This window comes from Corynebacterium sp. HMSC069E04, assembly GCF_001813175.1.
Taxonomy (GTDB): domain Bacteria; phylum Actinomycetota; class Actinomycetes; order Mycobacteriales; family Mycobacteriaceae; genus Corynebacterium; species Corynebacterium aurimucosum.
This window is the reverse complement of sequence record NZ_KV811674.1, coordinates 1-57553: the sequence shown is the minus strand read 5'-3', so window position 1 is coordinate 57553 and position 57553 is coordinate 1. Positions and strand designations below refer to the sequence as shown.

The 57553-nt window shown below is 59.8% G+C and carries 54 protein-coding genes (1 of these 54 cut by a window edge); 31 read left to right on the top strand and 23 right to left on the bottom strand.

Annotated features, from left to right (window positions below):
• The 15 genes from HMPREF2896_RS06450 to secG form a co-directional block, all read left to right on the top strand.
• Positions 1 to 918: the 3' portion of an RsmB/NOP family class I SAM-dependent RNA methyltransferase gene (locus HMPREF2896_RS06450; RefSeq protein WP_070718534.1), read on the top strand. Its footprint begins 681 nt before the window's first position; the window shows 918 of its 1599 coding nt (coding positions 682-1599); its start codon lies off the left edge, out of view; its stop codon occupies positions 916 to 918.
• A gap of 28 nt (positions 919 to 946) precedes the next feature.
• On the top strand, positions 947 to 1624 hold the full coding sequence (gene rpe / locus HMPREF2896_RS06445) for a ribulose-phosphate 3-epimerase (RefSeq protein ID WP_070444913.1): 678 nt from the start codon (positions 947 to 949) through the stop codon (positions 1622 to 1624).
• A complete protein-coding gene (ribD, locus tag HMPREF2896_RS06440) occupies positions 1621 to 2649 on the top strand; it encodes a bifunctional diaminohydroxyphosphoribosylaminopyrimidine deaminase/5-amino-6-(5-phosphoribosylamino)uracil reductase RibD (RefSeq protein ID WP_083311461.1) in 1029 nt (342 codons plus the stop codon). Before rpe ends, ribD begins: the two co-directional genes overlap by 4 nt.
• Positions 2650 to 2745: 96 nt before the next feature.
• Positions 2746 to 3384, top strand: a complete 639-nt coding sequence (locus HMPREF2896_RS06435) for a riboflavin synthase (RefSeq protein ID WP_070718531.1) — start codon at positions 2746 to 2748, stop codon at positions 3382 to 3384.
• An 11-nt stretch (positions 3385 to 3395) separates the two neighbouring features.
• Positions 3396 to 4658, top strand: coding sequence for a bifunctional 3,4-dihydroxy-2-butanone-4-phosphate synthase/GTP cyclohydrolase II (locus tag HMPREF2896_RS06430; RefSeq protein WP_070718527.1), 1263 nt, complete (start codon positions 3396 to 3398; stop codon positions 4656 to 4658).
• A gap of 49 nt (positions 4659 to 4707) precedes the next feature.
• Positions 4708 to 5190: a 6,7-dimethyl-8-ribityllumazine synthase gene (gene ribH, locus HMPREF2896_RS06425; protein ID WP_070444904.1), complete on the top strand. Its 483-nt coding sequence runs from the start codon at positions 4708 to 4710 to the stop codon at positions 5188 to 5190.
• Between the two features lie 85 nt (positions 5191 to 5275).
• Entirely contained in the window at positions 5276 to 5899 is a 624-nt protein-coding gene (locus tag HMPREF2896_RS06420) for a PH domain-containing protein (protein WP_070718524.1), read from the top strand.
• A complete protein-coding gene (gene uvrC, locus HMPREF2896_RS06415) occupies positions 5899 to 7953 on the top strand; it encodes an excinuclease ABC subunit UvrC (protein ID WP_070718521.1) in 2055 nt (684 codons plus the stop codon). Before HMPREF2896_RS06420 ends, uvrC begins: the two co-directional genes overlap by 1 nt.
• Before the next feature lie 54 nt (positions 7954 to 8007).
• Positions 8008 to 8889, top strand: coding sequence for an RNase adapter RapZ (rapZ, locus tag HMPREF2896_RS06410; RefSeq protein ID WP_070643459.1), 882 nt, complete (start codon positions 8008 to 8010; stop codon positions 8887 to 8889).
• Between the two features lie 78 nt (positions 8890 to 8967).
• Positions 8968 to 9966, top strand: coding sequence for a gluconeogenesis factor YvcK family protein (yvcK, locus tag HMPREF2896_RS06405; protein ID WP_070718518.1), 999 nt, complete (start codon positions 8968 to 8970; stop codon positions 9964 to 9966).
• 168 nt (positions 9967 to 10134) lie between these two features.
• Positions 10135 to 11124, top strand: a complete 990-nt coding sequence (gene whiA, locus HMPREF2896_RS06400) for a DNA-binding protein WhiA (RefSeq protein ID WP_070444889.1) — start codon at positions 10135 to 10137, stop codon at positions 11122 to 11124.
• A gap of 491 nt (positions 11125 to 11615) precedes the next feature.
• On the top strand, positions 11616 to 12623 hold the full coding sequence (gene gap, locus HMPREF2896_RS06395) for a type I glyceraldehyde-3-phosphate dehydrogenase (protein WP_070444886.1): 1008 nt from the start codon (positions 11616 to 11618) through the stop codon (positions 12621 to 12623).
• 243 nt (positions 12624 to 12866) lie between these two features.
• Positions 12867 to 14084 (top strand): phosphoglycerate kinase, encoded by a 1218-nt coding sequence (gene pgk / locus HMPREF2896_RS13075; RefSeq protein ID WP_070643464.1) that lies wholly within the window; start codon positions 12867 to 12869, stop codon positions 14082 to 14084.
• Between the two features lie 42 nt (positions 14085 to 14126).
• Positions 14127 to 14906, top strand: coding sequence for a triose-phosphate isomerase (gene tpiA / locus HMPREF2896_RS13070; RefSeq protein WP_070718516.1), 780 nt, complete (start codon positions 14127 to 14129; stop codon positions 14904 to 14906).
• 184 nt (positions 14907 to 15090) lie between these two features.
• Positions 15091 to 15327 carry a preprotein translocase subunit SecG gene (secG, locus tag HMPREF2896_RS06380; RefSeq protein WP_070643470.1) on the top strand — a complete coding sequence of 79 codons (237 nt, stop codon included), beginning with the start codon at positions 15091 to 15093 and terminating at the stop codon, positions 15325 to 15327.
• A 116-nt stretch (positions 15328 to 15443) separates the two neighbouring features.
• On the opposite strand, the gene pgl is transcribed toward secG, so the two are convergent.
• The 5 genes from pgl to tkt form a co-directional block, all read right to left on the bottom strand.
• Positions 15444 to 16205, bottom strand: a complete 762-nt coding sequence (gene pgl, locus HMPREF2896_RS06375; RefSeq protein ID WP_070643473.1) for a 6-phosphogluconolactonase — start codon at positions 16203 to 16205, stop codon at positions 15444 to 15446.
• Positions 16206 to 16261: 56 nt separating this feature from the next.
• Positions 16262 to 17194, bottom strand: a complete 933-nt coding sequence (locus HMPREF2896_RS06370; RefSeq protein WP_070444875.1) for a glucose-6-phosphate dehydrogenase assembly protein OpcA — start codon at positions 17192 to 17194, stop codon at positions 16262 to 16264.
• A gap of 22 nt (positions 17195 to 17216) precedes the next feature.
• Positions 17217 to 18749 (bottom strand): glucose-6-phosphate dehydrogenase, encoded by a 1533-nt coding sequence (gene zwf, locus HMPREF2896_RS06365; RefSeq protein ID WP_083276434.1) that lies wholly within the window; start codon positions 18747 to 18749, stop codon positions 17217 to 17219.
• 129 nt (positions 18750 to 18878) lie between these two features.
• The gene (gene tal / locus HMPREF2896_RS06360) at positions 18879 to 19967 is read right to left on the bottom strand and encodes a transaldolase (protein ID WP_070718513.1); all 1089 of its coding nucleotides are present in this window, start codon (positions 19965 to 19967) and stop codon (positions 18879 to 18881) included.
• A gap of 44 nt (positions 19968 to 20011) precedes the next feature.
• The gene (gene tkt / locus HMPREF2896_RS06355; RefSeq protein ID WP_210388749.1) at positions 20012 to 22087 is read right to left on the bottom strand and encodes a transketolase; all 2076 of its coding nucleotides are present in this window, start codon (positions 22085 to 22087) and stop codon (positions 20012 to 20014) included.
• A gap of 325 nt (positions 22088 to 22412) precedes the next feature.
• Between tkt and HMPREF2896_RS06350 the strand changes: the two genes are divergently transcribed.
• On the top strand, positions 22413 to 23357 hold the full coding sequence (locus HMPREF2896_RS06350) for a heme o synthase (protein ID WP_010186753.1): 945 nt from the start codon (positions 22413 to 22415) through the stop codon (positions 23355 to 23357).
• Between the two features lie 71 nt (positions 23358 to 23428).
• On the opposite strand, the gene HMPREF2896_RS06345 is transcribed toward HMPREF2896_RS06350, so the two are convergent.
• The 5 genes from HMPREF2896_RS06345 to mptB all read right to left on the bottom strand — a co-directional run bounded on the left by HMPREF2896_RS06345 (position 23429) and on the right by mptB (position 29116).
• A complete protein-coding gene (locus tag HMPREF2896_RS06345) occupies positions 23429 to 24397 on the bottom strand; it encodes a quinone oxidoreductase family protein (protein WP_070444867.1) in 969 nt (322 codons plus the stop codon).
• Positions 24398 to 24514: 117 nt separating this feature from the next.
• On the bottom strand, positions 24515 to 25525 hold the full coding sequence (locus HMPREF2896_RS06340) for a COX15/CtaA family protein (RefSeq protein ID WP_070718506.1): 1011 nt from the start codon (positions 25523 to 25525) through the stop codon (positions 24515 to 24517).
• 82 nt (positions 25526 to 25607) lie between these two features.
• Positions 25608 to 26369, bottom strand: coding sequence for an ABC transporter permease (locus tag HMPREF2896_RS06335; RefSeq protein ID WP_070710608.1), 762 nt, complete (start codon positions 26367 to 26369; stop codon positions 25608 to 25610).
• A 59-nt stretch (positions 26370 to 26428) separates the two neighbouring features.
• The gene (locus HMPREF2896_RS06330) at positions 26429 to 27343 is read right to left on the bottom strand and encodes an ABC transporter ATP-binding protein (protein ID WP_070444857.1); all 915 of its coding nucleotides are present in this window, start codon (positions 27341 to 27343) and stop codon (positions 26429 to 26431) included.
• Between the two features lie 6 nt (positions 27344 to 27349).
• A complete protein-coding gene (mptB, locus tag HMPREF2896_RS06325; RefSeq protein ID WP_070710610.1) occupies positions 27350 to 29116 on the bottom strand; it encodes a polyprenol phosphomannose-dependent alpha 1,6 mannosyltransferase MptB in 1767 nt (588 codons plus the stop codon).
• Between the two features lie 138 nt (positions 29117 to 29254).
• Between mptB and HMPREF2896_RS06320 the strand changes: the two genes are divergently transcribed.
• The 9 genes from HMPREF2896_RS06320 (at position 29255) to HMPREF2896_RS06280 (ending at position 38459) form a co-directional block, all read left to right on the top strand.
• The gene (locus HMPREF2896_RS06320; protein ID WP_070444851.1) at positions 29255 to 29965 is read left to right on the top strand and encodes a helix-turn-helix transcriptional regulator; all 711 of its coding nucleotides are present in this window, start codon (positions 29255 to 29257) and stop codon (positions 29963 to 29965) included.
• 61 nt (positions 29966 to 30026) lie between these two features.
• Positions 30027 to 31433: a Fe-S cluster assembly protein SufB gene (sufB, locus tag HMPREF2896_RS06315; RefSeq protein ID WP_201829579.1), complete on the top strand. Its 1407-nt coding sequence runs from the start codon at positions 30027 to 30029 to the stop codon at positions 31431 to 31433.
• A complete protein-coding gene (gene sufD, locus HMPREF2896_RS06310; protein ID WP_070444846.1) occupies positions 31434 to 32624 on the top strand; it encodes a Fe-S cluster assembly protein SufD in 1191 nt (396 codons plus the stop codon).
• A gap of 27 nt (positions 32625 to 32651) precedes the next feature.
• Entirely contained in the window at positions 32652 to 33410 is a 759-nt protein-coding gene (gene sufC, locus HMPREF2896_RS06305) for a Fe-S cluster assembly ATPase SufC (RefSeq protein WP_070444843.1), read from the top strand.
• Between the two features lie 64 nt (positions 33411 to 33474).
• Positions 33475 to 34722 (top strand): cysteine desulfurase, encoded by a 1248-nt coding sequence (locus tag HMPREF2896_RS06300; protein WP_070643502.1) that lies wholly within the window; start codon positions 33475 to 33477, stop codon positions 34720 to 34722.
• The gene (gene sufU, locus HMPREF2896_RS06295) at positions 34719 to 35168 is read left to right on the top strand and encodes a Fe-S cluster assembly sulfur transfer protein SufU (RefSeq protein ID WP_070718502.1); all 450 of its coding nucleotides are present in this window, start codon (positions 34719 to 34721) and stop codon (positions 35166 to 35168) included. Before HMPREF2896_RS06300 ends, sufU begins: the two co-directional genes overlap by 4 nt.
• Entirely contained in the window at positions 35169 to 35597 is a 429-nt protein-coding gene (locus HMPREF2896_RS06290) for a metal-sulfur cluster assembly factor (RefSeq protein WP_070444828.1), read from the top strand.
• A gap of 328 nt (positions 35598 to 35925) precedes the next feature.
• Complete coding sequence (locus tag HMPREF2896_RS06285; RefSeq protein WP_070444825.1) at positions 35926 to 37557, top strand: ABC-F family ATP-binding cassette domain-containing protein; 1632 nt, start codon at positions 35926 to 35928, stop codon at positions 37555 to 37557.
• A gap of 164 nt (positions 37558 to 37721) precedes the next feature.
• Positions 37722 to 38459, top strand: a complete 738-nt coding sequence (locus tag HMPREF2896_RS06280) for a hypothetical protein (RefSeq protein WP_070718498.1) — start codon at positions 37722 to 37724, stop codon at positions 38457 to 38459.
• On the opposite strand, the gene HMPREF2896_RS06275 is transcribed toward HMPREF2896_RS06280, so the two are convergent.
• From HMPREF2896_RS06275 to HMPREF2896_RS06260, 4 genes are all read right to left on the bottom strand, one after another.
• Positions 38456 to 39040, bottom strand: coding sequence for a hypothetical protein (locus HMPREF2896_RS06275; protein ID WP_070718646.1), 585 nt, complete (start codon positions 39038 to 39040; stop codon positions 38456 to 38458). The genes HMPREF2896_RS06280 and HMPREF2896_RS06275 overlap by 4 nt on opposite strands.
• Positions 39033 to 39722, bottom strand: a complete 690-nt coding sequence (locus HMPREF2896_RS06270) for a MerR family transcriptional regulator (RefSeq protein WP_070643511.1) — start codon at positions 39720 to 39722, stop codon at positions 39033 to 39035. Before HMPREF2896_RS06270 ends, HMPREF2896_RS06275 begins: the two co-directional genes overlap by 8 nt.
• A gap of 72 nt (positions 39723 to 39794) precedes the next feature.
• Positions 39795 to 41159, bottom strand: a complete 1365-nt coding sequence (locus HMPREF2896_RS06265; RefSeq protein ID WP_070643514.1) for a PFL family protein — start codon at positions 41157 to 41159, stop codon at positions 39795 to 39797.
• 15 nt (positions 41160 to 41174) lie between these two features.
• Positions 41175 to 41444, bottom strand: a complete 270-nt coding sequence (locus HMPREF2896_RS06260) for an ACT domain-containing protein (protein ID WP_010186707.1) — start codon at positions 41442 to 41444, stop codon at positions 41175 to 41177.
• Between the two features lie 79 nt (positions 41445 to 41523).
• Here HMPREF2896_RS06260 and HMPREF2896_RS06255 point away from each other — a divergent pair, with 79 nt between their 5' ends.
• Entirely contained in the window at positions 41524 to 42213 is a 690-nt protein-coding gene (locus HMPREF2896_RS06255; protein WP_070643516.1) for an SDR family oxidoreductase, read from the top strand.
• A 34-nt stretch (positions 42214 to 42247) separates the two neighbouring features.
• Here HMPREF2896_RS06255 and HMPREF2896_RS12410 read toward each other — a convergent pair whose 3' ends face one another.
• The 5 genes from HMPREF2896_RS12410 to can all read right to left on the bottom strand — a co-directional run bounded on the left by HMPREF2896_RS12410 (position 42248) and on the right by can (position 48294).
• The gene (locus HMPREF2896_RS12410; RefSeq protein ID WP_246824003.1) at positions 42248 to 42955 is read right to left on the bottom strand and encodes a hypothetical protein; all 708 of its coding nucleotides are present in this window, start codon (positions 42953 to 42955) and stop codon (positions 42248 to 42250) included.
• Positions 42956 to 43017: 62 nt separating this feature from the next.
• Positions 43018 to 43788: a hypothetical protein gene (locus HMPREF2896_RS06250; RefSeq protein ID WP_070710612.1), complete on the bottom strand. Its 771-nt coding sequence runs from the start codon at positions 43786 to 43788 to the stop codon at positions 43018 to 43020.
• 106 nt (positions 43789 to 43894) lie between these two features.
• The gene (locus HMPREF2896_RS06245; protein WP_246817245.1) at positions 43895 to 44500 is read right to left on the bottom strand and encodes a hypothetical protein; all 606 of its coding nucleotides are present in this window, start codon (positions 44498 to 44500) and stop codon (positions 43895 to 43897) included.
• Between the two features lie 234 nt (positions 44501 to 44734).
• Positions 44735 to 45307: a TetR/AcrR family transcriptional regulator gene (locus HMPREF2896_RS06240; RefSeq protein ID WP_070444799.1), complete on the bottom strand. Its 573-nt coding sequence runs from the start codon at positions 45305 to 45307 to the stop codon at positions 44735 to 44737.
• A 170-nt stretch (positions 45308 to 45477) separates the two neighbouring features.
• Entirely contained in the window at positions 45478 to 48294 is a 2817-nt protein-coding gene (can, locus tag HMPREF2896_RS06235; protein ID WP_210388748.1) for an aconitate hydratase, read from the bottom strand.
• Between the two features lie 370 nt (positions 48295 to 48664).
• Between can and HMPREF2896_RS06230 the strand changes: the two genes are divergently transcribed.
• The 3 genes from HMPREF2896_RS06230 to HMPREF2896_RS06220 all read left to right on the top strand — a co-directional run bounded on the left by HMPREF2896_RS06230 (position 48665) and on the right by HMPREF2896_RS06220 (position 53584).
• On the top strand, positions 48665 to 49141 hold the full coding sequence (locus tag HMPREF2896_RS06230) for an Rv1476 family membrane protein (RefSeq protein ID WP_070444793.1): 477 nt from the start codon (positions 48665 to 48667) through the stop codon (positions 49139 to 49141).
• A 1462-nt stretch (positions 49142 to 50603) separates the two neighbouring features.
• A complete protein-coding gene (locus HMPREF2896_RS06225; protein WP_070444791.1) occupies positions 50604 to 52439 on the top strand; it encodes a DIP1281 family NlpC/P60 protein in 1836 nt (611 codons plus the stop codon).
• A gap of 26 nt (positions 52440 to 52465) precedes the next feature.
• Complete coding sequence (locus HMPREF2896_RS06220; RefSeq protein WP_070444789.1) at positions 52466 to 53584, top strand: ferrochelatase; 1119 nt, start codon at positions 52466 to 52468, stop codon at positions 53582 to 53584.
• On the opposite strand, the gene HMPREF2896_RS06215 is transcribed toward HMPREF2896_RS06220, so the two are convergent.
• Positions 53581 to 54348 (bottom strand): hypothetical protein, encoded by a 768-nt coding sequence (locus HMPREF2896_RS06215; protein WP_070444787.1) that lies wholly within the window; start codon positions 54346 to 54348, stop codon positions 53581 to 53583. The two genes, HMPREF2896_RS06220 and HMPREF2896_RS06215, sit on opposite strands and share 4 nt — an antisense overlap.
• A gap of 33 nt (positions 54349 to 54381) precedes the next feature.
• On the opposite strand from HMPREF2896_RS06215, the gene HMPREF2896_RS06210 reads away from it, so the two are divergent.
• A complete protein-coding gene (locus HMPREF2896_RS06210; protein ID WP_070444785.1) occupies positions 54382 to 55230 on the top strand; it encodes a DUF3097 domain-containing protein in 849 nt (282 codons plus the stop codon).
• Here HMPREF2896_RS06210 and HMPREF2896_RS06205 read toward each other — a convergent pair.
• Together HMPREF2896_RS06205 and HMPREF2896_RS06200 are read right to left on the bottom strand one after the other, a co-directional pair.
• A complete protein-coding gene (locus HMPREF2896_RS06205) occupies positions 55227 to 55799 on the bottom strand; it encodes a MarR family transcriptional regulator (RefSeq protein WP_070444784.1) in 573 nt (190 codons plus the stop codon). The two genes, HMPREF2896_RS06210 and HMPREF2896_RS06205, sit on opposite strands and share 4 nt — an antisense overlap.
• 37 nt (positions 55800 to 55836) lie before the next feature.
• Positions 55837 to 56577, bottom strand: coding sequence for a TVP38/TMEM64 family protein (locus tag HMPREF2896_RS06200; protein WP_070643528.1), 741 nt, complete (start codon positions 56575 to 56577; stop codon positions 55837 to 55839).
• 175 nt (positions 56578 to 56752) lie between these two features.
• On the opposite strand from HMPREF2896_RS06200, the gene HMPREF2896_RS06195 reads away from it, so the two are divergent.
• Positions 56753 to 57169, top strand: a complete 417-nt coding sequence (locus tag HMPREF2896_RS06195) for a DedA family protein (protein ID WP_070643530.1) — start codon at positions 56753 to 56755, stop codon at positions 57167 to 57169.
• Here the strand turns inward: HMPREF2896_RS06195 and HMPREF2896_RS06190 are convergent.
• Positions 57166 to 57435: a hypothetical protein gene (locus HMPREF2896_RS06190; RefSeq protein WP_070643533.1), complete on the bottom strand. Its 270-nt coding sequence runs from the start codon at positions 57433 to 57435 to the stop codon at positions 57166 to 57168. The two genes, HMPREF2896_RS06195 and HMPREF2896_RS06190, sit on opposite strands and share 4 nt — an antisense overlap.
• Positions 57436 to 57553 lie beyond the last annotated feature (118 nt).

Below are 57553 nucleotides of genomic sequence, written 5' to 3'. Positions count from 1 at the left end.
CGCTCTTTCGGACGCGCCTTGGGCCTGCTGGACGCCGCTGGAGAGAGCAAGCTCAACGCCGAACAGACAGCGGAGTTGGAACGCGCACTCGAAGCGGATTCTGAGCGGCCTCTGGTGCATTTGGTAGCGCGGCCCGGCGAAATCTCTGCGGAAGAGCTTGCTCTCATTACCGGTTGTGAGGAAGGGCGTTATTCGCCCTATGCGGTGTATCTTGAGCAGGGTGACCCGGGCTCGCTAGAGCCCGTCCGTCAGAAGTTGGCAGCGGTCCAGGACGAAGGATCGCAGCTGATCGCACGCGCAGTGACGGAAGCTGAACTCATCGGCGACGACACCGGACGCTGGTTGGACCTGTGTGCGGGCCCCGGTGGCAAGGCTGCCTTGATGGGTGCCATCGCCCGCATTGAGGGGGCGGAAGTCGATGCCGTAGAAGTCTCTCCGCACCGCGCTACCTTGGTGGAAAAGACCGTGGGAGACCTACCTGTCCGCGTGCATCGGGCGGATGGTCGTGCGCCGGGTCTCGGTGCAGGCTTCGACCGCGTGCTTGTCGACGCCCCCTGTTCCGGCCTGGGTGCGCTCCGTCGCCGCCCAGAGGCTCGCTGGCGCAAGGCCGAGTCCGATATTGCGGAGCTCAACAAACTCCAGAGCGAGCTCCTCGAATCCGCATTAGAGCTCGTTCGTCCCGGTGGTGTTGTGGTGTACTCCACCTGCTCGCCCGATCTGCGAGAGACCCGAGGCATTGTGGATGCGGCCTTGGAGCGCCATGGAGCTGGGACAGAGGCGCGTATCGAGGAGCTGGATGCGCGGGAGGTGCTGCCGGAAATGGGAGACCTCGGCAGCGAGCTCTCCGCCCAAATGTGGCCGCACCGCCACGGAACAGATGCAATGTTTTTCGCTGTCCTCCGCCGAGTAGCGGACTAGCGCCCCGTGAGGGACTAGGCTGAGTGTCATGTCTGCACACTCGTCTGGTCCCATCATTTCCCCATCCATTCTGGCCGCTGATTTCACCCGCTTGGGTGAGGAGGTTCAGGCCGTGGCCAACGCGGATTGGATCCACGTTGACATCATGGATGGTCACTTTGTGCCCAACTTGTCCTTCGGCCCGGATATTACGGCGACGGTGGACGGGATTACCTCGCAGACCCTCGACGTTCACCTCATGATCGAGGAGCCGGAGAAGTGGGTGGAAACCTACGCCAAGGCCGGGGCTGATTGCATCATCTTCCACGTCGAGGCCGTGGCCGATAAGGAAGCGGCCATCGCCTTGGCCCGCAAGATCCGTGACCTAGGGGTGCGCGCGGGCTTCTCCATCAAGCCAGGTACCCCGATTGAGCCCTGGCTGGATGCCTTGGAGCACTTCGACGAGGTTCTCGTCATGTCTGTTGAGCCCGGCTTTGGTGGTCAGAGCTTCATGCCGGATCAGTTGGACAAGGTTCGCACCTTGCGTGCGGCCATTGACGAGCGCGGCCTTGACGTCCTCATCGAAATCGATGGCGGCATTTCTGCCGAGACGATCCGCTCCGCCGCCGAGGCGGGCTGCGATGCCTTCGTGGCGGGATCAGCCATTTACAAGCAGGCGGATAAGGCGGCGGCCATCGAGGAGCTGCGCCGACTGGCTACGCTGTGAACCCACGCCACGATTCTGCTGTCCTTGCGCAAGCGTTACGCCTAGCCATGGAGGCCGGCGAGCAGGTGCGCGGTACAACGAGCCCAAACCCACCGGTGGGAGCAGTCATCCTTGATTCCGCTGGGCAGGTGGTTGGCGTCGGCGCAACCCATCCCCCGGGCGGACCGCATGCTGAAGTCATGGCGCTGCGCGATGCGGGGGACAAGGCACGCGGTGGAACCGCGGTGGTCACCTTGGAGCCCTGCAATCACACGGGCCGTACTGGTCCCTGCGCGCAGGCGCTTATCGATGCCTCCGTATCCGCTGTCTACTACCTCCACCCGGACCCCACCCCGCAAGCTGGGGGAGGGTCAACCACTCTGCGCCGCGCCGGCATCACCGTGGGACAGCTCTCGGAACCGGCAGAAGGAGCAGATGCGCTGGAGCCGTGGCTGTGCGCCGTTGCACTCGGTCGCCCGCACGTCACGTTGAAGTTCGCACAGAGCCTGGATGGTTTCACCGCCGCAGTGGATGGCAGCAGCCAGTGGATCACGGGGGAGCAGGCCCGCGAGCATGTGCACCGTGACCGAGCTCAGCGCGATGCCATCCTTATCGGAACTGGCACAGCCTTAGCGGATAACCCGTCTTTGACGGCGCGCTGTGCGGATGGTTCCTTGCGCCCGCAGCAACCGCGGCGTGTTGTCATCGGCTCCCGGGATGTGTCTCAAGGAGGACAAACCAACCTTGAGAGACTAGGTTTTGAGCACTATGCCTCGCCACAGGAGGCCCTAGATGAGCTATATGCCACGGGTGCTCGAGATATTCTCGTCGAAGGCGGCGCGGGGCTCGCAACAAGCTTCATGGAGCTAGGTTGTGTCGACCGGATCCAGGCTTATATAGGAAATGTCATCCTCGGTGAAGGCAGGGGTGTTCTCACCAGTGCTGTGTCGTCGAACTTGGCCCGCGCCCAAAGATGGCGGCGTTGCGCGGTTACCGAGCTCGGCGAGGACCTGCTTGTGGAATATCGCAAGGATGAAAAGCTTTGAAAGCTGGGAAACATTGAAAGCTGGCAAGCTTTCAATGGGTAGAAGATTCAAGGACTAGAAGATTTAGAGTGTTAAAAAGAAAGGGAAGTGCGGTCTATGTTTACCGGACTCGTTGAGGAGATCGGTCACGTCGATAGCGTCGAACCGCAGGGTGATGCCGTGCGGTTGGGTATTGCGGCATCTACCGTATTGAATGACGCGCAACTAGGTGATTCCATCGCGGTCAACGGCGTGTGCCTGACCGTGGCTGAGTTAGGAGAAGGGACCTTCATCGCCGATGTCATGAAGGAATCCTTAAACCGTAGCTCTCTCGGCGAGCTCGCGGAGGGCTCGCCGGTTAACCTCGAGCGTGCGGTGCTCCCGACGACGCGTTTGGGCGGCCATATTGTGCAGGGGCACGTCGATGGCACCGGGACCTTGCTGTCCCGCACGCCTTCAGAGCACTGGGAGGTATTGCGCTTTAGTCTGCCGGCTGAGCTGGCGCGCTACGTGGTGGAAAAGGGCTCCATCGCGGTGCAGGGGACCTCCCTGACGGTATCGGCCTTGTCAGATGGGCAGGAAGAGCCCGGTGCGGAAGCCTTCTTTGAAGTCTCACTCATTCCCACCACCCTGCGCGATACCGTCTTTGGTTCCATGAAGCCAGGCGCCCGAGTAAATCTCGAGGTAGACGTGGTTGCCAAGTATGTGGAGAAAATGGTTCACCCTAACGCCCACGGCGCGGGAACAGAGGGATAGAGTTAGTCCTTATGAGCGCTGCAGATTCAGCTTTTAGTTTAGATAGCGTCGACCAAGCCATCGCCGACATCGCGGCCGGCAAGGCAGTCGTCGTCATAGATAATGAGGACCGTGAGAACGAAGGCGACCTCATCTTCGCCGCTGAGCTCGCCACCCCAGAGCTTGTGGCCTTTATGGTGCGCTATAGCTCCGGCTACATTTGCGCGCCGCTGCTCCCGGAAGACTGTGAGCGGTTGAACCTACCTCCAATGCTGGCGGTGAACCAGGACGTGCGCCAGACCGCCTACACCGTGACGGTGGACTTGGCTAACGGCTCGACGGGTATCTCCGCCACCTCGCGCTGCGACACCATTCGGCGCTTGGCTGATCCTTCCTCTGAACCGTCGGAGTTCACACGCCCTGGCCACGTGGTCCCGCTCGCTGCCCGCCCGAATGGTGTGCTCGAACGCGATGGGCATACGGAAGCTGCCATCGACCTGGCCCGGCTGGCCGGTCTGCGCCCTGCCGGCGTGCTGTGTGAAATCGTCTCCGAAGAGGACCCCACGGACATGGCCCGCTCGCCGGAGCTGCGTCGCTTTGCCGACGCTCACGGGCTGACGATGATTTCCATCGAGCAGCTCATCGAGTGGCGTCGTCACAACGAACAACAGGTCCGCCGCGAGGTAGAAACCCGCCTGCCCACCGAGTACGGCGAGTTCCGCGCGGTGGGCTATTCGAGTGACGTCGATAAGTGCGAGCACATCGCCCTGTTCGTCGGTGACGTGGAGAGTTATAGCGGTGCGGAGGATGTGCCCGTTCGTGTCCACTCTGAGTGCCTTACAGGGGACGTCTTTGCCTCTCAGCGCTGTGACTGTGGGCCGCAGCTGCAGGAATCCCTTCGTGCGGTGCAAGAAGCAGGACGCGGGATCGTCATCTACCTGCGCGGACAGGAAGGCCGCGGCATCGGTTTAGTGAATAAACTCAAAGCCTATCGCCTGCAGGACAAGGGAATGGACACCGTTGATGCCAACGTGGAGCAGGGCCTGCCCGAAGATGCCCGCGAGTATTCCGTGGCAGGCCAAATCCTGCGGGATGTAGGCGTGAAGTCCGTGAACCTCTTGACCAATAACCCGCACAAGGGCGAGGGTCTACAGGGCTTTGGCATTGATGCCACCGCACGCACCGCGTTGGCTACCCCCGCGACGGCGGAGAACATCAGCTATCTGCGCACGAAGCGCGACCGGATGGGGCATGATCTGCCACAGGTCGCTGAATGGGACCAGAAGCACTCGTAAGGCATTAAGCCGGAAAATCGAGCTGAAAACTAAAACAAAGGAGCACCCAATGAGCAAGGAAGGCTTGCCAACCCCGAAGAATGTCTCGGGTGAAGGACTCCGCGTCGCGGTTGTCACCGCCACGTGGAACGCCGAGATTTGTGATCAGCTGCATCGTCGCGCACTGGAGACCGCTGAAGCAGCCGGTGCCGTTGTGACCCCGCTGCGCGTTGTGGGCGCTTTGGAGCTCCCCGTAGTGGTCCAGGCCGCGGCGCGCACGCATGACGCCGTGGTGGCACTGGGCTGTGTTGTCCGTGGCGGTACTCCGCACTTTGATTATGTGTGTGATTCCGTCACCCAGGGGCTGACCCGCATCGCGCTCGATGAATCCACTCCGGTGGCTAATGGTGTGCTCACCGTCAACGACTATGATCAAGCAGTTGATCGCGCTGGCTTTGCAGACTCCGCGGAAGATAAAGGTGCAGAGGCCATGCAGGCAGCTTTAGAAACCGTGCACACCTTGCGTACACTGGACGAGTCAAACCTAAAGTAGGCTGCCACGCGCAACCACGGCGCCCTGCATATCAGCACAGAGCCGTGGCCTGCCTCAGCGGAGTGATGAGGAGATGGAAAACTCGATGACGGACCCACAGGTGCCCTTGGGCCATGAAGAGCGGGAACAGTCAGCTCACGCCACTACGTCCTCGCAATCCTTGCGGCCAGCCGCATCGAGCTCTGCGGGGGAGGCACCGCGCATGAGCGAGGAGCAGTTGTTGGCCTATACCAGCGCTGATCCTTTTGCCCAGACCTCATCCAAGCCTTGGGAATATGAAGCGACGTCGCCTTACCTGCGCAAGGTGGCGATCATCTGGATCATCCTCGTCATGGCAGCGCACTTATTTATGGGCTTCACTGTGGGCTTGTCTTTTACCGGCGCGACGGTGACGACTATTGATAAGTTCGCTTTCCCCGGGGTGGGCGTGGTGATTTCGATCCTGTCGTGGTTGGCATTGACTCGGCCGCGACTCCGCGCGAACTCTGATGGGGTAGAGATCCGCAACATTCTAGGAACCCGCTTCTACCCGTGGCAGGTCATCTACGGCCTATCTTTCCCTGAGGGATCACGCATGGCGCGTATTGAGCTGCCTGACTTCGAATACGTGCCGGTGTGGGCCCTGCAGTCAGGTGATAAGCAGAACGTTATCACCAAGGTCCGCTCTTTCCGTGACCTGGAAGCCCGCTACATGCCGCAGGATGACTAGTGGCTGATCCCTCTGAGTACCGCCCCGCGCCCGGAAGCATCCCCACGGATCCGGGCGTTTATAAGTTCCGCGATGAGAACCGCCGCGTCATCTATGTGGGCAAGGCGAAGAACCTGCGCGCGCGGCTATCAAATTACTTCCAGGACATCACCCAACTGCACCCGCGAACCCGCCAGATGGTTCTGACTGCGGCCTCAGTCGAATGGACTGTGGTGGCCAGCGAGGTGGAAGCACTGCAGTTGGAGTACACGTGGATCAAGCGCTTCGATCCACGTTTCAACGTCATGTACCGCGACGATAAAACCTACCCTATGCTCGCGGTATCTGTGGGGGAGACCGTCCCGCGTGCGTTCTTCTATCGCGGCCCACGCCGCAAAGGAGTGCGTTATTTCGGCCCTTATTCCCATGCCTGGGCGGTGCGCGAATCCCTCGATCTTCTGACTCGAATCTTTCCCATGCGCACGTGCGCCAAGGGTGTGTATAACCGTCACGAGCGCTTAGGACGGCCGTGTCTTTTGGGCTACATCGGCAAGTGCGATGCTCCCTGCATTGGCCGCGTCAGCCCCGAGGAACACCGCGAGACGGTCAACCAGCTCATCAGCTTCATGAATGGCAATACCGCCCCGGTGCGCAAGAGGATAACTCAGCGCATGGAGGAGGCGGCGGAGAACCTAGAGTTCGAGTTGGCAGCACGCCTGCGCGATGACCTCGGCGCGATAGACAAATTGATGGAGCAGCAAGCCGTGGTTCTGTCCGATGGGACGGATGCAGACCTCATCGCGTTTAGCTCCGATGAACTTGAAGCGGCGGTGCAGATTTTCCACGTACGTTCGGGCCGCATCCGCGGTCAGCGTGGTTGGGTGGTCGAGCGCTCTGGTGATCAGGCAACGACAGACGTGGTGGAGGAGGGCCAAGCAGATCCGGGTCTGCCGGCACTGATCCAGAACTTCCTCATCCAGTTCTATTCGGATGCCGTCGAGCGTCAGCGCCAAGAGGCTGCCGAGGACGCCAAGTTGGAGCGCAGGGGAGTGGACCAAGAATCCCATGCCGACACACGGCAGGGTAACGCCATTCCTCGCGAGATTCTGGTCCAGGCCCTTCCAGATGAAGCTGACGAAGTCAAGATTGTTCTCGAGGAGTTGCGAGGCGCCCAGATTGACTTGCGCGTCCCGCAGCGCGGCGACAAGCGCGCACTGATGGAGACCGTCGAGAGGAATGCCAAGGAGCAGCTGAAACAGCACAAGCTCAAGCGCGTGGGCGATCTGACTGCCCGGTCCGCAGCACTCCAGGAGCTGCAGGAGGCGCTAGGCATGGATTCCGCGCCGCTGCGCATTGAGTGTACGGATATCTCGCACATTCAAGGTACCGATGTCGTGGCTTCCTTGGTGGTCTTCGAAGATGGCCTGCCACGCAAGTCTGATTACCGCCGCTACCGCATCAAGGAGGCTGCGGGTGATGGACGCTCCAACGATGTCGGTTCCATCGCTGAGGTGACTCGCCGCCGCTTCAAGCATCACCACGATGACAAGCGAGCGGTTCCGGACGAGGAACTGGAGAACACTACCTTCGCCGAGGAGATGGTGCGCGAAGAGGCTGCGAGCCAGATCAAACGCAGCTCCTACCCACCGCAGCTTTTCATTGTGGATGGAGGCGCACCGCAGGTGGCTGCGGCGCAGGCAGTTTTCGACGAACTCGGCATCGTGGACGTAACCCTCATCGGTCTGGCGAAGCGCCTAGAAGAAGTGTGGGTTCCGGGTGATGATGAACCGGTGATTTTGCCGCGCAATTCGCAAGCGCTCTTTTTGCTCCAGCACCTCCGTGATGAAGCCCACCGTGTCGCCATTTCCTATCACCGCCAGCAGCGCTCGAAGCGTATGCGCTCATCGGTTCTTGATGCCGTTCCGGGCTTGGGGCCCCAGCGTCGTACGGACCTGGTCAAGCACTTCGGCTCGGTGAAGAAGCTCAAAGAAGCCAGCGTGAAAGAGATTGCTGAAGTCAAGGGTTTCGGCCCGAAGTTAGCGCAAACAGTATTTGATCATCTTCACGCCTCATAAGAAGGCTTGGCTCTCGAGATAGTTCCCACCGAGGACTCTGAATAGGTGGTAAGAATGGAAGCCATGACGCTGTTTGATTCCCCACCCATTTTGATCACCGGCATGTCAGGCGGTGGCCTGACGTCGGCGGCTAAAGTGCTGGAGGATAAAGGCTATTACGTAGCCCACAACATTCCCCCCAAGGCAATCGTTGACCTACTCAAGTTGTGCGCGAGCCCGGAATCCCCGGTTTCTAAAATTGCCGCGGTGACCGATGTGCGCTCCCGCTTGTTCCCGGGTTCCTTGGCAGAAACTCTTGATGAACTCGAGCAGTTAGACATGAAACCGACACTGCTTTTCCTCGACGCGCGGGATGATGTGCTCATTCGCCGCTTCGATTCAGTTCGTCGTACGCACCCGCTGCAGGACGGGGAAACCCTCAAGGCGGGCATTCAGCGCGAGCGCGCAGCAGTACAGTCCATCCGTGACCGCGCGGATATCATCATTGATACGACCAATCTGTCTGTCCACGACCTGCGCCGCGCGATCGAGGCCTCTTTCGGCGAGATGGGTCATGAGCTACAGCACGTCACGTTAGAGTCCTTCGGCTTCAAGCATGGCTCCCCGCGTGACGCAGATCTTGTCGTCGATGTCCGCTTCCTTCCCAATCCTTATTGGGTGCCTGAATTGCGGGGATACCGCGGTACTGATGAACCGGTCGCAGACTACGTCCTCTCCCAGGACGCCGCTGAACCCTTCATTGATCACTTCATCACCATGCTTGACTCGATGCTTTCCGGCTACCGGCACGAGGGCAAGAACTTCATTACCGTAGGCATCGGGTGCACCGGTGGGCATCACCGATCTGTGGCCGTTACGGAGGAGATTGCTCGCCGTCTCAGGGAGCGCGGGGATCTGGATGTGAGCACACTGCACCGTGACATCGCCCGGGATTAGGTGCGATAAGATAAAAATTCATTCCCTACCCTTGGATGACCGAAAGCTAATATTTCCGTGACGTCTCTCCCTACCCACATGGCTAGCCTGGGCGGTGGCCATGGTCTTTATCAAACCCTTTTGGCTGCGCGCCGCACCGGCGCGGAGGCGATCTCTGCCATCGTCACTGTGGCTGATGACGGCGGTTCTTCCGGACGGCTGCGCCGCGAGATGGACATTATTCCGCCGGGTGATTTGCGCATGGCGCTCGCCGCGTTGTCGAGTGACTCAGAGGAGGGCCAGATGTGGGCCTCAACGCTGCAGCACCGCTTCCAAAGCACCGGCGCCATGGCCGGCCACGCGGTGGGTAATCTCCTCATTGCCGGACTCACTGAGGTCTTGGGGGACTTCCAAGCGGCGCTTGACGCGGTGGGACGGCTAACGCAGTCTGCGGGCCGCGTGCTGCCGGCTGTGAATCTGCCGCTCGATATCGAAGCGGACGTGGCCGGGCTTGACGACGATCCCCGCATCATGCGCTCTGTCCGCGGCCAAGTCGCCGTGGCGTCCACCGTGGGGCAGGTTCGCCGCGTCCGGATCATCCCGGAGAAGCCACAGGCCAATCCGGAAACCATCGCGGCCCTGCGCGATGCGGACCTCATCACCTTGGGCCCGGGATCGTGGTTTAGCTCGGTGCTTCCACACGTCCTTGTGCCGGAGATTGTCAATGCAATTACGTCCTCGGATGCGCTTCGCGTTGTGGTACTTAACCTTTCCGCGGAACCAGGGGAGACCCAGGGCTTTTCAGCTGAGCGCCACCTGCACGTCTTAGCGCAGCATGCGCCAAACCTGCGGGTAGACAAAGTAATCGTCGATGGTTCTGGTCTTCCGAATGAGTCGGAGCGAGTTTTCGTGCAGCGTGCGGCCAGCGTGCTCGGTGCTACGGCGGTCTTCCGCGATGTGTGCCAGAGCGATGAGAATGGACATTCTCTCAACAAGCATTGCCCAAACAAGCTCGCGCAGGTACTGACTGAGCATTATACCGACTATGCCGCTCAGCGCGATTCTTCAGCGGGTGCCCCGGGCACTCACCGCGGCTAAGTGCACGATAGACTAAGTGGCATTCATCGCTCACCGCAGCGTCGCTGCGCTTCACAGGCGCGGTGGTGCGTGCTGTGTATGCACGAGCTCAAGGCCCTTCTAGGGTCAGTTGCACCACTGCTGCTTTCTGCGGTGAGTTACATCAAGAGTTGAAAGGGGAGGCACGAGGTGTCTGCGTCATTGACCGATCAGGTCAAGGAGGAACTTACGGCGGTGTCCGTACCGCGCCAGTCCGCTCGTGCGGCGGAGGTTGCCGCGATCCTCAGGTTCGCCGGCGAGCTCCACATCACCGGAGATAGGGTGATGTACGAGGTCGAATTGGAATCGAAGAGCGTAGCCACTCGCTTGGTCACCGCACTCGACGAGTTGTATTCGATTTCTGCGAGCACCCACGTAGCCGGCCCCGCCGCATCCTCTAAAAAGAGCAGAGTGCAGGTGCGAATCACTACCGGGGCCAAGGAGTTGACTAGGCGCCTGGGGTTGGTGACCCGCTCGGGTCACCCAGTCGTGGGCCTGCCACCGCAAGTAATCTCCGGCTCTGTTGCGGATAATGAAGCAGCTTGGCGCGGCGCCTTTTTGGCGCAAGGTTCGCTAACCGAGCCGGGCCGGTCTTCAGCGCTGGAGGTGACCTGTCCTTGCCAGGAGGCAGCACTCGCTCTCGTAGGCTGCGCGCGTCGTTTGGGTGTAGCGGCGAAAACTAAGGAGACCCGCGGGGCCGATCGCGTCGTGGTGCGTGATGGCGATGCCATTGGTGCGTTGCTGACCAGAATGGGGGCCCAAGAGACTCGACTGACGTGGGAGAAGAAACGTATCCAACGCGAAGCCCATGACACCTCCCGCCGCCTAGACAACTTCGATGACGCCAACTTACGCCGTTCTGCCCGTGCGGCAGTTACAGCTGCGGCTCGCGTCGAACGCGCCATGGTTATCTTGGGCGATGACGTCCCGGAACATCTCGCGGACGCCGGCCGCCTACGCGTGCAGCACCGCGAAGCTTCCTTGGAAGAGCTCGGACGCTTGGCTGATCCGCCGATGACCAAGGACGCGGTGGCTGGGCGTATTCGCCGCCTGCTTTCTATGGCAGATAAGCGCGCGAAGGAACTTGGTGTGCCGGATACGACGAAGGCAGTGACAGAGGAACTTTTTGAGGAATCCTAGTCTCTCGTCTTAGCCCCAGACGCAGTCGAATGTTGTGCCCGTTCGGGCACCATCGCGACCGTCTGGGGCAATTTTTTGACTATCGATGGTGAATTTATGACCGGCGATAACCGGTTTATTTTTGGATTCACCCGCTCTTTTTTGCTTTAGTGAGATATCCCACCTTGCCCTCTTTAGGGCCAACATAATCCCACATAAACGGGCATATCTGCAGGTGTGTGCGTTTGGGGGATTGTCTTAAGTAACTAGCGGTCCATCTAGTGTACGCCCCTTTTCCCTTTCGTGCGAGCATCTTGGTTGGGAACCTGAACGCGCACTGCAGGATGCAAAATCCGTGGGTACTATCGGCCGTGTTGGGAAAACCACCGAGCACGTCACGGAAGTGGCAGGGCAACGGTGCCGCAAGAACGGTCCACCGCACTGCCTATACAGACAAAGTCTCGGAAGCCCCCACAATTGAACTTCACTCGATTATTTGAGGAGACATTACAGTGACCATTCGCGTAGGTATCAACGGATTTGGCCGCATCGGCCGCAACTTCTTCCGTGCAGTCGCACAGGGCAACAATGACCTCGAGGTCGTCGCAGTTAACGACCTGACGGACAACGCAACCCTGGCCAACCTGCTCAAGTACGACTCGGTTCTGGGCCGCTTCGACGGTGAGATCGAGCACGACGACGAGTCCATCACCGTCAACGGTCACAAGATTGCAGTCTCCGCAGAGCGCGATCCGAAGAACCTGAACTGGGGCGAGTACAACGTCGACATCGTCATCGAGTCCACCGGTTTCTTCACCGATGGTGAGGCTGCCAAGGCTCACATCGAGGCCGGCGCCAAGAAGGTCATCATCTCTGCACCGGGCAAGAACGTTGACGCAACCTTCGTCTACGGCGTTAACTCCGATGAGTACGACGCTGAGAAGCACAATGTTATCTCCGCCGCATCCTGCACCACCAACTGCCTGGCACCGATGGCCAAGGTCCTGCACGAGAAGTTCGGCATCGAGAAGGGCCTGATGACCACCATCCACGCCTACACCGGTGACCAGCGCATCCAGGATGCTCCGCACCGCGACCTGCGCCGCGCCCGCGCCGCAGCCGTCAACATGGTTCCGACTTCCACTGGTGCAGCAAAGGCTGTCTCCCTGGTTCTGCCGGAGCTGGAGGGCAAGCTGGACGGTTACGCAATGCGCGTTCCTACCATCACCGGTTCCGCTACCGACCTGACCTTCCAGGCATCCCGCGACGTCACCGCTGAGGAAATCAACGCTGCTATCAAGGAAGCCGCCACTGGCGAGTTCGGCGAGACCCTGGGCTACACCGAGGACCCGATCGTCTCCACCGACATCATCACCGATTCCCACGGCTGCATCTTCGATGCTGGCATGACCAAGGTTTCCAACGGAAACTTCGTCAAGGTCCTCGGCTGGTACGACAACGAGTGGGGCTACACCAGCCAGCTTGTGCGCACCACCTCCCTGGTTGCCTCTAAGCTCTAAAGCTTCGCCCTCTGAAATGAGCACAGTGAAGCAAGCTGTGATTGCCTGCGGAAGCACCGCGGGCTAGATACCGGCCCACGCGCCGCGCCTACTATCTCTGAATATGTGGCGTGCGCTGGGCCGGTAGTCGTCTTTAAGGAACGAGTACGCGCTTTCACGCACATCGCGAATCAGGTTCCGGCACACTTTCTAATTGAATAGCATTAACCTTTAGCTTGAGTACCCACCTTTAAGGAGAACACAATGGCTTTCAAGACTTTGGACGATCTGCTCGCAGAAGGCGTTTCCGGCCGCCACGTCCTTGTTCGTTCTGACTTCAATGTCCCGCTTGATGATGAAGGAAACATCACCGACTCTGGCCGCATCACCGCCTCGCTGCCGACTATCAAGGCGCTCATTGAGGGGGGAGCGAAGGTCATTCTGTCGGCACACTTGGGGCGTCCGAAGGGCGAAGTAAACCCGAAGTACTCCCTCGCGCCAGTCGCAGAGGCTCTCTCCGAGGCGCTGGATCAGTACGTTGCCCTTGCCGGCGACGTCAGCGGTGAAGACGCTCACGAGCGCGCCAACGGCCTCAACGATGGCGATGTTCTCCTCCTGGAGAATGTTCGCTTCGATCCGCGCGAGACCTCCAAGGATGAGGCTGAGCGCGGCGCCTTCGCCGATGAACTCGTCGCCCTGGCTGCGGACAACGGTGCCTTCGTTTCCGATGGTTTCGGTGTTGTTCACCGCGCACAGGCCTCTGTGTACGACGTCGCCAAGCGCCTGCCAGCATACGCCGGCAAGCTGGTGCAGAAGGAAGTGGAAACCCTGGCTGCGGTAGCAGAGAAGCCAGAGCACCCGTACGTGGTCGTTCTGGGCGGCGCCAAGGTTTCCGACAAGCTCGGTGTGATCGAAGCGCTTGCCGGCAAGGCCGACAAGGTGATCATTGGCGGCGGCATGTGCTACACCCTTTTGGCTGCGCAGGGCTACAACGTCCAGAACTCCTTGCTGCAAGAAGACCAGATTGACAACTGCAAGGAGCTGCTCGAGCGCTTCGGTGAAAAGATTGTCCTGCCGGTCGACCTCGTTGCTGCAACCGAGTTCGATGCTCAGGCAGAGAACAAGGTCGTCGCCCTGGACGGTATTCCGGAGGGTTGGCAGTCTCTCGACATCGGCCCGGAGTCGGTGAAGGAGTTCGACGAGGTCATCGCTTCTTCCAAGACCGTCTTCTGGAACGGCCCAATGGGTGTCTTTGAGATGGAGGCCTTCTCCAAGGGCACCGCCGGTGTGGCACAGTCGATCATCGACGCCACCGCTAAGAACGGTTCCTTCACCGTCGTTGGCGGCGGTGACTCCGCAGCTTCCGTCCGCCTGCTCGGCCTCGATGAAGATGGCTTCTCTCACATCTCTACCGGTGGTGGCGCTTCCCTCGAGTTCCTTGAAGGCAAGGAGCTGCCGGGCGTCAAGGTCCTGGAAGCCTAAGCACTTAAACCGTCAACTCAGTCTGATTTAGAAAGGCTAATCATGGCACGTACCCCGCTTATCGCAGGTAACTGGAAGATGAACCTCGACCACAAGGAAGCTATTGGTTCCTTGCAGAAGTTCGCATTCTCTCTGCCGAAGGAATACTACGAGAAGGTTGACGTGGCTTTCATGGTCCCGTTCACCGATATCCGCACTGTGCAGACGCTGGTCGACGGCGACGACTTGCAGTTCACCTACGGCGCACAGGACATCTCCAAGCATGAGTCCGGCGCCTACACCGGTGAGGTTTCCGGCAAGATGCTCTCCGCCCTGGGATGCTCCTGGGCAGTCGTTGGCCACTCCGAGCGCCGTCAGTACCACGGTGAGACCGACCAGCTAGTTGCTGAGAAGGCCGCTGCAGCTCTGACTAACGGCATCAGCCCTATTGTCTGCGTGGGCGAGCCGCTCAACGTGCGCGAGGCAGGCACCCACGTGGATTACGTGGTCACCCAGACCCGCAACTCCCTGCAAGGCCTTTCTGCCGAGGACCTCTCCAAGACCGTCATCGCTTATGAGCCGGTCTGGGCAATCGGTACCGGTAAGGTTGCTTCCGCTGAGGACGCGCAGGAAGTGTGCGCAGCTATTCGCGAGCTCGTCCGTGAACTGGGCGGCGATGAGGTGGCCGAGGGGATCCGCATCCTCTACGGTGGCTCCGTCAAGGTGGATTCCGTCGCGGAGATCGTAGGCAAGCCGGACGTCGACGGCGGCCTGGTTGGCGGGGCTTCTCTCAAGGGCGAGGAGTTTGCCAAGCTGGCGGCTAACGCTGCCCAGGGCGCATAGTCCTCATACCAGCTAGCATCACGCTCATTAGCCGTGGCGGGTCGGAATGGTTTCTGGCCCGCCGCGTGGTGTATTATCGGGGATTATTGCGCCCGCTCTTGGCGCCCCCGTCTCCGTGGGCTGACGGCATGGGCTGTCACCCACCACATAAAACCAACGAACGCGTAAAACAAGGAACTATTTCATGATCTTGGCACTGGAAATCATCCTCGTGATTGCCGCAATCCTGATGTCTGTCTTCGTGCTGCTGCACAAAGGTAAGGGCGGCGGTCTTTCCAGCCTCTTTGGCGGCGGTGTGCAGTCCAACTTGTCTGGTTCCACCGTGGTTGAAAAGAACCTCGACCGTTATACCGTGGTCATGGTGGTCATCTGGCTCGCTTGCATCGTAGCCCTGAACCTGCTGCAGGCATATAGCAGCTAAAACCGCCAGCTGGTCTACGGCCACAACAACGCAGAACGCCGCGTGCTTCCTCTCATGGAGGAGGGAACGCGGCGTTATTTTTTCCTAGGCTTCAAGCGACTGGGGGAACCGTGGTGCTAAAGCTGCTGTGCGGCGTCTTCACTTACGAAAAGTAGAGTCTCTTCGGTGCCCCGCGCACCTGCGGCAGGCCAATCCTCAGCCGCGGCCCCGGCTACGAGATGGGACGCAGCTTCGGCCTTCTCCTCACCGGAGACAAGGAACCAAATACGTTGAGAGCGATTGATAGCGGGGTAGGTCAGCGTGACACGCTCCGACGGGGGCTTAGGGGAATCATGGACAGCAAATGCATAGTCCGTATCCTCATAGACTGCCTCCGAGCGCGGGAAAAGAGAGTTGATGTGGCCCTCATGTCCCATGCCCAAGAGGTGAATGTCGAAGCCCTCCGGCGCAAAATCACGAATCTCGCCTTCATAGGCTTGGGCGGCGTGCTCCATGGATACCGCACCCAAGTCATAACCATGAATGTGCGGTTCTGGAATACCGACCTTGCTGAGAAGAGCCTCGCGAGCTTGTCCCTCGTTGGAATCCGAATCGCTGACCGGAACATTGCGCTCATCCCCGAAGAAGACATGGACCCGCGTCCAGTCCACGGCCAATGCGGGATAGTCGCCGCCTTGCTGCTCGGCAGCTTCGTGGAGGCGCGCCAATTCGCGGAGGACACCGATTCCAGCACCACCACCGGTGAGGACTACGCGTGCTACTCCGTCCTTGTGCAGGCCACCGCCCGGGGCTTGAATCGCTGCAATCGTTTCAATAAAGGCGAGTGCGGCGGAGGATATGAGCTCGTCGATGTCGCTAACGCGGCGAAGCGTGACCATGGTGAAGAAAGATCCTTCTGAATGATGGGACTGGGGAAACGATGGAATAGTTACGCCTACACACTGTAGTGCACGCGCGCTAAGGCGCGGAGAGCATGGGCGTATGTCCTATCCGAATCAAGGTGGCGCAGCTCTTCCGAGAGCACCTCCGCTTCGGAACGCACAGCGAGGCTCACGAGCGATTCCGGCGAACCGGGGACGCTGACCTTAACCGTCGTGGCGTCGACGGCCGTGACAGTGATATCCGCGGTGGGGCGCCGGAAAACTAAGGAGGTAATCGGGAAGGCGCCTGCCTCGCATTCCGAGATTCTACGGGTGACGGGGACGGAAAGGGCGTCGAGCAGCCAGCCGGCCGCAAAATCGACGGCGGCATGGTGCTCGGCTCCGGAAATCTCCACCGAATTGACAGGCTCGTGTGGATGGCGGTCAAGAGCAGAGGCGATGATGCCACGCCACAGGGTAATGGCGCCCCAGGACATGTCGGAATCACCCGGCTTATAGCCGGAGGACAGCACGTGAAGGTCGTATTGATCAACACCGCTGCCGAAAGCCACGTTAGTGATGCGGCGTTGGGCTAGAGCACCGATGGGCACGGCTGCGGGCGCAGGCGGGCAGGCAGTAGGCCACCAAGCAACGATCGGTGTATCCGGAAGAAGAAGGGGAGTAACTACTGCTTCTGCTTGGTCGGCGAGGGCGCCATGGAGGTGCATAACGACGATTTCCGAGGCACCAGCCTCGCCGCCGACGCGCAGCTCAGCATCGAGGCGGGTTTCCTCTTCGAGGGAGCCCGAGGCGATCACGATGACGCGGGAGGGGTGCTCGTGGGAGGCATCGCGTACTGAAGTGAGCAGGTTGTCAAGGTCATCGCCTTCTTCGGTCATAACGATGAGCGTAAGAACGCGGCCGGTCGTGAGCGTGTAATGCTCCTGCATCTCCACGAGCTTTTTAGAGATTTTGCGCGTGGTCGTATCTGGCAAGGGGATAATCATAAAGCCATTCCTCCTAGGGGCCCTACGGACGGCGCCAGGAATGACCCCGGCGGCGCAGCATTCTATCGGCAGACTCCGGCCCCCATGTGCCAGCGCGGTACTGCTCTGGCTGACCGATGTTGGACCAGTATTCAATGATGGGGTCGAGGATGGACCAGGACAGCTCCACTTCCTCGTTGGTGGGGAAGAGGGAGGACTCGTCTAAGAGGGCGTCGAGAATCAGGCGCTCGTAGGCTTCCGGTGATTCCTCGGTGAAGGCCTCGGCGTAGGCGAAGTCCATGTTGACGTCGCGCACCTCCATGGTGGAGCCGGGAACTTTGGATCCGAAGCGCATGGTGACGCCTTCATCTGGCTGGACGCGGATCACCACGGCATTCTGGCCCAGTGAATCAGCTTGACCTTGGTCAAAAGGCTGGTGTGGGGCGGTCTTAAAGACGAGTGCAATCTCCGTCACGCGGCGGCCGAGGCGCTTGCCGGTGCGCAGGTAGAAAGGAACGCCCGCCCAGCGACGGGAATTGACCTCAAGGGTGCAGGCTGCATAGGTTTCCGTCGTGGATTCGGGATCGAAGCCTTCTTCTTCCCGGAGGCCATTAACATACTCTGAGCCCTGCCAGCCAGCGGAGTACTGGCCGCGGGCTGTGGTCTTGTTAAGCGGGTGCACCGCGTTGGTGGCACGCAGCACCTTGATCTTTTCGGCTTGGAGCGCCTCAGGGGCAAAGGAGGAAGGCTCCTCCATGGCGACGAGGGCTAGCAGCTGCAGGAGATGGTTTTGGATGACATCGCGGGCAGCGCCGATGCCGTCATAGTAGCCAGCACGGCCTCCGAGCCCGATGTCTTCGGCCATGGTGATTTGCACATGGTCGATATAGTGCGCATTCCACATGGGTTCGAAGATCTGGTTGGCAAAGCGCAAAGCCATGATGTTCTGCACCGTTTCTTTACCCAGGTAGTGGTCGATGCGGAAGACCGAGGACTCTGGGAAAACGGCGTTGACAATCTCGTTGAGCTGGCGTGCGGAATTCTGATCGTGGCCGAAAGGTTTCTCAATGATGACGCGGCGCCAGGAATTATCCGTGCTATCTGCCATGCCGACGCGCTCCAACTGATGGCAAATATCGGAGAAGAACTCCGGGGGCACGGAAAGGTAGTAGGCCCAGTTACCGCCCGTGCCGCGGGAAGCGTTGAGCTCAGCGAGTCGGGCAGACAGCTTGTCAAAGCCTTCGTCATCGAAGCTGCCTTGTACAAACTCGATTCCCTTGGCGAGGTGCTCCCACACATGCTCACTGAAAGTGGTTCGTGCTCCTGCCTCGGCGGCTTCGCGTACGTAGTCGCAGAAGGCCTGTTTATCCCAGTCGCGGCGGCCGTAGCCGACCAAAGTGAAGCCTGCCGGAAGCAATCCGCGATTGGCCAGGTCATAGATTGCAGGCAGGAGCTTCTTGCGCGCCAAGTCACCCGTGACGCCAAAAATCACCATGCCAGAGGGGCCGGCGATGCGTGGCAGGCGCTTGTCCTTCGCGTTGCGCAACGGGTTGACCCACGCGCTGGTAGTGCTCACTAAGTGTCCTTTCGGTCTGTGTGAGTTAAGTCCAACTGCTCAGCATAGCGACCCGCGCCGCGTAGGCCATAGTTGCGTGGCCATAGACGGTGCGTGAGTCGCTGTTGAGCAATCACTGTTCGCCGTTGTCTAAGCGAGGCGGTCCGTCATTGAAGCAAGCAAAGCTTCCCATGCATCGACGAACTTGTCGACGCCCTCCTTCTCCAGCACTGCGAAGACATCCGCGAAGTCAATGCCAACTGCCTCCAGCTGTGACCACACCCGCTCTGCCTGCTCCGCAGAGCCACTGAGAGTATCGCCGTGCAGGTTGCCCTGCTCGAGTACGGCATCGATGGTCTTCTCCGGCATCGTGTTAACGGTATCCGGTCCAGCTAGCTCAGAAACATAGAGCGTGGCAGGGTAGTCGGGGTTCTTAACTCCCGTCGACGCCCACAAGGGGCGTTGCGGGTTAGCGCCAGTTGGAAGGTCTTCGCCGCCCGCCGTGAACTCTTTGCGGAACAGGGCGTAGGCCCGCTGAGCGTTAGCCACGCCAGCTTTTCCGCGCAAGGCAAGAGCCTCGTCAGCGCCGTTCAATTCCAAGCGCTTGTCTACTTCGGTATCCAGACGGGAGACAAAGAAGGATGCTACGGAGTGAATCCTAGAAACGGCCTTGCCCGCCGCAGCCGCGCGCTTGATTCCTTCCTTATAAGCTGCAATGACTTGGGCGTAGCGTTCGACGGAGAAGATAAGGGTGACATTGACGGAGATGCCCTCGGCGAGGGCGTCGGAGATAGCAGGAAGGGAGCCATCGGTAGCTGGGATCTTGATCATGAGGTTGGGGCGCTCAACCTTCGCCCACAGCTCACGTGCCTGCTCCAGGGTTGCTTCCGCATCTGCGGAGATGCGGGGATCTACCTCGATGGAGACGCGGCCATCCCGGCCACCCGACTTCTCGTAGATCTCGGTAAAGACGTCGCACGCGTTACGGACATCGTCGATAGCCAGTGCGTACACAGCTTCGTCCGCGTTAGCGGACTTTTCCTTCAGTGCTGCGATATCGGAATCATAGGAGGTGCCGGATGACATTGCGGCAGCAAAGATCGCGGGGTTCGTGGTGACACCCACGATGGACTTAGTGTCCAAGAGCTCACGGAGGTTGCCGGAGTCTAGGCGTTCGCGGGAAAGATCATCGAGCCAGGTTGACGTCCCGAGGTGAGCCAGATCATCAATATGCGTCATGGTGTGGTGTAGGTCCTTTCGTGAGGGGAACTCGGAACGGGAGACTAGTCTGCCTGCGCCGCGCTCAGTGCTTCGCGCGCGGCATCAGCAACGGCCTCGGCGGTGAAACCGAAGTTCTCAAAGAGCTCTGCGGCAGGTGCAGAGGCACCAAAGTGCTCCAGAGACACGGTGCGGCCGAAGGAACCGGTGTACTTGTGCCACGGCATAGAGATACCAGCTTCGACGGAGACGCGCGCGCGGACCGAGGAGGGAAGGACGGATTCGCGGTAGGAAGCATCCTGCTCATCGAACCACTCCAGGCACGGTGCGGAAACGACCCGGGTGGCAGTACCTTCAGCCTCGAGCTGCTTGGCGGCTTCCACAGCGAGCTGCACCTCGGAGCCGGTGGCAAGGAGGATGACATCTGGAGTTTCCTTCGATGCCTCAACAAGGATGTAGGCGCCGCGGCGGACGCCTTCGGCCGCCTTTTCCTTGGTGCCCTCAAGCACTGGAAGATTCTGGCGGGACAGCGCTAGGCCCTTCGGCGCGGCCTTGTACTCGAGTGCTGCCGCCCACGCCTGGGCCGTCTCGTTAGCATCGGCCGGGCGGATGACGGAAAGGTTGGGGATGGCGCGCAGGGCAGCGAGCGTTTCCACCGGCTGGTGGGTGGGGCCGTCTTCGCCCAAGCCAATGGAATCGTGAGTCCACACGTAGTAGGTATCGGTGGACATGAGCGCACCGAGGCGCACGGCGGGGTACTGGTACTCAGAGAAGATAAGGAAGGTACCGCCATAGACGCGGGTATTGCCGTGCAACGCAATGCCGTTCATGATGGCGGACATGGCGTGTTCACGAATACCGAAGTGCAGGTTGCGGCCATAAGGTGTGGCAGTCCAGGCATCCGTAGTGATGGACTCGGGGCCAAAGGACTCCGCGCCCTTGATCACCGTGTTATTGGAGCCTGCCAGGTCGGCGGAACCGCCCCACATCTCCGGCAGGGAGGCCGCAAGTGTTTGAATGGCGGCTTCAGAAGCCTTTCTGGTAGCCAGAGACTCGCCCGCTTCCCACGTGGGAAGCTCGGCGGCGAAGTCAGCAGGAAGTTCGCGTGCCTGGAGGCGGTCGAAGAGCTTCTTCTCTTCCGGGTTGGCTGCGGCCCACGCGTCGAACTTCTCCTGCCACTCAGCATGTTTCTGTGCACCGCGGGCAGCCAGCTCGCGGGTATGAGCGAGAACTTCCTCGTCGATGTGGAAGGACTGCGCAGGGTCGAAGCCGAGGACTTCCTTGGTCGCGGCCACCTCGTCTTCACCGAGGGCGGCGCCGTGGACGCCACCGGTGTTCATCTTGTTCGGTGCTGGGTAACCGATGACCGTCTTTACACGGATGAAGGAAGGGCGGGAGGTTTCGGCGCGGGCAGCAGCAGCGGCCGCTTCGATGGCTTCGACGTCCTCACCGGACTCCACGGTCTGCACGTGCCAGCCATAAGCCTCGTAGCGCTTGGCGACGTCCTCGTTGAAGGCAATGTTGGTGTCATCCTCGATGGAGATGCGGTTGTCATCCCAGAAGACGATAAGGTTGCCCAGCTTCTGAGTACCTGCCAAGGAGGAGGCCTCAGCAGTCACGCCCTCCTGCAGGTCACCGTCAGAGGCGATGACATAGACATAGTGATCGAAAGGAGATTCGCCAGCCGGGGCGGAAGCGTCGAACAATCCACGCTCCTTGAGCGCGGCCATGGCCATACCAACCGCGGAAGCCAGGCCCTGGCCCAGCGGGCCGGTGGTGATTTCTACGCCGTCGGTGTGGTGAACCTCCGGGTGGCCGGGAGTCTTAGACCCCCACGTGCGCAAAGACTTGAGATCCTCCATCTCGAGGCCGAAGCCGCCGAGGAAGAGCTGGATATACTGCGTCAGAGAAGAGTGCCCCACTGAGAGGACAAAGCGGTCGCGCCCCGCCCAGTGAACATCGGCTGGGTCATGGTTGAGCACGCGCTGGTAGAGCGTGTAGGCCAGAGGCGCCAAGGACATGGCGGTACCGGGGTGGCCGGAGCCGCAGTTCTGAACGGCATCGGCAGCGAGCACGCGGACGGTATCCACGGCGCGGGTGTCGAGGTCACTCCAGTCCGAAGGATAACGGCGCTGAACCATAGCCTGCAGTTCCGGGGACAACTTTTCGTGCGACACGGCGAAAACCTCACTTCGCTTCTGGAAACAGATATACCGTTAATCAGTGTAAAGGTTTTTCGATCTTCGGCGGGGGATTATATAAACCAGGTTTCGGACGGTAGTCTGGCATGGTTGACGCCGTTGCTCCCCGCTTTCGGATCTGGCTGGCGAGAGCTTCGAAGAGGAAACCTCGACCGTGCCACACAGCTCTCGGGATATCTCGGGAACTTTTTAGCGCGAGCAGACGACCACTACTTCAGACCTATAAGCCATACACCCACGTGCCGGATATACGGAGGACTATTCCTTGGAGACCATCAAGGCCTATTTTGCGCTAACGAAACCGAGGATCATTGAACTCCTCCTCGTGGCAGCAATCCCGGCTATGCTCCAGGCCCAGCGTGGATTCGAGGCGGTGTCCTCAAACTTCTGGCTCATCGTATCCACCATCTTTGGCGGATGGATGGGTGCCGCTGCGGCCCACACGTTCAACAACGTCGTGGACTATGAGATTGACCAGAAGATGCAGCGCACTCGTGCTCGGCCGCTGGTGCGCAAGACTATTTCGCGTCGCAATGCCGCCATTTTTGCTTGGGTCATGCTCGCACTATCCGTCTTCTGGCTGGGCGTGCTGGCGCATTCCTGGCTGGCGGCGTTCTTCGTGCTGCTGACTAACTTCTTCTATGTCATCGTCTACACGAAGTTCCTTAAGATGCGAAACTCCCAGAACATTGTCTGGGGTGGCCTAGCAGGCTGTATGCCCGCCATGGTGGGCTGGGCGGTGATCCGGGATAACGCACCGGCGGGGGAGCCTGACCGTTGGTGGCAAGCCGTAGTCTTGTTCCTCATCATCTTCTTCTGGACCCCGCCTCATACGTGGGCGCTGGCGATGAAATACAAGGAGGACTACCGCAAGGCCGGGGTGCCGATGCTGCCCGTCGTTGCCGGGGAGGTGGAAGTTACCCGCCAGATTGTGTGGTACACCATCGGCACGGTTATCGTGACCTTCCTTATTATCCCGGCAGCCTCCTGGATCTACTTGGTGGCCGCGGTGGCCTCCGGTGCGGTCTTCTTATGGATGGCAATCCGCCTCCACCAAGGCGTGAAGAAGGGCGCAAAGGTCAAGCCCATGCGCCTATTCATCTACTCCAATAACTATCTCTCAGTCCTCTTCATTGGGCTGTCTATCGACGCCGTCGTGGGCTGGGAACCCATCGGTCGCATGCTGGGCTGGTCGGCCGCCCTCTTCTAACGAGGCGGCCTGCCAACCAGATCAGCGAACCTCCAATTATCTCGAACTAGTCCAGGGAGCTACTCCTTGGACTAGTCTTCTCTTACGCGCAGAACGATGGAGCCGGTGGTTTTGCGCTCTTGGAGGTCGCGGTGGGCCTGAGCGGCTTCGGCGAGCGGATATTCCGCCGAGATGCGGAAGTCGAGGTCGCCATCGATGACCGCCTGCACCACTGCCTGGGCGCGCATCTGGAACTCGCCTTCCTGGGAGGTCCAAGCACCGAGCGAGGGGCGGGTGAGGAAGATGGAGCCGTGCTTGTTCAGCAGCTGCGGGTCCATCGGCGGGACGGGGCCCGACGCGGCGCCGAAGAGCGCTACCGTGCCGCGCGGCCGCACAACCTCAAGGGATTCACCGAAGGTGGCTTTGCCGACGCCATCGTAGACCACGTCGACGCCGCGCCCGCCATTGTGACGACGTACCTGCTCTGCCAAGCCACTGCTGTAGCGGAACACGTGGTCTGCACCCGCGCCGTAGGCCAGCTCTTCCTTCTCATCGGTGGAAACCACGGAATAGACGGTGGCGCCCAGGGCCTTGGCCATCTGGGTGAGGATTAAGCCCACGCCGCCCGCACCGGCGGTAATGAGGCAGGACGCACCTTCCCCCAGCTGATAGACACCGTGGGTGAGGTAGTGCGCCGTCATGCCCTGGAGGAGCATGGAACCTGCGACGGCGGAAGGAATCTCGTCGGGGACGGCCACCACGCGGTCGCGCGGCACGCAGACTTGCTCCGCATAGGAGCCGAAAGCGTGATCCCAGGCCACCATCGTGCCCGGGGCGATTTCCCCCTGGGGGTCGTGCACAACGCGTCCGGTTCCCTCGAGTCCGATGATGAACGGCACGGAGGCGTTGTAGATGCCTTCGCGGTAGTAGGTGTCGATGTAGTTGACACCGGCCACGGAGACGTCGACAAGCAGCTGCTCCTTCGTCGGCGTGGGGGATTCTACCTCGGCGTAGGTGAGGACCTCGGGCCCTCCGGTCGTGGTCACCTGAATAGCATGCATGGTGTCTAGGCTAAACGAAGCCGAGGGCTCCGCGCAGCAAAAAGCGCCGCCATCCTCACTTCCTGATGAGAACGGCGGCGCTTCGAGTACCTGTTTTACCGGCTCCGTTGGCTCTGCTTAGCTGTGGGCGGCGGGGACGTTCTCGCCACCGCGCTGGGAGGTGCTGGCAGTTGTGCCATCCTCGTTGCCGACGCGGCGCAAGCCATGCGCCCACAGCAAGGCGGTGAAGGCCGTGACCACTGAGGACATGCCCACGTGGAAGGGAACGGTCCAGCGGGGGATGTGGAGGTAGAACTGGGTGACACCGATAGCCCACTGTATGACGATGCAGGCAATGAGCACCCAGCCGGCCTTCTTCGCCACCTTGGGAGCGCCGGTGCGGTGCAAGAGGAAGACCACGATGAGCGTCAGCGCTAAGTAGACGTACATGCAGACCGCGTGAATGATGGCCATGCCATAGGTGTCCACGCCGAGGCGGCCCTCCATGCCCACGCCGGCATCACCGGAGTGGGTACCCGAGCCAGTGACAAAGGTGCCCGTCAGCAGAACGATGGACAAGGCCACAGTGGCCACCACTGCGAGGGTGCGCACCGCGGCGGGGAAGAGGCGAGCGGGAGTGCCGTCATCGGGTTCGTTAATGCGGGAAAAGAGCATGGCCGCGATCCACACCAAGACCATCGACGGGAGGAAATGCACAGCCACACTCCACCAAGAAAGCTTCAGCACGACCGACAGAGCGCCAATGAGTGCCTGCACCACGATGCCGGCGAGCCCCGCCCAGGCATAGACCTTGAGCTCCTTGCGGCGCTGCGCCTTGTGAACGACCACGATGCTGGCGATGGCAGCCGCCGCGACAACGAAGGTCAGCAGGCGGTTTCCAAACTCAATGGCTTGGTGGAGCATGGGGGCCGCACCCTCAATGGGCACCAAGGAACCGGGGTGGCAGTTGGGCCAGGTAACGCAACCAAGGCCGGAGCCGGTGACGCGCACAATGGAGCCCGATACCGTAATGCCGCCCTGACAGAACAGAAGGATGAGGGCGATAGTGCGCTGCATCTTCAGCGACGGGCCAGAGGCCACGCCGGCAGGCGCGAGGGGACGTTGAGAAGAAACATTTGCGGTACTCACGGCTATTCAGCCTACCGCTCGGCCCTGCCCCGGAACCAATATCGACGGGTGGGTCACACCACGCAAGGGAGAAGAATCACTTTTAGCCCTCGAAGCGGAACCAACGCACCGCGGCAAACGACGCCACTGCTGCCCACACCACGAGGACCACGAGCTCAATGCCCGGGAAGGAACCGTTGAGGGCGGTATCGAGACCAGCAGCCATGGCCACCGTGGGTACCAGCGTGAGCACCCCGTTGTCGCCGAGACCCTGGGAAAACATCGCCCACCCGACGGCCCCGAGAAGGAGAAACCAAATCAGGTTGGCCACTGCCAGGACTACCTCAGAGCTAAAGGTTCCGCCCAGCAGCAGGCCCAAGGCTGTAAACGTGGCCACTCCTAACGCCAAGGTCAGCACGCCGATGGCAGCGCCCCCAGCAGAAACTCGCAAGCCGAGGATAGCTGCGACAGTGCCGAGCACAAGGACCTGGAGCACCACCATGGAGAGCACGCCGAGAATCTTTCCCACCACGATGGCCCAGGCAGGAACGCCCGATGCGCCGGTGCGCTTCAGTGCACCATAGCGACGGTCGAAGGCCAAGGAGATGGCCTGACCTGTGAAACCGGAGGAGGTCGCTGCAACGGCCAGCACCATGGGGAAAACCTCATCCACACCATGCCCGGTAGTGTCCTTCAGCTTCGCGGCGCCGATCAGGATAGCGAGCGGGATAATGATGCTCAGTAACTGTTGCTCGCCGTGCCGCAGCATCAGTTTGGATTCGATAGCCCCTTGGGCACGCGCCATGGCCGCTACGCCGACGCGCTGCGGGTGCGGGCTAAAAGTGCCGGGTGCGAAGGTGCTCATGGAGCGTCTCCTTGATCAAAGAAAGTGGTGAAAAACAGTAGAGGAAATCAGCAGCGGTTCTAGCTGCGCATCTCGCGACCGGTGAGGTCCAAGAAGACCTCTTCGAGGTTGCGGTGCGAGGTATGCAGGTTGCGGAGGACAACGTTTTGTGCGGCCAAACCCGTGGCGAGATCCGCGATAACGGCTGGGCTGACCGTAGAGGTGAGTCGGTAGTGCAAGGGGCGAAGGGCCTCGGCGGAGATCCCGACCTCACGCAAGGCCTCCAGATCCACCGGGGTTGCGGTATCAAAGTTCAGCTGCGGGATGTCGGTTGTCTCCGTGAGGGAAGCTGCGGTGCCGCTGGCTACGAGCCGGCCGTGGTCGATGATGACGACATGGTCGCTGAGCGCTTCCGCCTCGTCCATGAGATGAGTAGTCAAGATGACGGTGACGCCGTCGGCCCGCAAAGAGCGGATAAGGTCCCAGACGGCAAGACGCGATTGGGCATCCATGCCTGCGGTGGGCTCATCGAGGAAGACCAATTCGGGGCGACCAATGATGGCCAGAGCGAGAGAGAGACGTTGTTGTTGCCCACCGGACAAACGGCGGTAGCTATTCTTTGCCACCCCGCGCAGCCCGAGGGTATCCAGAAGCCACTCCGGGTCCAAAGGATTTTCGTTATAGGAGGCGCTGAGTTTCAGCATCTCCTTGACCTTGATGCCGGAGTAGGAGCCCCCGCCTTGGAGCATGATGCCGATGCGGGAGCGCACTGCATCAGGGTTGCGAGCGGGGTCAAGGCCTAAGACTTCAATGTGGCCAGAAGTGGGCTTTTTGAAGCCTTCACACATCTCGATGGTGGTTGTCTTTCCGGCACCGTTAGGGCCCAGCAAACACAGGATCTCGCCATGTTTGGCGCGGAAACTCAGCCCGTTAACTGCGTTGACGTCGCCATAGGTCTTAATGACGTTATCCAATACAAGAGCTGATGTAGTCACGGAGCCTTAGTCTAGGACACGGACGCCTGAGCGTCGCAATACAACCCACCCCGCAGCGGCGAGCGCGAGGAAGGTCACCAGGGCGGCGAGGTAGATGATGAATACCGTCCCGGGAGGAAGCCCGAGTCCGCGGGGCAGGACGATGAAGCTCATCAATCCGGAATAGATCATGACGGCCAAGCGGAAAAAGCGGCGGTTAGCCCACGCGGCGAGCGGCAACACGGCCCACAGGATGTACCAGGGTTGGACAACGGGGAAAAACACCACGAGCACAAAGGTGGACACTCCCAGACCACCCACTGGGTGGATTGCGCCGCGGTAGGTGGCAAACAGCATGCGGATCATGAAACCGGCGGCGATAATGACGCCCACGGTACGGGTGACGCTGAGGATGGCTTCGGTGTGATCGCCTAAACCTAGCAGCATCCCCAGGGAGCCGGCGCCGACACCCACGGAGGTTGTCGCAGACAGCCAGGAACGGATAGTTGCTGCGCCGCCCTGACCGAAAATCCAACCTATGTCGATCCCCGTAATGACAGTGACAGCGGCGATGGACGCTGCGAGCACCAGCAATTGGGTCACGCCAGCGCCAAGCACCGCCCGCACTGGGGGGATGCCGAGCTTGTCGACGAGCCCGCGAGCCGCCGCCATGCCAACAAAGCCTAGGCCAATGAAGCCGGTGACCTTGACCATGCCCGCGCAAGAAATAAGGACACCCGAGGCTAGAAACAACCCCGACACTCGCCATCGGGCGTTGTGCTCGTCATTGACCGCCCGCAGGCCCAGCTCTACACCGACGAGAGCCAACCCCAACATGAAGGATTCATTGTGGATTCCGCCGACGAGGTGAAGGATGGTCAAGGGGTTAAGGATGCCCAGCCACAGCGCCGCCTCGGGGGATACACGGCATCGGGTAGCAAGCCGTGCACTGGCCCAGCCGGCAGCGATGATGCCGAAAAGAGAAAACACGCGGTGCAGCACCACACCCCAAATGATGGAATCGTTGGTCAGCCAGCTCACGACAGCTGCCAAGCCCAAGGCTACGGGGCCGTAGGGGGAAGGGGAGTTTGCCCAAATGAAGGGGACGGACCGGGCAAGATCATTATCTGCGCCCAAAAGTTCCACGGGGCCCGCGGAATAGGGATCGAGCCCTTGAAGCACGATGGAGCCGTTGGCGAGATAAGAGTAGATGTCTTGGGTAAACAGCGGCGCGGTGACGAGCAAGGGGAGAACCCATCCCAACCATGTTCGCCACATCTGACTTTGCGTGACTACTCGCGGGGAGTGGCTAAACCGCGGATCTGCGCTAGGTGTTGAGCCTGTACTTGCGCTCGCCGAGTTCTTGCCCAAGCGCAGCGGTGCACCCACCAACGGGGCCATGCATACCCAGGCCGTCACCATGAATCCGACACCAATGAAGACAAGGGCGGATGCTGATTGCAGCATTCGCGTCATGAGCGAGCCAAAGGGCAATGACTCATAAGGGTTACCCACGACGGGCAGGGCACCGGCACCTAGGCCGCCAAGCGCAATGAGTAAGGCTCCAATGGTTCCGAGCCATCTCAGGCTAAAAAGTGTGCGCAGCTGGGCTATGGTGCGGCGGTGAACGTCGCCAAGCGCGGCGTGATCTGCATCTTCGGGGGAGTCGGGAAAATCCTGGTGAAGGAGCGCAGAGCGGGATCCCGGGACTCCCATGCGGGGGAGTTCATCGCGCACACCCCAGATGACTCGGTGCAATCGCCCCGATTGGGTGTAGCCGCGCTCCATATTCATGCCTGTTTACCTTAGTCGCTCGGTGGGGAGAAGCGACTAGGTGCCCGCGACACGAATGAAAGAGTGGAAATCGGGAATGAATTAAGGAACACTAGTGTTGTCTAAAGGGAGAGTGTTTCATTCAAGGAGGTGTGCACCGTGACGAAGGAGTTGCCAAGGGAAACTCGCTCTACAGAGGGCGATACCCGCCGACACGTCATGCTGTTGCTTCTCAAGGACGGTCCGGTAACGGCGTCGTATTTGGGTGAACGTCTCGGTCTCTCTGCGGCCGGCATCCGTCGGCACTTAGACATTCTGGTGGAGGAAGGACTCACCGAGGTGGTGCACCGCCGCCCGCCAGCCCGTCCCGGGCAAACAGTAGGCCGCGGTCGCCCCGCCAAGCATTTCCGCCTTACGGATCAAGGGCGCGCCCAATTTGGTCACGCCTATGACCAGTTGGCGGCGGAAGCACTCACAGCGCTGCGAGAAGCGGGTGGTCCGGAAGCAGTCCGCCGCTTTGCCAAGGCGCGATTCGAACGCCTCGTAGAGGACGTGACACCTTTGGTACAGGATGAGGAATCTGTTCCGGAGGTGGCTCGTCAGCTAGCTGAGGTGCTCGATGCGCATGGCTACGCGGCCACGGTGACGTCGGTGGGCAACGGAGTACAGATTTGCCAGCACCACTGCCCGGTTGCCCACGTGGCCACCGAGCACCCGGAGTTGTGTGAAGCTGAACAGGAAGTCTTCTCCGCGCTATTAGGCAAACATGTGCAGCCCTTAGCCTCCATCGCGGATGGCCATGGAATCTGCACCACGAATATCCCCTTAACTCCCGTTCCACCAGCTTCGGCGGAGCGGGAAGAAAACTAATCGAACTAGAAAGGAGCGGGCTTTGACACAGGCACAACCAGCACCAGGGCTTGAGACCAAGATGAGCGATGACGAGATCATCTCTTCCATCGGTGGCTATGAGTACGGCTGGCGTGATTCCGACGAAGCCGGCCAGGCTGCACACCGCGGTTTGAGCGAGGATGTCGTCCGCGATATCTCGAAGAAGAAGAACGAGCCGGAATGGATGCTCGAGTCCCGCCTTAAGGCGCTGCGTGTATTCAACAAGAAGCCGGTTCCGACGTGGGGCCCGGATCTTTCCGGAATCGACTTCGACAACATTAAGTACTTTGTCCGCTCCACCGAGAAGCAGGCCCAGACCTGGGATGACCTGCCGGATGACATTAAGGAAACCTACGACAAGCTAGGTATTCCGGACGCCGAAAAGAAGCGACTTGTCTCTGGTGTTGCCGCGCAATATGAGTCCGAGGTGGTTTACCACAAGATCCGTGAGGACCTTGAGGCCCAAGGCGTTATCTTCGTTGATACCGACACCGCAGTGCGCGAATACCCGGAGATCCTCCAGGAATACTTCGGCACTGTTATTCCGGCCGGCGACAACAAGTTCTCCGCGCTGAATAACGCGTGCTGGTCCGGTGGTTCCTTCGTGTACGTCCCGAAGGGCGTCCACGTGGATATCCCGCTGCAGGCCTACTTCCGCATTAACACCGAGAACATGGGCCAGTTCGAGCGCACCCTCATCATCGTGGAAGAGGGCGCCTACGTTCACTACATCGAGGGCTGTACCGCGCCGATCTACAACTCGGATTCGCTGCACACCGGTGTTATCGAGATCGTCGTGAAGAAGGGCGGCCGCTGCCGCTACACCACCATTCAGAACTGGTCCACCAACGTCTACAACCTGGTGACTCAGCGCGCCAAGGTCGAGGAGGGCGGCACCATGGAATGGGTCGATGGCAACATCGGCTCCAAGGTGACCATGAAGTACCCGTCCTGCTGGCTGACCGGCGAGCACGCCAAGGGTGAGGTCCTCTCCCTGGCCTTTGCTGGCGATAACCAGGTCCAGGACACCGGCTCCAAGATGATCCACATGGCGCCGAACACGTCCTCCAACATCGTCTCGAAGTCCGTGGCCCGCAACGGCGGCCGCGCGGCCTACCGCGGCTTGGTGCAGGTCAACGCTAACGCTACGAACTCCGCTGCCAACGTTGAGTGTGATGCCTTGCTTGTGGACAATGACTCGAGGTCGGATACGTATCCGTACAATGACATCCGTAATGATCACGTCACCCTTGGCCACGAGGCAACGGTCTCCCAGGTTTCTGAGGAGCAGCTGTTCTACCTCATGTCCCGCGGTATCGCTGAGGAAGAGGCCATGGCGATGATTGTGCGCGGCTTCGTCGAGCCGATTGCTAAGGAGCTCCCGATGGAATACGCGCTGGAGCTCAACCGTCTTATCGAGCTGCAGATGGAAGGATCGGTGGGCTAAGTGGTAGCTTCCAATGAATTTAATCCTGCTGACGTCACTAAGGGAGACCAATTCACGTCCTTCAACGTAGAGGACTTCCCAGTGCCGCACGGCCGCGATGAGGTCTGGCGTTTCATTTCCTTGCGTAACCTGCGTGGCCTGCATAATGGTGAGTTCGCACCGGCTACGGCGCAGCAGATCGACGTGGTGGCTCCGGAAGGCGTGACCTCTGAGACGGTTGCGCCTGACGACGACCGCCTGGGAACCGCTGGCGCACCTGCTGACCGCGTTGCAGCTCAGGCGTGGTGCTCCATGCCGGAGGCCCAGATTGTCAGTGTTGCCGCTGATGCACGTCCCGACAAGCCGGTGGAGATCACCATCACCGGCGCAGGTGAGGGCGTGACGTCCTTTGGCGCGACCTCCATTCACGTGGGCAATCACGCGGAGGTCACCATCGTTCTTAAGTACGTCGGTTCCGGCACTCACGCAGACAACGTGGAGTTCGTGCTGGGCGACGGCTCCCAGGTCACCGTCGTCGTCGACGCTGACTGGGAGGACGACGCAGTGCACCTGTCCCACCAGATTGCGAAGGTGGGCCGCGACGCCGTACTGCGCCACAACACCGCTATCTTTGGCGGCGAGATCGTGCGCCTCGTTCCACGCGTAATTTTCGATGGCCCCGGTGGCGATGCCGAGCTGCTCGGTGTCTACTTTGCTGATGCCGGCCAGTACTTTGAGAACCGCCTGCTGGTGGACCACGACGTGCCAAACTGCCGCTCCCGCGTCTTCTACAAGGGCGCTCTACAGGGAGCTACGGCTGCGCAGAAGGCCGAAGCCGGCTCTGCTTCCCGTACCCCGGAGGCCCGCACCTGCTGGGTCGGTGACGTGCTCATCCGCAAGAATGCGAACAACACGGACACCTATGAGACGAACAACAACCTGATCCTCACCGAGGGTGCGCGCGCTGATGCCATCCCGAACCTGGAGATCCAGACCGGTGAGATCGTCGGTGCTGGCCACGCCGCAACGGTGGGCCGCTTCGACGACCTCGAGCTGTTCTACCTCATGTCCCGCGGTATCCCTGCCGCCGAGGCACGTCGCCTCATCATCCGCGGCTTCTTCTCTGAAGTCATTTCCCGCATCCCGGTCGAGTCCCTGCGCGAGGATCTGGAATCCCGCGTCGTCGACGAGCTCGCCAAGATCAACGCTTAAATCTTTCCGAAAGCAGGTACCAACTCAATGTCTACCCTGGAAATCAAGAATCTCCACGCGCAGGTGCTCCCACATGAGGAGGACGGTGAGCCCACGCCGATCCTCAAGGGCGTAAACCTCACCATCAATTCCGGTGAGACCCACGCTGTCATGGGTCCGAACGGCTCCGGCAAGTCCACTCTGTCCTACGTTATCGCTGGTCACCCCAAGTACGAGGTGACCGAGGGTGAGGTGCTCCTCGACGGCGAGAATATCCTCGAGATGGAAGTCGATGAGCGCGCCCGCGCTGGTCTCTTCCTGGCTATGCAGTACCCGACTGAGGTGCCGGGCGTGAAGATGTCGCAGTTCATGCGTTCCGCCGTGACCGCTATCCGCGGTGAGGCTCCGAAGCTGCGTGAGTGGAACAAGGAGCTCACTGAGGCTCGTGAGAAGCTGGCCATCGATAAGTCCTTTGCACACCGCTCCGTGAACGAGGGCTTCTCCGGTGGTGAGAAGAAGCGCCACGAGGTTATGCAGCTGGATATCCTCAAGCCGAAGTTCGCCGTCATGGATGAGACCGACTCCGGCCTGGACGTCGACGCCCTGCGCGTCGTTTCCGATGGCATCAACAGCTACCAGGAGGAGACCAAGGGTGGCATCCTCCTCATCACGCACTACAAGCGCATCCTCAACTACGTTGTCCCGGACTTTGTCCACGTCTTCGCCGACGGACAGATCATCAAGACCGGCGGCGCTGAACTGGCTGACCAGCTTGAGGCAGACGGCTACGAGCAGTTCCTCAAGTAGGCAGTAGCGCCGATCACGACCACACCACGACACGCTAGAGAAGAAGAACCGAGCACAAGGACCTATGCCTGAACTAGACGTTACTGCGATTCGGGAACAATTCCCTATCCTCTCGCGCACCGTGCGCGACGGTAAACCACTGGTGTACCTGGATTCGGGAGCGACCTCGCAACGTCCCCTGCCGGTATGGAAGGCCGAGGAGGAGTTCGTGCTCGGCACCAACGCGCCGGTACACCGTGGCTCTTACCAGCTGGCGGAGGAGGCTGATGACGCCTATGAGTCCGCTCGCCAGGCCATTGCCGCCTTCGTTGGAGCTGATCGCGATGAGATTTCCTTCACCAAGAACGCCACGGAGGCGTTGAATGAAGTTGCCTATGTGCTCAGTGACGAGCGCGCGGGCGAGCTTTATGTTGGTGAGGGCGATACCGTCGTGGTCACCGAACTGGAGCACCACGCGAACTTGGTGCCGTGGCAAGAGCTGTGCCAGCGCACCGGCGCGACGCTGAAGTGGTACTCCATGACTGAGGACGGCCGCATTGATCTCGATTCGCTCGAGCTCGATGACTCTGTCAAGGTCGTGGCTTTTACCCACCAATCCAACGTGACCGGGGCCGTGGCGCCCGTCGCAGAGTTGGTGCGTCGTGCTCGTGCCGTGGGCGCCATGGTCGTCCTCGACGCCTGCCAGTCGGTGCCCCACATGCCCGTGGATTTCCACGAACTCGACGTCGATTTCGCCGCGTTCTCTGGGCACAAGATGTGTGGGCCGACCGGCGTGGGCGTTCTCTACGGCAAGCAACAGCTGTTGGCGCAGCTGCCGCCTTTCCTCACTGGCGGCTCCATGATCGAGGTAGTCAAGATGGAGGGTTCGACGTTCGCCGAGCCACCCACCCGCTTTGAGGCTGGTACCCAGATGACCAGCCAGGTTGTGGGCCTTGGTGCAGCAGTGAAGTTCTTGAGCGAGGTGGGCATGGACGCCATCCACGCTCATGAGCAAAAACTCACTGCATTGGCCTTGGAGAAGCTTGCTGAGATCCCCGGCGTGCGCATCATCGGGCCTGAGAACACCGAGGATCGTGGGGGAGCGGTCTCCTTCATTGTCGATGGGATCCACCCACATGATTTGGGCCAGGTTCTTGATTCCCATGGTGTGTCCATCCGCACCGGCCACCATTGTGCGTGGCCGCTGCACCGCGCGTGCCAGGCTAATTCGACCGCACGCGCTAGCTTTTACCTGTACAACACTGAGGACGAGGTCGACGCCCTCATAGAGGCAGTGCGGGCTGCCCGCACCTTCTTTGGAGTGAGCGCATGAACCTAGATTCCATGTACCAGGACGTCATCCTCGACCACTACAAGAACCCGAAATTCTCTGGCCTGCGCGAAGGCCAGGCAGAGGTTCACCATGTCAACCCTTCCTGCGGCGATGAGCTCACCCTCCGCGTGAAGCTGTCTCCTGATGGTTCCACCGTCGAGGACGTGTCCTATGACGCCGAGGGATGCTCCATCTCGCAGGCTTCGACTTCTGTCATGGCGGAGGAAATCGTCGGCATCCCCCTCGAGGAGGCGAACGCCAAGCTGGCCGAGTTCGAGAAGATGGTGACCTCCCGCGGGGAGGTTGAAGGTAATGACGAGATCATCGGGGACGGCATCGCCTTCGCCGGCGTAGCCAAGTTCCCCGCCCGTGTAAAGTGCGCTCTCCTCGGTTGGAAAGCTTTCCAAGCCGCCACCGTCGAAGCGCTGAATGAATTGGAGAAGTAGATGGCTGATAACACTGAAACCACTGGTGGCAGCACTGATCCTTACCAGGATCAGAATGCTTCCTTTGATGGCGCTGCTGTCAAGCCTGAACAAACCGAAGAGCAGATTTCCAAGGTCTTCGATATCACCGAGTATCTTCGCGATGTCATCGACCCGGAGCTTGGCATCAACATCGTTGATCTGGGTTTGGTTTATGACGTCTGGCTCGACGAGATCGACGGCAAGAACACCTGCGTCATTAACATGACTCTGACCTCCCCGGCTTGTCCGCTCACTGATGTCATCGGCGAGCAGATCGAGGATGTCATCGTGGGCAACAAGCTCGCCGAGGCAGTCCAGCTCAACTGGGTCTGGATGCCACCGTGGGGCCCGAACATGATTACTGAGGAGGGCCGCGAGATGCTCCAGGCCCTCGGCTTCGCCGTATAGAGTCTGCGAGACGTCGCGGCTAGTCCCACCGCCGGTTCGAGAGTGCACATTCTCCTTGTGTCCACACGAACCGGCGGTGTTCTGCGTATATGTGAGCATCCCTCGCCACTGTCAACGCGGTCTCCTCAACCAAAAGCAAAGCCCCAGACCTCGATCCCGAAAGACGCAGGTGGGCGTCGCCAAGCACTGGCTCACTCAGTAGAGGCGAACAGGAGGTTGCGGGATCGAGGTCTGGGGATCTATTCGTCAGTGGTGGTTCGCAAGCGATGCTGTGCCTGGGCGCCGTGCAGTTCGGGTTTAACTGCCCTGGTTGCTAGACTGTTTCGACGTGATTGTGACCAATGATTTCGAGGTGCGCGTGGGCGCACGCACGCTTCTCGACGCCCCCGGCCAGCACCTTCGAGTGCAACCGGGGGATCGTATCGGCTTGGTCGGCCGCAATGGCGCGGGCAAGACGACGACGATGCGCATCCTGGCGGGGGAGACCGAGCCCTATGGCGGCTCGGTGACGCGCTCAGGTCCTATTGGTTACCTGCCGCAGGATTCCCGTGAGGGCAATATCGAGCAGACCGCTCGTGAGCGCGTGCTCTCTGCTCGCGGCTTAGATGAGATCAAGCGCCGCATGGCCAAGCAGCAAGAGCTGATGGAAACCGCCACGGACGATAGGTTCCGCGACAAGGCCATTCGTAAGTTCTCCCGTCTGGAGGAGGAATACCACACGTTAGGTGGCTACGAGGCAGACTCCGAGTGCGCCCAGATCTGCGACAACTTGGGCCTGCCGCAGCGCGTGCTCGACCAGCAGCTTAAGACGCTGTCCGGCGGTCAGCGCCGCCGAGTGGAGCTGGCGCAGATTCTCTTCGCAGCTTCGGCTGGGTCAGGCAAGTCCCAGACCACGCTGCTTCTCGACGAGCCCACGAACCACCTCGACGCGGATTCGATTACGTGGTTGCGCGGCTTCTTATCCAAGCACGAGGGTGGCCTCGTGATGATTTCCCACGACGTCGACCTGCTGGAAGCCGTCTGCAACAAGGTCTGGTTCCTTGATGCCGTGCGCGCCGAAGCAGACGTCTACAACATGGGCTTTAAGAAGTACCTTGATGCTCGCGCCACCGATGAGGCACGCCGCCGCCGCGAGCGCGCCAACGCGGAGAAGAAAGCCGCAGCACTACACAAGCAAGCCGCCAAGTTGGGAGCGAAGGCCACGAAGGCCGCCGCCGCCAAGCAGATGCTGCACCGTGCTGAGCGCATGATGAACGAGCTGGATGATGTTCGCGTGGCCGATAAGGTAGCCCACATTAAGTTCCCGGAACCAGCTCCCTGCGGCAAGACTCCGATGAACGCCAAGGGCCTGACCAAGATGTACGGTTCGCTGGAGGTTTTTGCCGGCGTCGATTTGGCCATCGACAAGGGCTCCCGCGTGGTTGTGCTGGGCTATAACGGTGCCGGCAAGACGACTCTGCTTAAGCTTCTGGCGGGCGTGGAGCGCACCGATGGCGAGGGCGGCATCGTCTCCGGCCACGGCCTGCGCATCGGCTACTTTGCGCAGGAGCATGACAACATCGACCCAGACAAGACCGTGTGGGAAAATACCATCGAGGCCTGTCCTGATGCTGGCCAGCAGGATTTGCGTGGACTGCTGGGTGCCTTCATGTTCTCCGGTGACAAGTTGGAGCAACCCGCCGGAACGCTCTCCGGTGGTGAGAAAACCCGACTGTCGCTGGCAACGCTGGTGTCCTCGCGTGCCAACGTGCTGCTTCTCGACGAGCCTACAAACAACCTCGACCCACAGTCCCGCGAGCAGGTGCTCGATGCCCTAGGCACCTACACCGGCGCCGTGGTCTTGGTTACCCACGACCCGGGTGCGGTCAAGGCGCTCAACCCGGAACGCGTCATCATCATGCCGGACGGCGATGAGGATTTGTGGAACGACGAGTACATGGAAATCGTGGAGCTAGCCTAAAGACTATTTCCCAAATATAGCTCTGTCCTGATTCTGCTTCCTGCGCTAGACTCGGGCTCACAACCACACCGCTCAAGACTCTTCTCTTGGGTCCTTCCGCTTCCCACGCACAGGGTCTAGAAGTGGTAAGACCCCTTCGCGCCGCCGCTGGAGAGGAAGAGACCATGAGCACCGCCGCGACCCTAGATTCCGTCATCGAACCTTTGCTCACCGGATTGGTGAGCAAGCGCCCTGAAGTACGAGTGGACTGGGCCTATACCGAATTGAAAGAAGGCATTGAGTCAGGCCAGTGGGACAGCCATCTCGGCCAGATTCGGGAGCGCCTCACCGGTTACCTGCGTACAGGCAAGGTGTGGACCAAGGCTTTGTCCGCTCAGTTGCTGAATGTGCTCGCGGAAGCAGGCCACTTCCACTACGAGGACTACCTCACCTTCCGCGCGTGGTATGTCACAGAGGAGGACACACGCGGCATCGTCAAAGACATTGGTCCTATCATGGCCGTCGGCTACGGCGCTGACTACGTAGAAACCTGTGTTCGCATAGGAATGATCCCGGCTGTCGAAGGTGCGGCGATCATCTCGTGCCGCCTTCGCGCGCCCGGAGGAGTGTGGCATGACGATGAGAGCATCCGCTTAGCGCGTGCGGCCTGCACCACGATTGCCAAGAGTACCTCGCCGCATATCCTCGAAATTTGGACCGAACGGCTGAGCACTACCGTGCTCACCGAAGGCATTCGCAACAATAACCGTGCCGTAGTCGAAAATTTCGCCCACTTTCTTACGGCCATAGCTGACATGGTCCGCAGTGAACCGGAGAAGTGGGGAATTGACGCTGAACGTGCGGATCTCGTGTTGCCGATGATTGCGGAGATTGAAGAAGAACTTCGCAACGCCAGTAATTAGCAAGAAATAGCACCATAAAAGCGCACCTTCGTTACCTCCTTTGGGTGAGCGCACTGCCATGGGTAGCGGTCCGGTGATGCCTGGACGGGTTCACTGAGGTCAAGGATGGTATCGGTACCAGCTGGGCCACCTACAGTTAGTTCACCTTTGTTTATAACAACCGCTGATTCGAATGTTCGGTCTGCCCGCCTGCTACGGACAAGAACCATCGGTACCTTAACGAAGACAGTTTTTCCGCGCCGCAAAACCGTGAGTTCGTCGGTGACATAGCTAGGTCGAATACGTTCGGCAGCGATCAAGCCCCACACAAAAATAATGGCCCACAGCGACAACACTAACGCCAGAATTCGTAGAACGCCCACAGGGAGTAGAAAGTGAACGGCCACCATTTCAACCACCAGCACCGCAGTGACGAAGCCGAGCATCTGTAGCCTGCCCGGAGGGTGGGGAAGTGCCACCGCTCCGGCGGGGACCAACGTCTGGCCCCGCATCCAGCGCCACAGATCGTGGTAGAGGCCCAATTCATATTTGGCTAGGCGAAATCCAGGATGTTTCTCCACAAATCGCCAGATACTAGCCACCTGAGCCACCTACCAAAGCTTTGAGCGCTACACCTTGCGCACCAGTAGTCGGAGCATCAGCCACGGTCAGCGGAGCGTTACCAGGTCGCAAGGTGGGATAGATTCCTCGCATCAACCCGTGTTCCCCCAGGTAGCGCATCTTCTCGATGATACGCGCGACCTCACAATCATGCGGAGACAGCGAGCCAAGCTCTCGCCACAACATTTCAGCCTCGCGGAGAGCTGCAAGGCAATAGTCGTCGGCGAGGTTCTGTCGTAGCTGTTTCCAGGTGGCTGATGTAGCGACTCCGGTAAGTGCAATGAGATCCCAGGAATCCAGTTCGAGTTGAAGCATTGCCGGATCCTCGATGACCTGGCTGAGGGAGTCACGGATATCCTCTGGTGTCCCTTTGGGGGCTTGAGAAAGGGCACGCAAACGTTCTCGCTGCTGTTGCAGCCGAGCAATGCGCTCATCCAGCATGTTAAACGAGCGCTCGACCGCATCAGGAGATGAGACATCAGCGACGGGAACGCCGGCGTCGATAAGTGCACGCGCTCGCAGCACCGAAGCCAGGTCAGAGACAGAATAGTCGCGATAGTTTCCGCTGGTGCGTGCGGGTTCAGGAACCGCGCCCGTTTCGTGCAAATGGCGCACGGAGCGCACTGAGCAACCAGCGACCGCGGCGACGTCCGATATCTTCATAGGATAAAGCTAAACCCTCACATTGTGTGAGGGTCAAGTGCTCGGTGCGCATTGCTCCGTGTGGTGTTCTCCTTAGTTGCGGAAACCGTGCACCGGCGCCGGGATGAAGCCACCGCGTTTGATGAAGGTGGAGTTGCCCACTTCATTAACCGGGATGACCGGGGCGTAGCCCAGAAGGCCGCCGAAGTTGACCTCGTCGCCAGCCTTGGTACCTGGAGCAGGGACGACGCGCACGGCGGTTGTCTTATGGTTCATCACGCCAATGGCGGCTTCGTCCGCGATCATACCGGCGATGGTCTCCGCAGAGGTATCGCCCGGAATGGCGATCATGTCCAAGCCCACAGAGCAGATCGAGGTCATGGCCTCCAGCTTGTCAATGGAGATAGCGCCAGAGCGCACCGCATCGATCATCCCCTTGTCCTCAGAAACCGGGATGAAGGAACCGGACAGACCACCCACGCGGGAGCAGGCCATCATGCCGCCCTTCTTGACGGCGTCGTTAAGCAACGCGAGCGCTGCCGTGGTGCCGTGCGTGCCCACCTGATCCAGCCCCATATGCTCCAGGATGTGTGCGACGGAGTCACCCAGTTCCGCGGTGGGAGCAAGCGAGAGGTCAATGATGCCAAAGGGGACACCGAGGCGCTGAGAAGCCATGGAACCCACGAGCTGGCCGGCGCGAGTTACCTTGAAGGCTGCCTTCTTGACTTCCTCGGCGACCTCATTGAGGGTGGCTCCCTCAAGGGAGCCGAGCGCGCGATCGACGACACCGGGTCCGGATACGCCAACAGAAACCACGCAGTCCGGCTCCTCAATACCGTGGAAAGCGCCGGCCATGAAGGGGTTATCGCCCACGGAGTTGGAGAAGATCACGAGCTTGGCGCAACCGATAGCGCTGCGGTCCTTGGTCAGCTCGGCTGCTTCCTTGATGATGCGTCCCATCTGGGCCGCGGCATTCATGTTGATGCCGGCGCGGGAGGAGGCGATGTTCACCGAGGAGCAGACGAGGTTCGTCTCTGCGAGGGCTTCCGGGATGGATCGGATCAGGGCCTTTTCAGCAGTGGTAGCGCCCTTTTCAACGAGCGCGGAGTAGCCGCCAACGAAGTCGACGCCGGTCGCGGCTGCCGCACGGTCGAGCGCGCGGGCGACGTCTACGGGGTTTCCTTCGACGCCGGCCACGATGAGCGCGATTGGGGTGACGGAGATGCGCTTGTTGACGATCGGGATGCCGAGCTCGGCCTCGATTCCCTCGCACACCTCAACCAGCTGTGCGGCGCGGGTGGTCACGAGGTCGTAGACAGCCTCAGCGGTGGCTTCCATGGTGGAGCGCGTGCAGCCGAGCAGCGAAATGCCCATGGTGACGGTGCGGATATCGAGACGGTATTTCTCGATCATCTCGATGGTGTCGAGAATGCTGGCGGTATTGAAGCGGTTAAGCATGACTGGTTATCGCCCCTAAATTTCGTTCATTGCGGTGAACAGCGCTTCCGACTGCACGCGGATGGATTGTTTGATGGACTCACCGACGGTGTTCATCCGTTCCTGGAGCTGCTGGATGCTGACCTCGTTCTCATCGAATTCGACGCGCAAGATCATGGTGAAGTACTCAGACATGAGGGTCTGGGAGACATCAACGATATTGACGTTAAGCTCTGCGAGGGCGGTGGACACGGCGGAGATAATGCCGGTGTTATCGACACCGGTAACAGTCATGATGGCGATCATGACTAGATTGTAGCCTGTAGGTTTTTCCAGCTGTCCTGGGGTCCTGCAGAGATATCAGACAGCGCGTACGGTGGCGCTCATGACTGATACGACAACAACTGCACGCAAGAAGGTTCTGTACATCGGCGGCCATGGCAAGGTTGGGCTTTTAGCGGCGCCCAAGCTTGTCGACGCCAATCTTACCGTCCATTCCCTTATCCGTAACCCCGACCAGGTCGCTGATGTTGAAGCCCTCGGCGCCACTGCAGTGGTGCGCGATCTCACCGAGCTTTCTGTTGAAGACTGGGTAGAGCTTTTGGCTGACTATGACGTCGTCGTGTGGGGTGCCGGAAACGGTGGCCGCGCTGGCGCTGACGTAACCTGGGCGGTGGACCGCGATGCCGCGCTCGCATCGATTGCGGGTCTGGAGAAGCTAGCTGTTGACGGTAAGAACGCTCCGGCCTACATCATGATTTCCTACATGGGTGCCACGACCAATACCACCGATCCCGCGGACGAGAAGTGGTATGCCTACGTGGAGTCCAAGAAGGCCGTAGATAATAAGCTGAATTCGACCGATCTCAATTACCTTATTCTGGGTCCCGCGGCACTCACGGAAGAGCCTTCTCAGGGCATCACCGTGCTCGATAGCGATGCTGAGCGCACGAGCGATATGACGACTTCCCGGGAGCTTGTGGCCGAGGTTGTCGCTGAGGTGGCTCGCCGCGATAGCTTCCCGGCCTCGCCTCTGGAATTCATCGATGGTGAAGGCAGCGTTAAGGACATCTAGGAAGCAGAGGATGCGGCGGCGTTAAGACCGGCTATTACTTGCTCGCGGCTGAGTCCATGACGCAGGCTTGCAAAGCGTAGTGGCTTTGTGGATAAGTGAGCGGCAATGTACCACCCCGTGGTGCGCTCAAAGATGGCCTTGCTTTGAAAACGCACCACGCCGATGCCCTGTTCGCGGAAGGCACGTGGAGAAGTGAGAGACGCAAACTCATCGCTGATGATGTCGTGAATAGTGCCATCGGGAAGGAAAGGCGCACTTTCGCTTTGTAATAGTACTGGGTGGGTTCATATTCTGGGACGTATTCGCCGGTCTGCCAGATCTCGCTGAGCAATGCGGGATAATACTCTATCCATCCATTTTCTGCGGCGGTACGTATCCGGCGCGCACCCCATGTCGAGCTGCGTATTGACCAAAGATTTCTAGCTGCTGTAACCACGAACAAGACAGCGAAGAATGCCGCGGCCAATCCCTGCCATCCGGAGCTGAAGGACAGATCTTCAAAAATAAGGATTGGAACCGCCATGGCGCAGAGTATTACTGCCACCACAATGCGCGTGCGAAGTTCTTTAGTTTCAAGCGTTTTCCCGCCAAGAAGTGGACTTGCTGTTGCGATTGCACACGTGATGGCGCTAGTTGCTGGCGAGGGGTTGGGAGAAGAAACTGACCGATGACTTCGAGGAATCAGCCTTTCATTGTATTCATGGTCGGGAAAGTCAAAAGGGGCTATGTAGTGTTGAGGCATTCTTATCGGCTCCTAGAAGGCGGCCAGTCTAGACTGTAAATCCTTGAGCATTAACCTTTTATCTAGTTTTGCTCGGCAAAAGACAGCGCCGCCTCGATGTTCTTCTTGCGCAGACCATGCTGGAGTTCTAGTCGCGGATTATCCGAGTCGGCGCGGTATCCCACCACACTCCAGCCGTTATTGTGGTTGAAGTCGACGGTGGCGACGAGGGGACCGTCGGCGAGCAACCGGCCACGCAGCTTCAGCCAGTTCGGATTCGGAGCAATGAACTCCGCTGTCCGGCTCTTTGTCAATGAGCCGTCCGGCTGCAAAATCAGTATCGGGGCGGTGTAGTAGTAATCGGTGGTGTCGTTGTAATCGACGCGACGCTTATAAACCAGCTCACCGATCAATGCGGGGCGGTACTCAATCCATCCATTCGCCCACGCAGTGCGCAGCCGCGTCGTGGATCCCCAGCGCCCTCGCATGACCATAACTCCGATAAGGATGAATACCAGTGCGGTGAGCGCGATGATAATACTGGCTATCGGTATCCCGCCGATGGTTCCATCTGCGCCGGGAAAAAGGACGAAGAGGAAAAGCGCATGCGTCACTGAGAAGAACAGGGACATAACTCCCATGGAGATGACAATGACACCAGCGATGGTCATGCCGGGATTCGTTTGGCCGATCGGTCGCCCGACGCTATCGATAGCTTCGCGTATGCCGCTGCGATCTACGTTGGGGTTGGGCTGCTGATCGTGCTCCTTTAGCTCCTTAGGCGCGAGGGAGTCGGCGCTGGCTGCATCAAATTTCAGCGTTGACCGAGGCAATTGAATAGAAGATTGCGTCATGGATCACAGTGTAAAGGGCTTGGAGCTGCCTTGATCGTCGGTTCAACATCCAATGGGGAGCAGGACCCGTGTGGGGCGGCGGGCCGACCCCAATGAAAGAGCGGCCTTAGCGCACCCAGCGCTGTTCGGCGAAGGAGAGAACGGCTTCTACCTGGCGCCCGGTGAGGCCACACGAAAGTTCTGCTTCTGAACTCGTCCCGTCGGTGCGGTAAGCAGCGACGGTCCATCCATTGTTATTCGTGGAGTCCACGGTTGCTAAGCGGGATCCTTCGGCGATAGCAGTGCCCCGCGATCTCAGCCAGTTCGGATTTGCAGCGCGGAACTCACCGGACATGGCTCTAGCTAGTGTGCCGTCTGGCTGGAGGAGCAGAAGGGGCGCCGAGTAATAAAAATAGGTTCGTTCACGGTCGTCGGGGCCTACGGTTTTGCTGCGTAGGTACACCAACTCACCGATGAGAGCAGGACGGTATTCTACCCAGCCGTTGCGCCATGCAGTGCGCAGACGCCGAGAACGACTGACTTTCATGGCCACGCGTCGCAAGCCAATCCCCACGATGATCAGGATGATCAGTAAAGGGAAGACGGGAATGAAAGAGATGAGCCGAAACTGTGAAATGACATGTCGCGCTGAGCCGAGGAAATCGTAAATAAAAGTGAACGCCATGCCGCATACGAAGAGCACCACGATAGTGATAAAAATCCAGGTAGCCACGTCGCCAGACTTCAGGCGCCCAGGCAGCGGACCAGCCTCCTCGATGACCTCGCGGAGCCCTGAATTATCTATTCGCGCGCTCGGCTGAGCATCGTGGGCGCGCTGTTCTTTCGGAGCAAGCCGGGGTGTGGCGTTTAGACTAATTCCACACTGCGTCCGCGGAAGCTGTAGGGGAGTATGGTGCATACGCCATAGTGTAGCGTCAATCACACTCCGCCACTGAGCGTTAATCGCTTAGTGCTCGGCGCGGGAGCCACGAATCGATTGTTCTACCAAACTCAACACCTGGTCTAGGTTCTTGGTGTCTCCCAGCGCGAGGCGGTTGATGAAGCCGTCCATGAAAGTCTCTAGGTACGTCACGAGGGTATCGATGGAGACGTCATCGCGCAGGCGACCTTTTTCCGCGTTGGATTCCAAGCGAGCGCGTACCGCCTTATCCAGAACTTCTTGCTCTTCGTGCCACCGAGCGGCGAAAGACGGATCAGTGCGCAGCATCGAGGTAACGGCCAGGCGAGTGGCCAACCAGTCGTGGCGCTCAGGGTGGCGCAGCATCTCGCTCATAACCTCAACCAGACCGTTATTTGCCACAACCTCGGCCTCGCGGGCCGCGTCTTCCCGGGCCAGGGCCAAAAAGAGAGACTCTTTATCGCCGAAGTGGTGAAAGATAGCCCCACGCGATTTGCCCGTGGCTTCTTCAAGGCGGCGGACTGTAGCACCGTCATAGCCGTGCTCCGCAAAGCATTTTCGTGCCCCAACCAGGATGTCGTTGCGGCGGCGATGAAGTTCGGAGTCGCTCATAATCGGCATGGCTGGAATCTCGCTCCTTAAGGCACGGCGGGGGATAATCAGGTGATGAAAATACGTAAAGGTTAGGAAATAGAAAAGGCCAGCCAGCACTCGTTGTTGCTAGCTGGCCTTTTGCCTAGTTATGCGGGGCTATCCGTAGTCGGCGTCCCCGCATGCGGGACAAGGCTGGTTTAGGCCTTGACCATCTGGCGCAGAACGAACTGCAGGATGCCGCCGTGGCGGTAGTAGTCGGCCTCACCAGGCGTGTCGATGCGAACCTTGGCATCGAACTCAACGGTCTCGCCGGATTCCTTGGTGGCGGTCACGTGGACCGTCTTCGGAATGCCGCCCTCGTTAAGAGCCTCAATGCCCTCGATATCGAAGGTCTCGGTGCCGTCCAGGCCCAGAGACTCGTGGGACTCGCCCTCCGGGAACTGCAGCGGGATGACGCCCATACCGATGAGGTTCGAGCGGTGGATGCGCTCGAAGGACTCGGTGATGACGGCCTTCACACCAAGCAGGTTGGTGCCCTTAGCAGCCCAGTCACGGGAGGAACCGGTGCCGTACTCCTTGCCGGCAAGGACAACCAGCGGGATGTTGGCTGCCTTGTAGTTCTCGCAAGCATCGAAGATGAAGGCCTGCGGTGCGCCCTCCTGGGTGAAGTCGCGGGTGTAGCCACCGGCGACGTCGACCAGCTGGTTCTGGAGGCGGATGTTGGCGAAGGTACCGCGCATCATGACCTCGTGGTTACCACGACGGGAACCCAGGGAGTTGTAGTCCTGGCGCTCCACACCGTTGGCATCCAGGTACTGAGCGGCCGGGGTGCCCGGCTTAATGGAGGAAGCAGGGGAGATGTGGTCGGTGGTTACGGAGTCACCGAGCTTAGCCAGAACACGAGCGCCCTTGATGTCCTGAACCGGTTCCGGCTCAGTTGGCATGCCGTCGAAGTACGGTGCCTTGCGGATGTAGGTGGAGTCCTCGTTCCACTTGAAGGTCTCACCCTCCGGAACGTCCAGGCTGCGCCATGCGTCATCGCCCTTGAACACGTCGGCGTAGTCCGCCTCGTAGAGCTCGCGGGAGATGGCCTGCTGGATGGTGTCCTCAATCTCCTGCGGGGAAGGCCAGATGTCCTTGAGGAAGACATCGTTGCCATCCTGATCCTGGCCCAGCGGCTGGGTCTCGAAATCGAAGTCCATGGTGCCGGCAATAGCGTAGGCGATGACCATGATGGGGGAAGCCAAGTAGTTCATCTTGACGTCCGGGGAGATGCGGCCCTCGAAGTTACGGTTACCGGACAGCACCGCGGTAGCAGCCAGGTCATGCTCGTTGATGGCGTTGGAAATTTCCTCCGGCAGCGGGCCGGAGTTACCGATACAGGTGGTGCAGCCGAAACCGGAGAGGTAGAAGCCCAAGGCCTCCAGATCCTTCCAGAGGTCTGCGCGCTGGAAGTAGCCATCCACAACCTGGGAACCCGGAGCACAAATGGTCTTAACCCACGGCTTGGACTTCAGGCCCTTCTCGGCCGCCTTGCGGGCGATGAGGCCTGCGCCGACCATGACGGACGGGTTGGAGGTATTGGTGCAGGAGGTGATGGAAGCGATGGCTACCATGCCGTGGTCCAAGGTGTACTCGCCGCCGTTCGGGGAGGTGACAGTCACCGGGTTGGACTGGCGGCCGGAGCCACCCTTGGCTGCGGATTCGCCCTCACCAGCGCGAGACTTGTTCAGGCCACCGGTCACGTCGACGAGGGAGTTCTCGTCGGCGCCCTCAGCGGTCATGCGCTTCGCCTCGATGGTGGACTCGTCTGCAACAACCTCGCCGGAAGCGTAGGTCGGCAGATCCTTACGGAACTGTTCCTTGGCCTCGGAGAGGAGGATGCGGTCCTGCGGGCGCTTCGGGCCGGCGATAGAGGGCTTAACGGTGGACAGGTCCAGCTCGAGGTACTCGGAGTACTCTGCCTCCGGAGCGTCCTGCTCCAGCCACATACCCTGCGCCTTGGCGTATGCCTCGACGCGGTCGATCTGCTCCTGCGGGCGGCCGGTGAGTTCGAGGTACTTGATGGTCTCCTCGTCGATCGGGAAGATCGCGGCGGTAGAACCGAACTCGGGGGACATGTTGCCGATGGTGGCACGGTTGGCCAGCGGCACCGACTTCACGCCATTGCCGTAGAACTCAACAAACTTCTGAACGACGCCGTGCTGACGCAGCATCTCGGTGATGGTCAGAACCACATCGGTTGCGGTCACACCGGTCGGAATCTCGCCGGTGAGCTTGAAGCCCACGACGCGGGGGATCAGCATGGACACCGGCTGGCCCAGCATTGCAGCCTCGGCCTCGATGCCGCCGACGCCCCAGCCCAGAATGCCCAGGCCGTTCTCCATGGTGGTGTGGGAGTCAGTGCCGATACAGGTATCCGGGTAAGCAACACCGTCGTTGTCGAAGACAACGCGGGAGAGGTACTCAATGTTGACCTGGTGGACGATACCGGTTCCCGGAGGAACAACGCGGAAGTTGGAGAAGTTCTCAGCACCCCAGCGCAGGAACTGGTAACGCTCCTGGTTGCGCTCGTACTCGATCTCAACGTTCTTCTCTAGAGCTTCGGTTGAGCCGAAGGCCTCGACGATGACGGAGTGGTCAATAACCATCTCAGCCGGGTTGAGCGGGTTCACCTGGTCCGGCTTGCCGCCGAGGGCGGTGATAGCTTCACGCATGGTTGCCAGGTCCACCACACAGGGGACACCGGTGAAGTCCTGCATAAGAACACGGGCCGGGGTGAACTGGATCTCGGTATCCGGCTCAGCGGAGGGATCCCAGTTCGCCAAAGCGTTAATGTGATCCTTGGTTACGTTCTTCCCGTCCTCGTAGCGCAGCTGGTTCTCAGCCAGCACCTTGAGGGAGTAAGGAAGCTTCTCCAGGCCCTCGACTGCGTTGATGTCGAAGTAGTCATAAGACTTACCGTTGACCTCAAGAGTCTTCTTGGCGCCGAAGGAGTTCAGGCTTTCAGTCATAAGGAGCTCCATTCCTTGCTTTTGCTTGTGGGTTATCGAACACTGGTCGAAGGTTCATCGAATTTGCCGTCATGCCCTAGCAGCCAACTGGAGCCAGGAATTTCGACAGTCTCAGAACGCTAATGTTCCGTATCTATTGTAGATGTAAGAACCCTCGGTTGACACCAGCATAACAGTACGAGCGTTCTGTTTCCTACATTTCGGGGGTAGCGGCGAGTCGCCCACGTCAACCGCACTGCACGGTTTAGGCTCAGTCGGGAGCAGCAGGGGGGACACGCCCCGCCAAAGAAATGAGCTTGACGAGCCGTGACGCCAAGCACAGCGATCAAGGTCCCAATGATCATTGAGGCTAGAGATTAAGGAGAGGCGAATGATTCCTGCGGGAGTAGACGTAGATGACATCGCCGATCAGCTCTCGGCCGATGGCGTGGCATTCTCCAATCCAGAACTAGCGCTTGACGACGACCTCCAGACCCACATCGCAGAATCCCTCCAACCCAACCACGGCATTGCTGTCGTTGATGTTTTTCCGGAGAAAATTCCAGATCTCCGCGATCTGGCCACAACCCTTCAAGAGCAAACGGGACTTGACACAGTAATTCTCCAGGCACCCATGCGGGTGTCCGCGGTCAGTAATTCTTATGACCGGGCAGCCCTAGAGGCGGCCGAAGATTCGCTTCCCACCGGACTCGATCAGGTAACCCTGCTTAATGATTTTTATGCCGTTGCAGATCAGTTCTCCGTGCCGTGGTTGTTGATTTTTGCGGTCGCGTTCACCGTTGCGGCGGTCGCTGGATGGGCGAGTTTCCGGGCAGCCGCCACGGAGGTTGAACCAGCCGATCACTAGGCGAGAAGACGCCGACCAACACGCGCCGGCCTTCAGTGCGGGGGAGTAGGGAAGTGGCGAAAATCAACCACTAAGACTTGATTTTTCGCCGGGGGAGTGGTTGCCGCTGGGCTTTCGAGCCTTCCAAAGCTAGGTGTGCCACGAGACTTGAGACAGGCGCAGGGCGGGCAATTTCTCGTCCCGCTGGAGGGTGAAATCTCCGGCCGGCGGGCGGGCGATCCCGAGGTCGAAGCTGACGCCGCGAGGCAGAGCTCGAAGGGCGAAAGGCTAATGGGGTCTCGCACGCAAGTGCCGCCTCCTCAAGCACCCTCCGAATGGTGTGCCGCTAGGAACTCGCCCCCGAAGAGAGAAAGGCGCAAGGCAAGGCTTGGGACGCGACAAAGGGGCGGTGCCCGATGGGCAGGACAGGTGAGGGCCGAGGGTAGAGTGAGCAACATCACAGTCACACCTTCGTAACAATGTCATTGCAGGTTAGGTGCGCCTGTAACGCCGTGTGGTCATGCGTGGCTTATGTGAAAGATGGGGAAAGTGTGCGAGAAGGCGTGTCGGTGACGTATGGTTCACGTATCGACTCACGGGTTGACTATTGCTCCATACGTTCATGGACCAAGCCTTGACTCTCAACTGATTTGTCGCACGGGTATGTGGGGAAGCACGCCACGAGCGAAGGGAACTGTTGAGGTTCACCGCCTGGTGGATGACCGTCGCACCACTATGTTGATGCGCATAGCAGTACAGTTTGCTCGGCGCAGTCGGTACCAGTGTTCAAATTTTTTTAGATATCGAAACACCTACCTCCCGAGTGGAAGAGGCTTCATACACTTCATACGCATGCCTTTTTGAGGGCTGCGTCGGCCTGGGTTCCATCGGTTTCCGGTTGGGTGCCAGCCACGAGGGCTTGCGCGTGCGCCACTATTGGTGCGAGACGCGACCCTTCCATGAGCGCGGCGCCGAGCGAGGAGGAACCGACATAGGACTTATCGCCAGATTAGGGTGTGTGCCCCCTCATCGCCGGATCGCGCAGTCATATTTAAGCGCGCTCTATGCGGAGCAAACGAGCCCGCGAGTGCGCAGTCTGATTTGCTTTTATAAAGCGGTCCGGCTTGATGTTGGTGCACACACGAGACGCCGCGCAGTATCGTGTTGCCCCGTGTCAGTGATGGTGCAGCCCAACTTATTCGACCTATATTGTCGTGAAGTTGCTCGTAATCATCTAGGGCAACCCGCGTGGGCATACCCCGGCCAGCACCGGGTGCCAGCCTTTTCGGTTCCACTTATTCCTTTGGACGTAGCCGTCGTCGTAACATCCTGCGGGAAGACCGAGCTAGCTATGCGCACTTTGCGTGCCTTAACTACCGTTTGCCTGGCTGACTCGTTGCCTGTACCGCTCGATGTCCGGCACGCATGTCTGCACGACACGCATGACAGTTCCAATGAGGTAGGTGCCTAGGAGATAACTCTCGTGGCCACCACATCGTCATTTGGCTTCCGGCGTTTCAAGGCAGCTTTCGCTGCCATTGCGACCACCGCAGCCTTGTCTACCGCTTCTTCGCTCGCTCCTGCAGTGGCGGAGGAGCCTGAGCGGCTCAATATTGAGTCACTGCTGTCCTCTGATAGTCCTTCCATCGCTGACCTCGCCGGCGCCATCGCTCAGATTGAGGAACGCATCGCGCAAGCGGAGGCCGAAATCGGCATCCAACGTGAAACCGTCAACCGGGCGCTCGTTGATCTCAATGACGCTCGCACTAAGGCAGCCCAGGCTCGCCAGGGAACCGCGACGGCTCGCCAGGAGCTTGATGATGCCCAGGCAGACGTCGCCGATGCTCAAGCCAAGCTGGACGAGGTCTCACGCTCTGCCTACCGCCGAGCAAATACCTCTGACGCCGTTTCCCACGCGGCCGGCAAGGATGCCCGATCGGATATGTTGGAGCGCCAGTCCTACCTCCGCTCGCAATCAGAAAAGCAACAGGCCATTGTGAGCGATCTGGAAAAGGAGCGCACGGAGAAGGCCAACAAGGAGTCGCAGCTACGCAAGACCCAGCAGTTGGCTGAGGAGCGCGCAGAGAAGGCGGCCGATGCTGAGTCCGCTGCACGCGAACAGCTCTCCGCTTCCGAAGCTTCAATTGAAGAATCTGCGGCCGAGCGCGAGGACCTTCTCTCTCAACTCTCATCTCTCCACAAGGCCCTTAATCAAGCTAAGGGTGTTGACGTGGTCGATTCGTCAAGTCCAGAGACCGGAAAGAACGTCAACGATGAGGCCTTGTCGCCAGCGGGGGAGGCCGGTACTCAGGACACAACTACGGCCCCAGCCGATGACTCCACAGAGTCGACCCCAGAGACCGATTCCGTCGCGGCCGCCGGCCCTTCAGCCTCCGAGGCGAAGGACCCTACTTTGCAATCACAACGCTCTGCGCCCTCCGTTTCTGCTGAAGACATGGATGCGCTCTCGAGTGCCGCAAGCACTGTGGCCAACGATCCGAACGTGCAGGAATTGTCGTCGACAAGCACTGCAAGCTCCGCTGAAGAGGAGGCGACTTCAGGCGGCAGCGGCAGCTCCTTCGACCCGAGCGGGATCGATGCTGAGACGGTTGCATTGGGCATTGGCGCGGTAGGAACCGTAGCTTCCTTGGTCGCCGCTTCTCAGCCAGGCCACAGCAACAGCTTGAGCCAGGACGAGATCGACGCTTTGGTTGAAGGCTCCTCAAAGCTTTTCGCCCTGCAGGGCGAAGGCGCGAGCATCGCGGAGGCTAGCGATTCTGCTTCCGCGACTTCGGATGAAGACACTGTGGAGTCCGAGGTTTCCGGTGTGCTGGATCCACTTGACACGACCGATAGCGTCACGGATAAGGCTTCCGAATCTCTGGGTGATGCCTCCCGTGAGGCAAAGATCGAGACTGTCATTTCGCGCGCGACGTCCCAGGTAGGTGTTCCGTATGCGTGGGGCGGTGGCGATGCAAACGGTCCCACCCAGGGCATTCGTGACGGCGGCGTGGCGGATTCCCACGGTGACTACAACAAGGTCGGCTTCGACTGCTCGGGCCTTGTTCTCTATGCCTTTGCAGGAGTAGGCATTTCCCTGCCGCACTACACCGGCTACCAGTACCAGAAGGGGACCAAGATCGCACCGAGTGAGATGGAGCGTGGTGACCTAATCTTCTACGGCCCAAGCGGCAACCAACACGTGGCGATCTACCTCGGCGATGGCACGATGGTTGAAGCCCCGCAGTCTGGTCAAAACGTCAGCATTACCCCTGTGCGTCAAGGCGGCATGGCACCCTATGCCGTGCGCCTGATCTAGAACAGCCCGTTGCTAGACTGGGCTGCATGACTGACACACTGCGTACTGCCCAGGGCAACGCCCACAGCACCGATTCGGTGCCCTCTTCATTCGACGCCCTCCTCGTTCTTTCTTTCGGTGGCCCGGAAGCAAACGAGGAGGTCGTCCCGTTTTTGGAGAACGTTACCCGTGGCCGCGGCATTCCGCGCGAGCGCCTTATCGAAGTTGGGGAGCACTACTTTCACTTCGGTGGTAAAAGCCCCTTGAACGAATTGAACCGAGAGATTATTGACAACGTGGCCGTGGAGCTCAAGGCTCGCGGACATAATCTACCGGTTTACTTTGGTAACCGTAACTGGCATCCCTTCGGAACAGAAGCTGTCGAGAAAATGGCTGCCGACGGAGTGCGCAACGTGGCTGTCTTTGCTACCTCGGCGTGGGGTGGCTACAGTGCTTGCCGACAATACAACGAAGACATCGTCGCTTTGCGCAAGTACGTCGAAGACAAGAACTTGCCCGCCATGACCTTCACCAAGCTTCGTCAGTTCTTCGATCACCCGAAGTTCATCGAAGAGATGGCTGCCGCGGTCCGAGATGCCTACGCACAGGTCCCGGAAGACAAGCTGGCTAGCACCCGCATGCTGTTTACTGCCCACTCAGTTCCAACGGCGCACGATGCAGTGGGGGGTGCTGAAGGAGATAAGCACATTTACTCCCGCCAGGTGGCGGAAGCTTCCCGTCTCGTCGCCGAGGCAGCAGGGGTGGAGGACTATGACCTTGTATGGCAGTCGCGGTCAGGCAACCCGGCTACTCCATGGCTAGAGCCGGACATCGTCGATCACACGACGCTCATCCACCAGGAGGACGGTGTCGATGGCGTCGTCGTGTGTCCCATCGGATTCATCTCCGATCATATGGAGGTCATCTGGGACCTCGATTCAGAACTAAAGCAAGCCGCCGAGGAGATGGGGGTTAGCGTCTATCGCACCCACACCGCTGGTCCAACCACTCGTTTCGCCTCGCTCATCGTGGACCTCATCGATGAGCTGGAGCAGGGAACCGAGCCCGTTTCTCTCGGAGACGTCACTGTCCAAGGTTGCACCGTCGATGGTGCCCCCTGCGCTGAAGGGTGCTGCGATATCTGGTCGCTGCACAAGCCGCATTAACGCGCGAAATCCGTGAGCGCGTAGGCCACGCCAGCCATTCGTGCTTGACGGATGTGGCGCCATAGGCGCAGCAGCTGTGGATCGAGGCTGTGGTCCTGGATGCGGTCGGTCACTGTCTCGATGATGGCCGCGACGCGATCAGCGCGCGCAAAAAGTTTTGCTGCGCGCCCCGGTACCGCAGCGGGTAAACCCGGAGTGTCATAGAAGTCACTAAGAGTTCCCACCGTCAGCCGCGGATTGGGGAGAGCATCGCTGCGGTAGCCCAGAGCTTCGATGAGTGCTGCGGATTCATTCGTTGCGGCGCTCAATAGCGCATCAGCCTCGCCCGGGCTTAGCCACGCAGGCGAGGGGAGCGCAGCAGTTTCCTCAATTACCATCCACTGGGTGGCGCCGTCGGCATAAGAGGGCACCAATACTAAATGACGGTCTCTATCGTTGGTCCGCACCACGATAGCGCCGGCCGGATTATTAGCCGCTGCACGCGCCGAATCCGAACCCGCCGGTAGTGCTGGCGCCTCACCCGGGCCAGAAAGGATGAGTCGCAGGAGGGGCTCGCGTTCACCGCGCTCGATAATGGAGATGGTTTCGCGTCGGAGACGTGACATAACATCAAGGAAGGGTTCTCCGTTCGCTCCCTGCTGTTCCCCGCCTAGCTCGCGGAGGGCATCAAGGAAATCATCGGCGGATTCGTGTCCCCACAGCCACGCGCCAAGCCAGACGGCGACGTTTTGTACGGGGGACCAGACTTCGGCGCGCATATCCATGGCTGGACAGTGTAGACGATAGGGTAGACCGCTATGAGCTTGAATTCCCGGGATCCTTACGGCGGCGACATTTTCGCCGGACATGCACGCAACAAGAAAACCGAATACCCCGAGGTGCCCGCAGAACCGGGGCTGGTCGTCGAGGTTCGCGGAGACGATTTCGTGGGGGCGGTGATGGGCGTGGACAAGACCGCGTGGGGGCCAGTCGTGCGCCTCGAAGATCGTCACGGTACCGAGCGAGTATTCAAACTTGTCAAGGGCGGCTTCCTTGTAGAGGGGCAGCCGGTGACGCTGACGAGATACGTCGAGAAGCAAGCGCCCAGAAAGTCGAACTCTGGATCGCGCCGCGTTGAGAACGTTGAGGCGAAAGTAGCCGCGCCATCGCGCATTTGGGTCGAAGGCATCCATGATGCGGCGATCGTGGAGAAGGTCTGGGGGCACGACCTGCGAGTAGAGGGCGTGGTAGTCGAATACCTCGAGGGTCTAGACAACCTCGAGGAACGCCTCGCTGAATTCCAGCCAGGACCTGGGCGCCGCGTGGGAGTTCTCGCGGATCACCTCGTAGAAGGCTCAAAGGAAACGCGGTTGACGCAAACAGTGGGCGAGCATGTGCTCGTGACCGGACATCCCTTCATTGATATCTGGGCAGCCGTTAAACCCGAGCGCCTAGGGCTGCGCGCCTGGCCCGAAGTTCCCTATGGGGAGGACTGGAAGACTGGTATCTGCCGGCGAACGGGCTGGTCCGATCCCAAGGAAGGCTGGAGCCGTGTTTATAATGCCGTCAATTCCTTCCGGGATCTCGATTCCACGCTCATCGGCGCTGTAGAACGTCTCGTAGACTTCGTCACGACGCCCGAGCTGCGCAAAGAAGATCTTCTTTAGTTCGAGTTCGCTCGGTCGATGAGATTCACCGCGAGCTGACATCCGGCGGTTTCCGCTGCCCAGCCTGCCGCCTGGAGGCGCTGGGACATAGCCTGTTTGGAGATACCCAATTCCTCGGCGGCCTCATTCTGGTTTAGTCCTCCGCGCACCAAGGATGTAGCCTCGCGGCCCTCCATCGTGCGCTTAGTGAGTACGAAGCCGAGGAGAGCGAAGGCCGCTGCAATATCCTGCGCTTCCTGCGCCCGCCCGCGCCGATCAACCTTGGCGTAGACATGCCCCGCGCGTGCTGATCCCTTCACAGCAGCGGTAGCGACGGCGCGCGTCTCGGCATCTCCCGCGCCCTCGCCCGGGACAACACCGATACCGATGGCCCAGTCACCGTCCGCAAGAAGTGCCATGACGACATCGCACACCGCGGAAGAGGAGTAGGCAACGGCGCAAATATCCTCGACGCCAAGGACCTCGAATTCACCGACGCCCTCCAGCGTGGAAAGCGCAGCTGCGGAGCGTTGGACCAAATCGGCGCGGCGCACCGAGCGACCGCGGTAGCGGGCATGGACTGCTAGCACGTTGAGAGACTCCTTCCAGTGAGAAACAACGTTTAGTCTACCCCTTGCGCTTGACCGGTCGTTGCATACCGGGCTCGAGCGGCAAGCGCGTGTCTAAAATGAGTCCGGCGATACCGAGTGCAGCGGCGAGGACAAAGCCAACGATGGTGTAGGGGCTTGTCTTACCGGTAAGCGCGTCCCCGAAAAAGACACCGATAGCGGTCGTGGGAATCGAACCGATGAGAGTGGCGATGGAAAACTGCAGGACCGAAATTGGGGTGAGGGCCGCGACATAGTTTAATAAGGAAAACGGAACTCCCGCGACCATCCGCAATGAGGCCACGGCGAGCCAACCGCGGCGGTCCAGGCGCGCATTGATTGCATAGACCGCCGGGTGCGTGAGGTGCGGGCGAATCCATTCACCAAGCAACCTGCGGATTATCAGCAGGGAAACAGTGGCGGAGATGGTCAGTGCGACGAGGGAGATGACCAGCCCGAGCCACGGGCCGAAGAGGAGCCCCGCGGCTAAAGTCCATACTGTTCGGGGGATGGGGAACTGCGTGAAGAAGATATAGGAGCCGGCAAAGGCGACGAGGAACCATGGCCCGAGGTGCTGCGACCAAGAACGGAGCGCGGCGAGAGAGGGGACGTCGACAAGCACGGCAAGAATCACCAGCGCCATGCCGGTGAGGATTACCGCCGCCCAACGCTTCCACGTCCAGCGGCTGCAGCTCCGCCAAGCCGAGCGCGCCAAAGACGTACAAAAGTCACCGACGCTGTGCACCCAACCAGTTTTCATAGGGCTACAAGCTTAATCCGAGTGAGGCCGAAATCCTCATTGGATCCAAGCGCGTCCCGCGAGTCGCGGTGTCTGGGGAGGAACTGGGAGTAGCGCCCCAACTTGCTGGCAAGCCTCGGTTCGATGCACGGTTTCAGCACTCCGCGGTGGATACTTATCTGAGGCACGCATCCGCATGAACTTTCTTCATAACCTCACGTCTTATATGGACGCGGCTACCTTGCTTGAGGCTTTTGGGCCATGGGTCATAGGCGGTATTGGCCTCGTGGTGTTCATTGAGTCAGGAGTACTCTTTCCGTTCCTTCCGGGGGATTCACTCCTGGTGGCCGCTGGTACGGCTGAAATGCCCTATAAAAAGTTCATCGGATGGAACGTTAGCGGGGCAGTGGCATGGGTGCTCTCCATGAATTTGGTCGGCGTCTTCTTGGGAAATATTCCAGGCATTGCCGATTCGATTGAGAAGATCATGCTGCTTATCATCGCGCTGTCTGTAGTGCCCATCCTGATCAAGGCTGTGCACAGCTACGTCACGTCGAAGAAGAAGGCAACTGTAGTGGAAGAAGCGGAACCTATTAATAGCCGGGCAGCTTAGCAGTCCACGTAGCGAGCGTACTCACCCCGCAAGCGAGCATGGGTGACATAAACGGGTTCGTTGTCCCCAGCGTGCCGCAATTCCTCCGTGAGGCCGGCCATGACCGCGTCGCGGGCTTGCGCATGGGTGGAGTGGAAGCTCATCACCGTGCCATCAACAACGGCGTCACCGCGTCGTTTAACCACAACATACTGAGAGTCCTCGGGGGCCTCGACCACATGGCGCTGGGCGGTGAAGGGATCTAGATAGGTAAAAGTAGCGTGCATACGCACCCACTGTACCGATGCGAAAAGCCCCGTGAATCGCCTGCCTTTCTGGCAATGCGAAACACGGGGCTTCTATCTGTGCCCGAGGGGGTGTCTGGTTCGGAGACATCGTTCCGCA

What these genes read in the sequence shown, in the direction of transcription:
- rpe (WP_070444913.1), top strand. Translation starts at nt 947, where the DNA reads ATGTCTGCACACTCGTCTGGTCCCATCATTTCCCCATCCATTCTGGCC.
- HMPREF2896_RS06435 (WP_070718531.1), top strand. Translation starts at nt 2,746, where the DNA reads ATGTTTACCGGACTCGTTGAGGAGATCGGTCACGTCGATAGCGTCGAA.
- HMPREF2896_RS06430 (WP_070718527.1), top strand. Translation starts at nt 3,396, where the DNA reads ATGAGCGCTGCAGATTCAGCTTTTAGTTTAGATAGCGTCGACCAAGCC.
- ribH (WP_070444904.1), top strand. Translation starts at nt 4,708, where the DNA reads ATGAGCAAGGAAGGCTTGCCAACCCCGAAGAATGTCTCGGGTGAAGGA.
- HMPREF2896_RS06420 (WP_070718524.1), top strand. Translation starts at nt 5,276, where the DNA reads ATGACGGACCCACAGGTGCCCTTGGGCCATGAAGAGCGGGAACAGTCA.
- rapZ (WP_070643459.1), top strand. Translation starts at nt 8,008, where the DNA reads ATGGAAGCCATGACGCTGTTTGATTCCCCACCCATTTTGATCACCGGC.
- yvcK (WP_070718518.1), top strand. Translation starts at nt 8,968, where the DNA reads ATGGCTAGCCTGGGCGGTGGCCATGGTCTTTATCAAACCCTTTTGGCT.
- pgk (WP_070643464.1), top strand. Translation starts at nt 12,867, where the DNA reads ATGGCTTTCAAGACTTTGGACGATCTGCTCGCAGAAGGCGTTTCCGGC.
- tpiA (WP_070718516.1), top strand. Translation starts at nt 14,127, where the DNA reads ATGGCACGTACCCCGCTTATCGCAGGTAACTGGAAGATGAACCTCGAC.
- secG (WP_070643470.1), top strand. Translation starts at nt 15,091, where the DNA reads ATGATCTTGGCACTGGAAATCATCCTCGTGATTGCCGCAATCCTGATG.
- pgl (WP_070643473.1), bottom strand. Translation starts at nt 16,205, where the DNA reads ATGGTCACGCTTCGCCGCGTTAGCGACATCGACGAGCTCATATCCTCC.
- HMPREF2896_RS06370 (WP_070444875.1), bottom strand. Translation starts at nt 17,194, where the DNA reads ATGATTATCCCCTTGCCAGATACGACCACGCGCAAAATCTCTAAAAAG.
- tal (WP_070718513.1), bottom strand. Translation starts at nt 19,967, where the DNA reads ATGACGCATATTGATGATCTGGCTCACCTCGGGACGTCAACCTGGCTC.
- tkt (WP_210388749.1), bottom strand. Translation starts at nt 22,087, where the DNA reads ATGGTTCAGCGCCGTTATCCTTCGGACTGGAGTGACCTCGACACCCGC.
- HMPREF2896_RS06345 (WP_070444867.1), bottom strand. Translation starts at nt 24,397, where the DNA reads ATGCATGCTATTCAGGTGACCACGACCGGAGGGCCCGAGGTCCTCACC.
- HMPREF2896_RS06335 (WP_070710608.1), bottom strand. Translation starts at nt 26,369, where the DNA reads ATGAGCACCTTCGCACCCGGCACTTTTAGCCCGCACCCGCAGCGCGTC.
- mptB (WP_070710610.1), bottom strand. Translation starts at nt 29,116, where the DNA reads ATGAATATGGAGCGCGGCTACACCCAATCGGGGCGATTGCACCGAGTC.
- sufB (WP_201829579.1), top strand. Translation starts at nt 30,027, where the DNA reads ATGAGCGATGACGAGATCATCTCTTCCATCGGTGGCTATGAGTACGGC.
- sufC (WP_070444843.1), top strand. Translation starts at nt 32,652, where the DNA reads ATGTCTACCCTGGAAATCAAGAATCTCCACGCGCAGGTGCTCCCACAT.
- HMPREF2896_RS06300 (WP_070643502.1), top strand. Translation starts at nt 33,475, where the DNA reads ATGCCTGAACTAGACGTTACTGCGATTCGGGAACAATTCCCTATCCTC.
- sufU (WP_070718502.1), top strand. Translation starts at nt 34,719, where the DNA reads ATGAACCTAGATTCCATGTACCAGGACGTCATCCTCGACCACTACAAG.
- HMPREF2896_RS06290 (WP_070444828.1), top strand. Translation starts at nt 35,169, where the DNA reads ATGGCTGATAACACTGAAACCACTGGTGGCAGCACTGATCCTTACCAG.
- HMPREF2896_RS06280 (WP_070718498.1), top strand. Translation starts at nt 37,722, where the DNA reads ATGAGCACCGCCGCGACCCTAGATTCCGTCATCGAACCTTTGCTCACC.
- HMPREF2896_RS06270 (WP_070643511.1), bottom strand. Translation starts at nt 39,722, where the DNA reads ATGAAGATATCGGACGTCGCCGCGGTCGCTGGTTGCTCAGTGCGCTCC.
- HMPREF2896_RS06265 (WP_070643514.1), bottom strand. Translation starts at nt 41,159, where the DNA reads ATGCTTAACCGCTTCAATACCGCCAGCATTCTCGACACCATCGAGATG.
- HMPREF2896_RS06260 (WP_010186707.1), bottom strand. Translation starts at nt 41,444, where the DNA reads ATGATCGCCATCATGACTGTTACCGGTGTCGATAACACCGGCATTATC.
- HMPREF2896_RS06255 (WP_070643516.1), top strand. Translation starts at nt 41,524, where the DNA reads ATGACTGATACGACAACAACTGCACGCAAGAAGGTTCTGTACATCGGC.
- HMPREF2896_RS12410 (WP_246824003.1), bottom strand. Translation starts at nt 42,955, where the DNA reads ATGCCTCAACACTACATAGCCCCTTTTGACTTTCCCGACCATGAATAC.
- HMPREF2896_RS06250 (WP_070710612.1), bottom strand. Translation starts at nt 43,788, where the DNA reads ATGACGCAATCTTCTATTCAATTGCCTCGGTCAACGCTGAAATTTGAT.
- HMPREF2896_RS06240 (WP_070444799.1), bottom strand. Translation starts at nt 45,307, where the DNA reads ATGCCGATTATGAGCGACTCCGAACTTCATCGCCGCCGCAACGACATC.
- can (WP_210388748.1), bottom strand. Translation starts at nt 48,294, where the DNA reads ATGACTGAAAGCCTGAACTCCTTCGGCGCCAAGAAGACTCTTGAGGTC.
- HMPREF2896_RS06230 (WP_070444793.1), top strand. Translation starts at nt 48,665, where the DNA reads ATGATTCCTGCGGGAGTAGACGTAGATGACATCGCCGATCAGCTCTCG.
- HMPREF2896_RS06220 (WP_070444789.1), top strand. Translation starts at nt 52,466, where the DNA reads ATGACTGACACACTGCGTACTGCCCAGGGCAACGCCCACAGCACCGAT.
- HMPREF2896_RS06215 (WP_070444787.1), bottom strand. Translation starts at nt 54,348, where the DNA reads ATGGATATGCGCGCCGAAGTCTGGTCCCCCGTACAAAACGTCGCCGTC.
- HMPREF2896_RS06210 (WP_070444785.1), top strand. Translation starts at nt 54,382, where the DNA reads ATGAGCTTGAATTCCCGGGATCCTTACGGCGGCGACATTTTCGCCGGA.
- HMPREF2896_RS06200 (WP_070643528.1), bottom strand. Translation starts at nt 56,577, where the DNA reads ATGAAAACTGGTTGGGTGCACAGCGTCGGTGACTTTTGTACGTCTTTG.
- HMPREF2896_RS06195 (WP_070643530.1), top strand. Translation starts at nt 56,753, where the DNA reads ATGAACTTTCTTCATAACCTCACGTCTTATATGGACGCGGCTACCTTG.
- HMPREF2896_RS06190 (WP_070643533.1), bottom strand. Translation starts at nt 57,435, where the DNA reads ATGCACGCTACTTTTACCTATCTAGATCCCTTCACCGCCCAGCGCCAT.